The sequence below is a fragment of the Rhodocaloribacter litoris genome (genome assembly GCF_011682235.2).
Taxonomy (GTDB): Bacteria; Bacteroidota; Rhodothermia; order Rhodothermales; family ISCAR-4553; genus Rhodocaloribacter; species Rhodocaloribacter litoris.
Window position 1 is genome coordinate 1,733,475 of sequence record NZ_CP076718.1, and the last position, 57,054, is coordinate 1,790,528.

The following is a 57,054-nucleotide window of genomic DNA, read 5'->3' on the forward strand; positions in this document are numbered from 1 at the left end:
GCCGCCCCCTCATCGGCGCGGCGGGGACGGCCGTGGTGCTGGCCCTGCTGCACCGGGGCCTGTCCGCCTGGCCCCCCGGCGGCGTCACCCTCACCCGCACCGACGTGGTGCGGTGGCGGCGGCGCCTCCTGGCCGCCACGTACGACGAGGTGCTGGCCCTCAACCCGGCGCTCATGACCGGCCGCGCCGATGTCTTCCCCACCGGCGTGCTCCTCTTCGAAGCGCTGATGCGGCACACCGGGGCCACCGCCTGCCGGGTCAGCCCGCGCAGCCTGCGTCACGGCCTCGCCCTGCGTTTTTTCTACCGGAACGGCCTACGTTGAGGATCGGACGAAGGCGGAACAATGGCTCCCGGCGCGGGTCCTATCGTCCCCATCCGGCTCCTTTTCGGCGCTCGACGAACGGCCCCATGACGACCTCTCTCGAACGGATTCTTGACGCGCTCGCCACGGTGGTGGACCCGGACCGGGGCAAGGACATCGTCCGTCTCGGGCTGGTGAAGGATCTCCGCGTCGAGGGCGACACCGTCGCATTCACACTCCTGCTCAAAAACCCCGCCGCCCCCTTCGCGCGGACGGCGGCCGAGCAGGCCCGGCAGGCGGTCCACGCGGCCCTTGGCCCGGCGGTGCAGGTGAACGTCCATGTCGACAACGAGATGATCGGCCTGGGCGATGACCTCACGCTCAGCGGCGCCGAGACGCCGAAAGCCGAGGAACGCCCCGTACACACCATCGCCGTGGCCTCGGGCAAGGGCGGCGTGGGCAAGAGCACCGTGGCCGTCAACCTGGCCGTGGCGCTGGCACGCGCCGGCTACGATGTCGGCCTGGTCGACACCGACATCTATGGCCCTTCCATCCCGACGATGTTCGGGCTGAAGGAGGCCCGGCCCCGCGTCAACGACGCTCGCAAGATCATTCCCCTGGAGCAGCACGGGGTGAAGCTGCTCTCGATGGGCTTCCTCGTGGATCCCGACAAAGCCGTCATCTGGCGGGGGCCGATGGTTTCGAGCGCCGTCAGGCAGTTTCTGAACGACACGGCCTGGGGCGCGCTCGACTTCCTCGTCCTGGACCTGCCGCCCGGCACCGGCGACATCCAGCTCACCATCGTGCAGACCGTCCCGCTCTCCGGCGCCATCATCGTCTCGACCCCGCAGGACGTGGCCCTGGCCGACGCCCGCAAAGGAGTAGCCATGTTCGAACAGGTGAACGTGCCGGTGCTCGGCCTCGTCGAGAACATGGCCTACTTCACCCCGCCGGACCTGCCGGACCGCAAGTACTACCTTTTCGGCGAGGGGGGGGCACGTCGCCTGGCCGAAGAGCTGGGCGTACCGCTTCTCGGAGAGGTGCCCATCGAACAGTCGCTCCGGGAGAGCTGCGACGCCGGCACCCCGGTCGTGCTCGCTGCCCCGGAGAGCGTCTCGGCCCGGGCCTTCACGCACCTTGCCGGGCAGGTGGCCCGCCAGACGGCCCTGCACCATGCCACACTCCCGTCCACCCCGCCGGTAGAAATCTCCTACCGTTAGGACGCCGCACCCGATCTTTTTGCATTGCCGGTCGTTAAAGCCCGAGCATCCTGACTGACTTCATCGCATGACCATGCCCGACGAAAAGCAAACCCCGAAGCCGGCACCGGCCGAGGAGCCCTACCGTCCCGGCGAAGATCCGGAGCTGCGCCAGCGCATCGAGGAAGCGCTGGACATGCTGCGGCCCTACCTGATGGCCGACGGCGGTTCGGTCCGCCTGCTCGACATCACGGAGGACTACGTCGTCGAGCTGGAGCTGCTGGGGGCCTGCGGTACCTGCCCGATGAGCACGATGACGCTGCGGGCCGGCATCGAGCAGGCGCTCAAGCGCACGATCCCACAGATCACCCGCGTCGAAGCCGTCAACGCCCCGGCCGCCTACTGACGCACCCTTCCCTGCTCTCCGGCTCCCTGCCCCGAACGTTCCGGCGTGTCGGGGTTTTTTTATAGCGGAGGTCATGGTTATGGAGGGCATGGCTGCCCTTAGCGAACGGCCCACACGTAGCCGCGGATCTGGACGCGTTGCGCGTCCCGCCGGCCCGGGCACGCCGGCGGACAGGGGGCGCACCCATAAAGGGTGCGGCTACATTGCGCTGCACAACGACACTTCAACCAACGCTATATGCCCTGCTTTCCAGGTGCACGCAGCGGAGCCTCACCGCAGCGTCGACCGGCCGGGCAACACTACCAGTGGTCTGTCGGTGCGTCCGCTCACCGATACCATACACAAACATTTCGTAGAGCAGGTATCAAATGCACAGTGGGAGACCAGGCATCTGGTCTCCCACTGTGGCACGTTTCCTGCTGCCGGGTGGACAGGCAATTTTTGCCTGCCGGCAGGGGAAAATCCGGTGCGCTCTTAAGTGCCTTACTTCAGGCGGACGACACGGGCCACGTGCTGATGTACCTTACCATCGTTGGCCGTAGCCCGCACCCTGAGGAAGTAGATGCCGGCCGACAGGCCACTGCCGTTCACGGCCAGCAGGTTGCCGGCCCCGGCAGCGAGGGTACCAAGCCGGTCCGTCCGCACTTCGCGTCCGAGCACGTCGTAGAGGGTAACTTCGACCGCCATCGGCTGGGGCAGATCGAGCCGTACGTTGATCCGGTCCTGGAACGGGTTCGGATAGATCCCCGTCAGGGCGAACTGGGACGGCACGGTTTCTCCCGGTTCGTTGGAGGTAGCACTGACCAGGATGGTCTTATCCCGCGTGACGACGGGCACCAGGTTGCCTTCCCCATCGACGAACTTGACGTTCTCGAAGCGTACTCTCACGCCGCTGTTGGGTGACACGTCGACGCCGAAAGCCAGCAACAGGCCGGCCCCGGAGAGGGGCGCCGTGTGGGCATAGACGACGCGGTAGCGCCCGTCTGCCACCTGCTGGGAGATGAACGAGGACCCCTGAACGTCAGAGAGGGTGCCTTCGCGCAGGACGTCGGTGATGGACAGCACGCCCGGGTCATAGACCAGGTCGAACTGATAACCGTGAACGCCCAGGTCGGTCAGGTCGCCCACCTCCAGTGCCAGCGTGTCGGGCCGGTCGGTGAGCAGCACGTCGGTCGGGATGGTAACGTCCACATTGCCGGCGACGGCCACCGTGCCCAGTTCGAACGTCTGGCTCTGCGGCGGGTTGTCGCCCACCGACAGCTTGACCGTGACGGTGGCTTCACTGGCCACCGGTTCATCACTCAGGGTAAAGCGCAGGGCGACGACCTGATCGCGCGTCACCTCGACGGCCGAGGCGGCGGCCGCGACAAAGCCGGTGCTGCCCTGCTGCGAAAAACCGCCGGCGGCGATCAGATCGCCGGCCACCGTACCCTCGGTTTCAGCCCCTTCGATCACCGCAGCGCCTTCCGTATCGAAGGCGACGTTAACCTGAACCCCCGAAAGGGCCGGGCTATCGCTGATGAAGATGGGGACCGTCACCGTTTCGCCGGGTGCTCCGGCGATCGGGCCAACACTGACGGACTGGGCTGCCGCGCTCCCCACCGTTGCGCCAAGCAGCAGCATCCCCAGAAGCAGTGCTGCATTTCGTTCTGTAAGAAATTTCCTCATGTCGGCAACCTCAATCTCTCGTGATTTCATATGGGCAGAGCAAAAGCCTTTCAGGCGATCCGGGGCGCCGGTGTGGCGCCCCGGATCACCCGGCTGGCAATTATCGGACCAACATCATCTTGCGCACAGCCGAGAAGCTGCCGGCCTCCAGGCGATAGAGGTAGAGACCGGAGGCAGCCGGCGTGCCGGCATCGGTCCGCCCATCCCAGATCACCGTGTGGTAACCAGGCTTCTGGGCCGAATCCACGAGCCGTGCGACCTCACGTCCCTGGATGTCATAGACCACCAGGCGGACGTGGACCTCTTCCGGAAGCTGGTACTTGATGTTCGTATGGCTCCGGAACGGGTTCGGATAGCTGGTCTCCAGGGCATAGACCTCGGGCACTTCGACGAGTGCCACCGGAGCCAGCTCGGCCGTCGTCTTGGCGTTGAGGCGCACCGTGCCCTGCAGCCCGTTGACCGTCTTCACATCGCCCTGTGCACGGAAGTGCAGGCGGACGACCTCATCGGCGGCCGGCTGCAGCCCCGCCATCGCCACACGCAGCACCCGTGCTTCGGCGTCGAAGTGGTGGGCCACCATCCAGCCTTCAGGCAGCGAGGCCTGGATCGCCTCGAACTCCACTTCCTGCGGCACGGGGATCTCCAGCTCGATGCCGTGCACGTTCTGGGCGGCTTTCAGCGCCACCGGGACGATCGCCACGCCGTTTTCGAACGTGACTTCACCCCAGGCGGCCTCACCGGCCACGTCGCTCAGACGCACGGCCGTCGTCTTGCCGGAGCCGCCGGCGAGCGCCTGCAGCATCAGCACCACGTCGGCCACATCGACCTCGCCGTCGCCGTTGAAGTCGGCCGCAGCCTGCTGCACATCCGTGAGCGTCACCTGGCCGACGATGGCCTGCAGCACCAGCACCACATCGGCCACGTCGAACGAGGCGTCGCCGTTGACGTCACCCTGGGACAGCCCCACGGCCACTTCGAAGCTGAAGCCGGCCTGCACACCGAGCGAGTCGGTGGCCGTCACCGTGATCGTGGCCATGCCGGCCGCCACGGCCGTCACCGTCAGGGTGTCCCCGCTGACCGCAGCCGTGGCAACGGCCTCGTCGCTGCTGGCGGCGGCGAAGGTGACCGGCGGCGTGCCGCCGGCGAAGAGACCGCTCAGCGTGGCCGTGCTATCCTCGCCCACGATCAGGGTGATCGTACCGAGCGAGTCGACGGCGACGAGCCCGGTGTTGACCGTGACCGAGAAGGCCTGCGTGGCCGTGTCGCCCAGGGCGTCGGTGGCCGTCACCGTCACTTCGGCCGTACCGGTGCCGACGCCCGTGACCGTCAGCGTATCGTTGCTGACCGCCACGGTGGCTACCGTCGTGTCGTTCGAGGCCGCCGAGAAGGCGTAGGGCGCCTTACCACCGGTGAAGTACGTTCCCAGCGGGGCGACCTGGACCGTCTGGTTCAGGTTGACACCCCGGTTGGCAATCGTACCCTGCGCCACCAGGTCCGCGTTGACGGTGACATCGAGCGTCGTGCTCGTGCTCACCCCCAGGCGGTCGGTGGCCGTGATCGTGATCGTGGCCGCACCGGCCGCCACGGCCGTCACGACGAGCGTGTCGCCACTCGTGGTCGCCGTCGCCGCGTCCGCGTTCGACGTGCTCACCACATAGGTGTAGCTCGGCGGAGGCGTCAGGAAGGGCGACCCGCCCATGAAGACGTCCGGCGTCAGCGTGACGTTCGCCGTCATGCCGGCGTTGAGTTCCACGGCATCCGGCTGCTCGGCCACCAGGTTGGTCTCCAGACCAAAGGTGAAGCGCTGGGTCGTGGTCTCCACGGCCCCGGAGACGCCTCCGACACGGACCACCGGATGATCGTTCGACGGGCTGGCGTTGAAGTTGTTATACCCGGCCGTACCGGTGATCAGGGCCCACGGGTTCGCCGTCGAACCGTCGAAGCGGCGGATCAGGCGCGTGTTGTTGACGTCTTCGGCCACGAACTCGTTGTAGCCCTCCGCTTCAAACCGCAGGTCGTACACCACGTTGCTCGGCAGCGTCCCGCTGCTCCGCACCAGCCAGTAGAAGCTCGGGTAGCGGTTGATGACGAGGCTGCCATCCATCAGCGGGAAGCCGTTGCTGCCGGCCGGGTCGCCGTCGAAGTAGCCGGCGAACAGGTGCTGCACGCCGCTGGCCTGCAGCGTCTCGTCGTTCTGGAAGGTGAACACGGCCGGCCGCAGGTGGGCCACGTCGGCATCGGCATCGTAGGTGCCCAGCGCACCGAACGTCAGCACATAAGCTTCCGCGTTGGTGTCTTCACTACCGGCATCCTCCAGAGGCAGGCGCACGTTGCCCCGGATGGCCCCCTTGCCCGAGGAGACGTCCACCAGGGCCGCATCGGTGGCGCTGTCAAACGCCGGCGCGATCCAGTTGGTGCTACCCGTCTGGAGCAGCCCCTTGGTCAGGATGATCGTGTTGACGTCGTTGTCGTTGATGGTCAGGTTGCCCCCCGAGACCATGACGCCGGCCGCGTTGTTGACCTGCAGGTGAACCGGATCCGGGCTGCCGGAAGCAAACGTCATCCCGGCGGACGGCACCGTGAAGGTCTGCGCCGACGAGCCGGCAAACGCCAGCGTCCCCGGATTACCGGCCCCGGCTTCCACGTTGCCTACGCCGATGACCGTGGCATTCCCGGTAACCGTCAGCGTCCGGCTGGCCGACGTGGTGGTGATGTAAACCTCACCATTATCCAGGATCAGGTCCCCGACCGTGACATTGGCATCCGGGAGATCAAGCGTGGGGGTACCGGCCACACCGGTGTTCGTGTCTTTCACCGTCAGCGAGAGGATGTTTGCCGACGTTTTCAACTCCCCACCGGCAACATAGGCCGTACCCACATCATCCGAATACACCAGGTGATAGTCGGTGACGGCGATTTTGTCGTCGGACGTCTCGCTAAACGAGCCATTATTGGCACGTTCAATCGTACCGCCCGAGGCCACCGTCAACGTGACCGTAGCACCGCCGTTGCTCACAGAAATCGCGGCACCGTCGGCCGTCAATTTGCTGTTGACGGTGACATTCTGATCAACCGTCAGAGCGGCCTGCGCGGTGAGCGTGGCCACGGAAGCCGGAAGCTCGACATTCGTAGTCGCCGCGCCCGTGTAGGTCACATTCAGGTCACTCCCCAGCACCACGTCGTCGGCATCGGTGCCCAGGGCCTGGTCGACGCCATAGGTGACGGAAGCCCCGTCGAGGATGATCACGTCGCCGCTGTCATCGCTGTCACCATCCACCGAGATGGCGGCATTGGCGACGAGGGTGTTCCGGATCTCGATGCTGTCGTCGTTACCGGCCGTGAGCGCCTGGCTGACCGTCAGGTTCGGGAAGGACACCGTGCCGCCGCCCGTGCTGAAGGTGCCGGCGCTGTTCCAGATGACGTTCCCGCCATTGGCCACATAGGAGCCGGCCGTATAGGTGTAATTACCCTGGAACTCCAGATGGTTGCTGCCGAGGGAAACCTCGCCCTGCGTGTGGGTAAAGGTCCCCTGCACCTGGAACGTACCGGAGCTCGGTCCACTGGAGGTGAGCATGACCCCGGCGGCCGCGTCGATGGTCACCGCCGGGAGCTGCACGGTCGTGAAGCCGGCATTCGAGTCGAAGGGGGCCTGGACCATCGTGCCTCCCACCTTCAGCGTACCGGTCGCGGCGGCGAAGTCATCCTTCAGGGTCACCGTGCCGGAGGCCGTCACGGTGTTACCACCTGCAATGGTAAACAGCCCCTCACCCGAGGTGGTGTCACCATCATCCACCGTCAACGAACCCGTCACCGTCACGTTGCTGTTGATCGTCGCCGCAGCTGCGACCGACAGGTTGGCAATCGACTTGCCGTTGAAGTTATGACCGGCGGTGCTGCCCGTCAGCTTGAAGGTACCGGTGCCCGCTACGGCAGCATTGGTCGCCACCGTAATATCATCTCCGAGCGTGAGCGTATGGGTGCCGATATCCAGCGTGGCAAAGTCTACTACGGTAAAGGTTCCATTCACCGTCACATTGCCGGTCAGCAGCATGGAGCTGGGCTGAAGGCTGATGGCGTTCACCGTTACATTGCCACTGACCGTGGCATTGCCCAGGCTCAGGCTGGCATTCTGGTTCACCGTAACGTTTCCGGTGATCGTAGGGCTGCTGCCGCCCAGCGAAGCCTGAAGGCTGGCCTGCGAGGCAACCGTCACATCCCCGGCAATGGTCTTGACACTCTGGATGGTCGCACTCGCGTTCGAGGCAACCGTCACATTGCCCAGCTCCGAGGCCACGCTGCTGCCCGTGTCCCCGTTGATCGTCACACCGCTGGCCGAGATCTGCAGCGAGGGATCCACATCGCCCGACACCGTGTGGGTCGTGTTGGCACCGCTCAGCGTCACCGTACCGGTACCACTCAGCACACCGGTAACGGTGAGGCTACCGCTAACCGTGGGCGTGGTGGCACCAAAGGCTGCCGTATGGTTGGAACCAATGGTAAGATTCGGGAAGGTCCCGCTGCCGTTGAAGGTCGAGCTGGTCGCCGTGCTGCCACTGGCTGTGGCCACCGTGCCGTTCTGGATCAGACCATCGTTCGTCAGCGTCGCGCCGTTGGCCACGGTGAGCGTGTTGCCGCCGAGGTCCACAACGGCGGGCGTGGTACCGGAGTCGCCACCGTCGGGATCGACAGCCAGCGTACCATTCACGGTCAGGTTGGCCGCAAGCGAGAGCGTACCACCGTCATTAACCGTGAGCGTAACACCATTGCTAAAGATGCTACCGCTGCCGATGGTCACCGAGGCCTGGGCCGCCACCGTAACCGCCATGGCACTCGGCGACTCGATCGTCAACCCCAGGCTGTTCAGCACAAACGTCGAGGCGTCCGTACCATCGCCGAAGTTAACCGTCCCCGCGTTCAGGTTCAGGCTGTTCAGCGTTACACTACCGCTTTCGGCAACGAACGTGATGTTATCCTCCTTGTTGGTCAACGCCTGGGTAATCGTAAACGAACCGGGGTTGATGGCAACCACAATGGACTGTGCCCCATTGCTCCCCACCCCGTTGATCGCCGTGATGGCCGCATCAACGGTGGTATAGGTACCATTGATGGTCCCTTCACCCCCGGAAACGGTTACCTGTGCCCGGGCGCCTCCGGCACCGACGAGCAGAAAGGCAAAGACGGCCAGTAAGGCCGCCGGCAGTCGTTGCAACGTGCTCATAGAGCGCACCTCCTTTTCTGAGTCTGGTTGGTATCTTGCTTCTCGCTTGCTGCTAGAGTATAGCCCCGCAACAGAACAGGGCCCCCCGTACGGTTTCTGGTTTCAGGTTAAGAAAAAGCGTTAGAAAGTTAGACGGCACAGGCCAGAAACACAAGCCTGCCGTCCGTCGAAGGTATACACACGAAGAAATGGCAACACTCTATCGCCCCCTTCCCTCTCGTGCGCCTTCACGCTTTATTCACAAAACGACTTTTTCGAACGCGCCAATATAAATATCCATGCCCGGACAGATCAAGCAAAAAGGTCATTCCTGCGCTTTTATCCCTTTCTCAACCCGATCTGGTACAGAACCATCCCGGTTTGCCGCTGTAGCAGCGTACACGAAAATTTGCCCATCCCGCTCTATGCATTTATGCCAGGCCCGGCGAACACATGCGTGACGGCTCACAACGGCCCGGGCAAGAAAAAACAGGAAGTCTTTGTTTTACAAACTGATGTTACGCAGTTGAAACCTGTGGGATAGCAGGACTACCCCTCCGTCGCTTCGCGACACCTCCCCTTCGCATGGGGAGGATCCGGACGGCCGCGTCGTGCCAACCCGAGCCCTTCCCCCTGGCCGCCCCCGGCGGCCGCACAGGGGGAAGTACCCCGAAGGGGGGATGGGGGTCAAACCCCGCCGCGACATCGCCATCGTCCAGATCCTACCCCTCCGTCGCTGCGCGACACCGCCCCTTCGCATGGGGAGGATCTGGTGCGACGCACTGCGCAACGCCAGACCCTTCCCCCTGGCCGCAGGCCACGCAGGGGGAAGGTCCCCGAAGGGGGGATGGGGGTCGCCCTCTCCCTGGTCGAGGGGCCTGCCACGAAGCGAAAGGAAAGCAACGTGACGGCTTCGTCGCCTACTGCGTAACTCTCAAGCGGGTCATAGCCATTGAAGGCGTCGGTGTGCAGCGCGATGTAGCCGCACCCTTCACGGGTGCGCCCCATGGCCCACCGGAGAACCCGGGCTGAAGCCCGCGGCTACACGTGGGCAGCCCGGGCCGACGGGACGCGCAACGCGTCCAGATCCGCGGCTACACGTGGGCCGTTCGCTCAGGGCAGCCATGCCCTCAATAAAAATGACCTCCGCTATAATACAGCCTTCGGAGCAGCACGTTGCTGCGCCGTCATTCCCGAGAACCGGCGTCCAGGTATTCCTGCAGGATGACGGCGGCGGCGGCGGCATCGACGCGGGCCCTGTCGCGGCGGGCTTTGCGACGGGCTCCCGCCTCCCGGATGGCCTGCCGGGCCATCTCCGACGTGTACCGCTCGTCCCACGTGACGATCTCGACCCCGGGCAGGGCGTTCCGCAACCGGTTGATGTACTGTCGCACGCGCCGGGTGGCCGCGCCTTCGGTGCCGTCGGGCAGGAGCGGCCACCCGACGACGATCACCTCGATGCCCTCCTCGGCCCGGAGCTGCCGGAGCACCGCCACGGCCTCCGACGGGCCATAGGTCCCGAACGGACGGGCAAAGAGACGGAGCGGATCCGCCACGGCCAGGCCGACGCGCTTCGTTCCATAATCGACCGCGACGATACGCGGCGCTCCGATCGGTTCCAGCATGACGTGTCGAACACCCGTTCAAAACTGAATCGGCATCGTGCCTCCCGGCCGGGCGACCCGCCGCCCACATACAACGTGCAACCTGAAAACGTTCAACGGGCAACCTGAAAACGTTCAACGGGCAACCTGAAAACGTTCAACGGGCAACGGGCAAAAGGAACGGGCCGAAGAGCCTCCGCTCCTCCGGCCCGCCCGTAACACGTCCGGCGCGTGCGGGATCCCCCCCGCTCAGGAACGACCGTTCTCGTGCAGGACGGCCTCCTCGGGATGATCGGCACTCCCTTCAGGGATTTCGTAGTTCAACTCCTTCAGGGGCTTCTGCAGCACCTCCTTCAGCCGCTTGCTCGGCTTGAAGTGGGTTTTCCGCCGGCTGGGGATGAAGACCGTCTCGTTGGTCTTGGGGTTGCGTGCCTTCGGTTTGGCCTTCGTCTTCTTCACCTCAAAGACGCCGAAATCCCGCAGCTCGATGCGCACTTCCGGGTCGGCCTCGATCATGAGCTCGCCCAGCGCGGTTACGACCGCACTCACCCAGGGCTCGCTCTTGTAGATCGGCTCGTTCATCAGCTCGGCGACACGCCGTGCGACATCCTTCTTCGTCAGCGTCACAGGTTTTTCCGACATGGTCTGAACTCCTTGTTTCTTCATGAGGTTAGCTGGCTGTGGCGAAAAACCGATTCCGTTGGCGGTCCACCCGGCAGGCCGCCGCGCAGCGGCACATCGCACCGCCGGCAACGCCCCGGCCCCACAGGCAGGGCGGCCCATGCCGGTTCATCCTGAATCGGCCCGCTTCCTTCCCTCCGTAAGCCGGGCGGACGGAAGCGCTTGTGGCTTCTTCGCGGCGCGCCTGCGCCGCGCCGAAACATCCCGCTGGTGCCCGTACACCATCCCCCTCGAAATAAACAACTTGAAGCCGTGCCGAAGATACGTTCTACCGGAAAGAAAAGGAAAAGACCCGGGGCGAGGTTTTTTTAACTTCTTGCGAACTATCACGCAATCTTCAAGGGCCTTTCACGCGGGGGTCAGGACTCGTCCGCCTGTTCTTCGAAGCGATAGACCCCGTAGATGCCGTCGATGCGTTTGATCCGTTCGATGAGGCGGCGCAGGTGTTCGAGGTCGCTCACGTAGAGGACCAGCGTCCCCTCGAAGACGCCGTCCTCGCTGTCGACCGTGATCGAGCGGATGTTGGTCTTGAGGTTTTTGGAGATGACGGTGGTGATGTCGCTGACGATGCCGACGCGGTCCTCCCCCATGATGCGCAGGGCCGCGACGAACTGCACGTCTTTCTGCCGGCTCCACTCGACGGGCACGACGCGGTCCGGGTGGTTGATGAGCAGGTGGGGGGCATTGCGGCAGTTGACGCGGTGGATCTTGATGCTGCCGGTCCGGCTCACATAGCCAAAGACCTCGTCGCCGGGAATGGGGTTGCAACAGGTGGCATATTTGGTGACGATGTCGGTGTGCAGCTCGCCGTCGATCATGAGGGCGGGGCGCCCCGAGGCCTGTGCCGTGTCGAGGAACGACTCGTACTGCAGGCGCAGGGCGGCTTTCTCCTGTTCCGCCTCCTCGCCCGCGGCCGCGTCGTCCCGCTCCCGGAGGATGGCCCGCACCAGCTCGTCGGCATCGAAGAGGCCGACCCCGATCTCGTAGAACAACTGCTGCTGGTTCGGGAACTTGAGCCGGTTGGCGACGCGGTTGAGCTCCTGCTCGTCCACTTCCAGCCCGGCGCGGCGCGCGCGCTTCTGCCAGATCCCGCGCCCGTGCTCGATCGCCTTCCGGCGCGACTCGTTGATCCAGTGCCGGATGCGGCTACGGGCCTTGTGCGTGACGACGAACTTGATCCAGTCCGGGTTGGGTGATTGTTTCTTCGAGGTGATGATCTCGACCTGGTCCCCGCTCTGGAGCTTGTAGGAGAGGGGCACCATCTTGCCGTTCACCTTGGCCCCGATGCAGTGGAGCCCCACCTCGGTGTGCACCTTGAAGGCAAAGTCGACGGGGGTGGCGCCCCGGGGCAGCGTCATCAGGTCCCCGCGCGGGGTGAAGGCATAGATTTCCTCCTCGTAGAGGTTCAGCCGGAACTCGCGGACGAACTCGGTCGCCTGCTCCGGGCGCGGGTTCTCGAGCAGGTCCCGGACCCATTCGAGGAACTGTTCCATACGGGGGTCGGCCCGGGTAACGCCTTCCTTGTACTTCCAGTGGGCGGCCACCCCGCGCTCGGCGATCTCGTGCATCTCGCGCGTGCGGATCTGCACCTCGACGCGGCGCCCCTCCGGCCCGAGCACCGTCGTATGCAGGCTCTGGTATCCGTTCGACTTCGGCACGGAGATGAAGTCGCGGAAGCGCTCGGGCAGCGGCTTGTACAGATCCGTGACGATCGAATAGACGCGCCAGCAGTCCTCCTTGCCCTTGCGTCCCTCGCTCTCGAGCACGATGCGGATGGCGAAGACGTCGTAGATCTCGTCGAGCGGCTTGTCCTGCCGCTTCATCTTCCGGTAGATCGAATACAGGTTCTTCGAGCGGCCATAGATCTCGAACCGGAAGCCGTCCTGTTCGAGGCGCTGCTTGAGCGGGCCGATGAAGGAGCGGATGTAGGCCTCCCGTTCCTGCTGCGAGGCCTTCAGCCCGGAGACGATCTCGCGGTAGGCCTCGGGGTTGAGCACCTTGAGCGACAGGTCCTCGAGCTCGCTCTTGACGGCGTTCAGGCCGAAGCGGTGCGCCAGCGGGGCAAAGAGTTCGAGCGTTTCGGTGGCGATCTTGATCTGCTTCGGACGCGGCAGCGAATCGATCGTCCGCATGTTGTGCAGGCGATCGGCGAACTTGACGAGGATGACGCGGATATCCGTCGCCATCGAGAGCATGAGCTTGCGGACGTTCTCGGCCTGGCCGAGCTCGCGGCTGGCGAAGACGCCGCTGATCTTGGTGACCCCGTCGACGATGTTCGCCATCGTCTCGCCGAACTCCTCACGGATGAAGTCGAGCGAAAGCTCGGTGTCTTCGACGACGTCGTGCAGGAAGGCGGCCGCCACGCTGAGGTCGTCGAAGCCGATGTCGTGCACGACGATCTCGGCCACTTCGAGGGGGTGGACGATGTAGGGTTCTCCCGTGGCGCGGCGGTCGTTGCGATGCGCCCAGTAGGCCAGCCGGAACGCGCGCCGGATCAGTTCCTCGTCCACCGAAGGCAGGCACATGCGGCAACCGGCGAGCAACCGCTCCAGCCGTTCCTCAAAGACGGGCTCGACGGCCAGGTCATGCCCCCTGAGGATGGCAGAGGCCTGTTTCAATATGGGAGAAGCCTGAAGCATAGGGACGCCATGATCATCCGCAACAACCCGCAGCCGTCCCGCCTGATCACGGGCACACCGGGAATCCAGATCTATTAACACCCAGAACGAGGTCAGTTCCGCAAACCCGGGCCGGCCCGGTCTCAAAAACGGCACCAACGCAAAAAGGCGCTCTCCGGCGTAACGAGAGCGCCTTTGCGAAACGGGGGTATTGCGTGGCCCGGGGCGTCGTTCGTGGGGGCGCCTCTGCTACGCCCGGCTCCGGTGCCCGCCGGCCGGTCGCTATTCCCCTTCCTTTTTTTCTTCCTCCGGACCGGCCTCATGACCGGTATCGGCCGCTTCTTCCCCGGCTTCGGCCTTCGGCGTCGCTTCGGCCTCGGCCGGCTCTGCCGCCGCTTCGGCTTCGGCCTTCGGCGTCGCTTCGGCCCCGGCCGTTTCTACCGGGGTTTCCTCGACCGCCTCGGCGGCGGTCACGTCCTCCACTTCCGGCTCGGCCGGTGAGGGGGTGGCGGCTTCGGCCGCGGCAGCCGCCGGGGCGGCCTCGGTGCTCCGGCTCCGGCGACGGCGGCCCCCGCCCCGGCGCGTGCGGCGCCGCGAGGCCCCTCCGGCACCGGCAGGCTTGACGTCGTTGTAATCGACCAGCTCGATCATGGCCAGCTCGGCGGCATCGCCGGCCCGGCGGCCCAGCTTGACGATCCGCGTGTACCCGCCCGGCCGGTCGCCGATGCGCTCGGCGATCTCACCGAAGAGCTCCTTGACGGCATGCTTGTCCTGGAGGTAGCGGAAGACCTGCCGCCGGTTGTGCGTGGTGTCCTGTTTGGCCCGGTTGATCAGCGGCTCGACGTACATGCGCAGCGCCTTGGCCTTGGCCACCGTCGTGGTGATGCGCTTGTGGCGAATCAGCGCGTTCGAAAGGGCGGCCAGGGTCGCCTTCCGGTGGCTGTGCGTCCGGCCCAGCTTGAATCCTTTGTGTTGGTGTCTCATGACTTCCGTACGGGATTGATCGGTTGAACGGCAGGCCGTGGCCGGGCTCCGGGCGGCCCCGCATCCGGCTTGCGATACGCGCCGCCGCCAACCGGCACGCTAGCTGCGAACTTCTTCGAGGTACTTGTCCACGTCCATGCCGAAGTGCAGGTTGCGTTCTTCGAGCACCTGGATCAGCTCCTGGAGGGACTTCCGGCCGAAGTTGCGGAACTTCAGCATCTCGGACTCTTCGCGGCGGACGAGGTCGCCGATCGTCTTGATGTTGGCCGTCTTGAGGCAGTTGTGGGCCCGCACCGAGAGGTCGAGTTCGTCGACCGACTGGGCCAGCAACTCGCGGATACGCTGCACCTCGGCGTCGACCTCCTTCTCCTCGGGGGTCGGCTGGGGCTCGCTGTCCATCTTGATGAACAGGTTGACGTGGTCCCGCAAGATGGTGGCGGCCTGTGCCAGGGCCTCGTCCGGGGCGATGGAGCCGTCGGTATCGATCTCCATCGTGAGCCGTTCGAAGTCGATCTTCTGTCCCACGCGCGTCTGCTTGACGGTGTACCGGACGTTTTCGATCGGCGTGAAGATGGCATCGACGGCGATGACCCCGATGGGGTCGTCGGCGCGTTTGTTCTCGTCGGCGGGGACGTAGCCGCGCCCGCGCCCGAGCCGCAGTTCGACGCTCAGGTGGGCATCGTCGGCCAGCGTGGCGATGTGGTGGTCGGGGTTGAGCACCTCGTAGTCGCTCGTGGCCTTGCCGATGTCGGCGGCCGTCCAGGCCCCCGGGCCGTTGAGCGTCAGGTGGATGACGCCTTCGGCGTTTTCGTTCGCCTTGAAGCGTACCCCTTTGAGGTTCAGGATCACGTCGGCCACGTCCTCGGTCACGCCCGGGATCGTGGAGAACTCATGCTGCACCCCGTCGATCTTGACGGCCGTGATGGCCACCCCCGGCAGGGAGGACAGCAGCACACGCCGCAGGGCGTTCCCGATGGTCACGCCGAATCCCCGTTCCAGCGGTTGAATCACAAAGCGCCCGTAGGTCTCGGTGATCTCTTCTACTTCAACGCCTTCCGGCATTTGAATCGCAAACGTGCTCATAGTAGATCGATCAATACTTTAGCAGGATGGCAGGCGGCCCCGGCCGAGGCCGGCGCACCTGCAGGATGGTTCCCTTCCGCCCGTGCAGGGAACCCACGCCCCGGCACCGCGCGGCACTACTTCGAGTAGAGCTCGACGATGAGGTGCTCGCGGATGTTCTCCGGGATGTCTTCCCGGTTCGGGTAGTCGAGAAACTTGCCCTGCATCGCCTTGCGGTCCACTTCCAGCCAGGGGAAGCTGCGGCGACTGCGCTGGAGCGACTCCCGGATCACCTCGAGGTTACGGCTGCGCGGGCGGACGGCGATGACGTCCCCGCTGCGAAGCTGGTACGACGGGATGTCAACCACCTGGTCGTTGACCATGATGTGGCCGTGGTTGACGAGCTGCCGGGCCTGGCGGCGCGTCCGGGCAAAGCCCAGGCGATAGACGGTGTTGTCCAGCCGGGCTTCGAGAAACTTGAGCAGGTTCTCGCCCGTGACGCCTTTCTTGCGCGAAGCTTTCTCGAACAGGTTGCGAAACTGGCGTTCGAGCAGCCCATAGGTGTACTTCGCCTTCTGTTTCTCTTTCAACTGCACGGCATACTCGCTCTCTTTCGAGCGGCGCGAGCGGCCGTGCTGCCCCGGCGGGTAGGGCTTGCGCTCGACGGCCTTGCTGGGGCCGAAGATCGGCTCCCGGAACCGCCGGGCAATCTTCTGTTTGGGGCCTCGGTATCGGGCCATGGTCGGTGCTCCTGTCTCGTTTGTTTAAAAGGACAACAAACGTACGGATACGCCCGCAGCGTATCCGTAACCGGGCTTAGGCCGAAGGGCTCACACGCGGCGGCGCTTCGGCGGCCGGCAGCCGTTGTGCGGAATGGGCGTCACGTCGCGGATCGTGGCGATCTCGAGGCCGGCGTTGGCCAGCGCGCGGATGGCCGACTCGCGGCCCGCGCCGGGCCCCTTGACGAACACGTCCACGCGGCGCAGGCCCAGGTCATAGGCTTCCTTGGCCGCCGCCGAGGCCGCCACCTGGGCCGCATACGGCGTGTTCTTGCGGCTTCCCTTGAAGCCCATCTTACCCGAGCTGGCCCACGAGATCGTGTTGCCGTACTGGTCGGTGAGCGTGACGATCACGTTGTTGAAGGTCGCCTTGATGTGGGCCTGCCCGTTCGATTCGACGACGACGTTCTTCTTACGGACGCGGCTTCCGCCTCTCTGTCTCTTTGCCATAGTCTAGCTTGATGCGGTCGGCTCCGGACCGGCAGCCTCCGGCGGGCTCCGGTCTTCACGGGAAGACCCGGCCCGGCCCGGCCGCCGGACACGGTCTTACTTACGGGGTGCCTTCTTCTTGCCGGCAACGGTCTTGCGCTTCCCTTTGCGGGTGCGGGCGTTCGTCTGTGTGCGTTGCCCGCGTACCGGCAGCCCCCGGCGGTGACGCAGCCCCCGGTAGCAGCCGATGTCCATCAGCCGCTTGATGTTGAGCTGCACCTCCGTGCGAAGCTGCCCTTCTACGATGTAATGATCCTCGATCAACCGGCGGACGGTGCGGGTCTGCTCCTCCGTCCAGTCCTGCGGGCGCGTGTCGACGTCGAGCCCGGCCCGCTGCAGAATCTCCCGGGCCCGCGACCGGCCGATCCCGTAGATCGACGTGAGCGCGATCTCGCCGCGCTTCTGGGGAGGAACGTCAACTCCAGCGATACGTGGCATGTTTGATGGCAGGTTGTGGATTGCAGCGCACAGGGGGCCTCCCGGGGCCCGACGCCCACGCCTGAAATCCGGGATGAAACTACCCCTGACGCTGTTTGTGCTTGGGGTTCTTCTTGTTGATCACATAGATGCGGCCCTTCCGACGCACGATCTTGTCGTCGGCGCTCCGCTTCTTGACACTGGCACGAACTTTCATGACGCTGGTCTGGGCTGGGTGGCTAAACAGGGAGCCGGGGAAACTTCGCGTAGCCGGTGTGTAACGCCGCTTCGCTCGATAAGTTCGCCGGACGTCATTTGTACCGGTAGACGATCCGGCCCTTGGTCAGATCGTAGGGGGAGAGCTCGACCTTGACGCGGTCACCCGGCAGGATCTTGATAAAGTGCATCCGCATCTTGCCCGAGAGCAGTCCCAGAATCTCGTGGCCGTTCTCCAGACGCACGCGGAACTGGGCGTTGGGCAGGGCCTCGATGACCTCCCCGTCCTGTTCGATCGGCTTCTGTTTAGCCATGGTGAATGAGTTCTGCGTTGAGCTTGTAGGGAGGCGTCCCGATCACCTCCTCGATATAGGCGAACGTGGTCAGCACTTCGGGGGGGCCGCCGCGCTGCACAGCCACCATGTGCTCGTAATGCGCCGAAGGTTGCCCGTCGGCGGTGCGGACCGTCCAGCCGTCGGCCTCGGTGACGACCTCGGCCGTGCCCAGGTTGACCATCGGCTCGATGCAGAAGGTCATGCCGGGCTTGAGCTTGCGGCCGGTCCCCCGTCGCCCGAAGTTCGGAACCTGCGGGTCCTCGTGCAGGCGACGGCCGATGCCGTGCCCGACCAGGTCCCGCACGACGCCGTAGCCGTACTGCTCGCAGTGGGTCTGCACGGCATAGGCAATGTCGCCGACGCGGCGTCCCGCCACCGACTCGGCGATCCCTTTCAGCAGCGCCTCGTAGGTGACGCGGCAGAGCTGTACCCGCTCGGCCGAGATCGCACCGACGGCAAACGTGTAGGCGCTGTCCCCGTAATAGCCGTTGAGCACCACCCCGCAATCGACCGAGAGCAGGTCCCCCTCCTCGAGCGGCACCTCGTCCGGAATACCGTGCACCACGACGTCGTTCCGCGAGACGCAGAGCGTGGCCGGGAAGACCCGCCCGCCCACCTGGTATCCCTTGAAGGCCGGCACGGCCCCGTGGCGACGGATGAACGCCTCGGCGACCGCATCCAGCTCGCGCGTCGTCACGCCGGGGCGGATGTGCCGGGCCACCTCGGCCAGCGTCCGGCCGACCAGCTCGGCACTCTCCCGCAAACGGGCCAGTTCGCGATCGCTCTTCAGATGTACCATCCGTCGCTGTCGTGTTTTCAGACGCGGCGCCCGCGCACGCGGCCGCTCTTCATGAACCCGTCGTAGTGACGCATCAGCAGGTGGCTCTCGATCTGCTGCAGCGTGTCCAGCGTCACGCCGACCAGGATGAGCAGGCTCGTACCTCCGAAGAAGTGGGCGAAGCCAGGCGTCACGCCCGCCTGCATGGCAATGGCCGGCAGGATCGCCACCACGCCCAGGAAGATCGCGCCGGGCAGGGTGATCCGCGTCAGGATGTTGTCGATGAATTCGCTCGTCTGCTTGCCCGGCCGGATCCCCGGGATGAAGCCGCCCTGCCGCTTCATCGTGTCGGCCATCTCCTTCGGGTTGACGGCGATGGCCGTGTAGAAATAGGTGAAGAAGACGCAGATGAAGAAGAAGACGATGGAGTACCCCCAGCCGGAGATGTCCGAGAACCAGGCCCCGAACTGCTGCATGAACGCACTGTCCGGGAAGAAGGACGCCACCGTGGCCGGCACGAACATGATCGACTGGGCGAAGATGATCGGCATGACGCCCGCCGCGTTGACCCGGAGCGGCAGGTACTGCGTCGTGCCGCCGTAGACCCGCCGCCCGACGACCCGCTTGGCGTACTGCACCGGGATCCGGCGCGTGCCCTGCGTCACCAGCACCACCCCGGCCGTCACCAGCGCCAGCACGCCGATCTCGACCAGGAAAATGAACAGGTTGCCGGCCAGCTCGAACTCGTTGATGAGCGCCGTCGGCAGGAAGGCGATGATGCTGATCATGATGATCAGCGAGATGCCGTTGCCGATGCCGTTCTCGGTGATACGCTCGCCCAGCCACATCACGAAGACCGTGCCGGCCGTCAGCACGATCATCGTGGTGAAGATGAAGAAGGTCGGGTTGATGATGATGGCCTGCCCGGTGGCCCCGTACTGCAGGTTGATCGCAAACCCGACGGCCTGCAGGGCGGTGATGCCGACCGTCCCGTAGCGCGTCAGCTGGGTGATCTTGCGACGCCCTTCCTCCCCTTCGCGCTGCAGCTTCTGGAAGTAGGGCACCACCGCCCCCATGAGCTGGATGATGATCGAGGCGGTGATGTAGGGCATGATGCCCAGGGCAAAAATGCCGGCGGCGCTGAAGGCGCCCCCTACGAACATATCCAGCAGCCCGAACAGGTTGTTCTGATCCCCACCCGCCGCGTTGATCTCGGCAAGGACGTGGGCATCGACGCCGGGCAGCGTCACGTACGTGCCCAGGCGGTAGACGATGAGCAGGCCGAGCGTGTAGAGGATACGCCGCCGCAGCTCCTCGATCTTCCAGATGTTTCGAACACTCTCAGCGAGACCGGCCATAACGGATCGCGGATGATGGATGGCGCAGGACGAACGGGCCGGCCGGGCCCTCGCCCTCCGTCATCCGGAATCTACGGTTGGATGACGGTGGTGCGGCCACCGGCCGCTTCGATCTTCTCCTTCGCAGAGGCGCTGAAGGCATGCGCCGAGACGTTCAGCGCCACCTCCAGGGTTCCGCTGCCCAGGATCTTGACGCGCTCCCCGTCCCGGGCGGCACCCGCCTCGACCAGGAGCGCCGGGGTGATCTCCTGCGCCGGATCGAGCCGCCCCGCCTCGACGAGCGCGGCCAGCCGGGTCAGGTTGATGGCGCGATAGGTCTTACGGAAGGGATTCTTGAAACCGAACTTGGGCACGCGCCGCTGCAACGGCATCTGGCCGCCCTCGAACCACGCCGGAATTTTTGCCCCGGAGCGGCTCTTCTGCCCCTTGGTGCCCTTCGTGGAGCTGTGCCCGCCGTAACCGGACCCGACACCACGCCCGATGCGCTTGCGCTTGCGCCGGGCCCCCTCGGCATGTTTGAGATTACTCAGGTTCATGACTTGTCGCTGGCTAGGAACGCCCGCCCCGGCCGTATCCGGGACGAACTCGCTTAACGAATGGAAATGTACGACCTTACGCCCGCTTATGTTTGCCTGCGGTCCGAAAAAAGGCCGCCGGTTCTAGGATTCGACCGTTTCGACCCGCACGAGGTGGTGCACCTTGTCGATCATCCCGCGGATCTGCGGGGTGTCTTCGTGCAGAACGCTCTGGTGCAGGCGTCGCAGGCCGAGCGCGGCCATCGTCCGCTTCTGCGTCGCCGGCCGGCGGATCGTGCTGCGTACCTGGGTGATTTTCAGCTTCGGCATGGGTCTTCGTCTCGGCCAGCGGCCTGCCGGCGGGCCGGCGGCCTGCTGGCGATTGTCGTTATCAACCTTCGAACACCTTCTTGAGCGGCACACCGCGCCGGCGGGCCACCTCCAGGGGATCCTCCAGGTTGGCCAGGGCGTCGATCGTGGCCGCCACCTGGTTGTGCGGGTTGCTCGAACCGAGCGACTTTGACAGGATGTCCGTGTAGCCGGCGCACTCGAGCACCGCACGCACCCCGCCGCCGGCGATGACCCCCGTACCGGGCGAGGCCGGCTTGAGCAGCACCCGGCCGGCATCCTGCCGCCCGACGACCTCGTGCGGCACCGTGCCCCGGCGGATCGGCACCCGGATCACGTTCTTCTTGGCATCCTCGGTCCCCTTGGCGATGGCGTCGGCCACCTCGTTGGCCTTGCCCAGCCCGGCCCCGACGAGCCCGTTGCCGTCACCGACGACCACGACGGCGTTGAAGGAGAAGCGGCGCCCCCCCTTAACGACCTTCGCCACCCGGTTGACCGAGACCAGGCGCTCGATCCATTCCTGCTGGGCCTCCGCCGCCCGCTCGCGCTTCCGGCGGTTTCTTCCTTTTGCCATGATCTATCTCGGCGTGATTCAAGGTTGCATGATTAAAACTGCAGCCCGCCCTCGCGTGCCCCTTCGGCCAGGGCCCGAACGCGGCCGTGGTAGCGATACCCGTTGCGGTCGAACACGACCCGTTCGATGCCGGCCTGCCGGGCCTTTTCGGCCAGGCGCTGCCCGACGGCCTTGCTCACGGCCACCGGGCTGTCCCCGGCGATGCCGTCCTCGAGGCTGGAAGCGGCCGCCAGCGTGTGACCCGCCAGATCGTCGATCAGCTGGGCATAGATGTGCCGGTTCGACCGGAACACGCTCAGCCGCGGCCGTTCCGGCGTGCCGGTGATCTTGCTCCGGATGCCCCGCCGGACGCGCTGGCGCCGCGCAAGCTTTTTGCGGATACTCGTCTTCGTTGCCATATCGCCTTTCCATTCGCCGAAGGATTGCCGACCCTTCGGCCTTTTCTTGCTTGGGGTTCACCGGGCCGCGTGGGCCCGCGCACTCATCGGGCTGCCGTCTTGCCGGCCTTGCGCCGCACGTACTCGCCCACGTACCGGATGCCTTTGCCCTTGTAGGGCTCCGGCGGGCGCAACGCACGGATCTTGGCCGCCACCTGCCCGACCAGCTGCTTGTCGATGCCTTCGACGGTGATGACGGTGTTCTGACCGCGGGCCGAGGTCACCGAGATGTCGATGCCCGGCGGGGGGACGAAATAGATCGGGTGGGAGTAGCCCAGCGCCAGCTCCAGCACACCGCCCGCCATCTCCGCCCGGTACCCGACGCCGATGACCTCCAGCTGGCGACGATACCCCTGCGTCACCCCCTCGACCATGTTGTTCAGCAAGGCCCGGTAGAGACCGTGCAGGGCCTTGTGGCGCTTCTGGTCCGTCGGGCGCGTCACCACGATCTCGCCATCCTCCAGCGCCACGCGGATGTCCGGATCCACCTGCAGCGTGAGCTGCCCCTTCGGCCCGGAGACCGTCACCACGTTGTTCGGCGCGACGTTAACCTTGACTTTGTCGCCGACGGGAATCGGCATCTTGCCAATGCGTGACATCTTCCGCTCGTTTTTGAGGTTTGCCTGATGCGGGCCGGCTAGTAGACGTAGGCCAGCACCTCACCGCCGATGTGGAGGCGGCGGGCCTCTTTGTCCGTCATCACCCCGCGCGACGTGGAGATGATGGCGATCCCGAGGCCGTTGCGCACACGGGGCAGGTCATCGGCCCCCACGTACCGGCGCAGCCCGGGCCGGGAGACCCGCCGCAGATCCCGGATGGCCGGGTTGCCGTCGGCGTCGTACTTGAGATAGATGCGCAGCAGCCCCTGCTTGCCGTCGTCGATGTTGAGGTAGTTGCGGATATACCCCTTGTCCTGCAGGATCTGCGTGATGGCACGCTTGAGCCTGGAGGCCGGGACATCCACATGCCGGTGCCGGGCCTGCTGCCCGTTGCGAAGCCGGGTCAGGTAGTCGGCAACCGGATCGGTTATTCCGCTCATAGGTCTGTCCTTATCTTTCAGCCAGTTCGCCCGGGGCAGGTCCCCGCCGGCGCTTGGCCACTAAGTGAAGGAGGGCCGGGCCACGTCACCAGCTTGCCTTCCGCACGCCCGGAATCTTGCCCGAGAGGGCCATCTCACGAAACACGATGCGGGAGACGCCGAAACGGCGCAGGTACCCGCGGGCGCGCCCGGTCAGGGCGCAGCGGTTCCGCAGGCGCACCGGGCTGGCATTGCGCGGCAGCTTCTGCAGCGCCTCCCAGTTGCCTTCCTCTTTGAGGCGGCGGCGCTTCTCGGCGTATTTGGCCACCAGACGCCGGCGTTTGCGCTCACGTGCGATCCAGCTTTTCTTTGCCATATTTTTTCGCTCTTCGTATCGGTCTTACAGGGGGGCACCCGCAGGACTCAGGCGGCTTCTTCGACCGCTTCCGCCCGGCGGACGAAGGGCATGCCCAGCGCCTTGAGCAGGGCATAGGCCTCCTCGTCCGTCTCGGCCGTGGTCACGAACGTCACGTCCAGCCCGCTGATGCGGTCGATCTTGTCGACGTCGATCTCGGGAAAGATGATCTGTTCCTTGATGCCCAGCGTGTAGTTGCCCCGCCCGTCGAAGCTCCGCTCGGGCACGCCGCGAAAGTCGCGCACGCGGGGCAGGGCCAGCGTCACGAGGCGGTCGAAGAATTCCCACATGCGGTCGCCGCGCAGCGTCACCATCACGCCGACGGGCATGCCGGCGCGCAGCTTGAAGTTCGAGACGCTCTTGCGGGCTTTCCGCACGACGGGGTGCTGCCCCGTGATGCGCCGCAGCTCGTCGACGGCGTCGTCGAGCACCTTCTTGTTCTGCGAGGCCTCTCCGACGCCCTTGTTGACGCAGATCTTCACCAGGCGCGGCACCTGCATGACGTTCTTGTAGCCGAACTGCTTCATCAGCTCGGGCACGACCTCGTCCTGGTACTGCTTTTTCAGTCTCGGTACGTAACCGTCCATGGCTTTGTCTTTCTCGGTCTTAGGCGGCCTGCCTGGGGGCAGCGCAGACGGGTGGAAATCACCGGCCGGCGCGCGGGTTCCGCCTGCATGGAAGCTTCACCGGTTCAGCGGTCGAGTTCCTCGCCGGTGGTCTTGGCATAGCGGATCCAGCGGCCGCGCCCGGTCTCCGGGTCCTCGATCCGCTTGCGCCCGACGCGCGTCGGCTCGCCGTTGCTGTCCAGCGGCATCACGTTCGAGACGTGGATCGGCATCTCCCGCTCGATGCGCCCCCCTTCCGGGTAGACCTTGTTCGGGCGGGTGTGCCGGATCCGCACGTTGACCCCTTCGACGATGACGCGCTCTTTCTCGGGGAACACGACGAGGATCTTGCCCTCCTTGCCCTTTTCGTTCCCGGCGATTACGCGCACCATGTCGCCCTTGCGAACGTGCAGCTTCTTCTGCTTGTTCTTCGTGCGAGGCATCGTTCAATTTCGGATTAGTGGCTTGCGGCGTGGCGCCCGCCGGCGCCCGTTTTGCAATCAGAGGACTTCGGGGGCCAGCGAGACGATGCGCATGAACTGCTTCTCGCGCAGCTCGCGGGCCACCGGGCCGAAGATACGGGTTCCGCGCGGCTCGCCCTGGTTGTTGAGCAGCACGGCGGCGTTCTCGTCGAAGCGGATGTAGGAGCCGTCCTTGCGGCGGTACTCCTTCTTCGTGCGCACGACGACGGCGCGCGAGACGTCCCCCTTCTTGACGTTGCCGCCGGGGATGGCGCTCTTGACGCTGACCACGATCAGGTCGCCCACGCGGGCGTAGCGCCGCCCGCTGCCGCCCAGCACCCGGATGCAGAGCACTTCCTTCGCCCCGCTGTTGTCGGCAACCTTCAGTCTGGATTCCTGCTGAATCATCGTCCTTCTCCAGGTTTCGGGTTCAGGGTGCGGAGGCCGGGCACCTGGCGGCGGCCCGGCCCGCACGTATGCGGAACGTTACTTGGCGCGCTCGACGATCTCGACGAGACGCCAGCGCTTGCGCTTGCTGAGCGGGCGCGTCTCCATGATGCGCACCGTGTCGCCCTCGTTGGCTTCGTTGTGCTCGTCGTGCGCCATCAGCTTCGTCGTCTTCTTGACGAACTTGCCGTAGATGGGGTGCTTCACCTGGCGCTCGATGGCCACCAGGATGCTCTTGTTCATCTTGTTGCTGACGACTACGCCGACGCGCTCTTTGCGTGCGTTTCGGGTCTGCTGTTCCATGTTGCTCTCTCTGGCTTGGTGAGCCGTAGGCCGTTTCCTCACCAACTACCGGGTGAACGGGGCGGCCTGCCTCAGGCGGCCGCCTCCGCTTTTTCTTTCTCGTTCAGGATGGTTTTCAGGCGCGCGATGAGCCGGCGCTTCTGGCGCAGGAGCATCGGGTTGGGCAGCTCGGCGATGGCGTGCTGGAAGTTCAGCTGGTTGAGCTGGTCTTCCTCTTCCTTGATGCGCGCCCGGATCTCTTCGGCACTGAGCTCGCGTATCTCCTTGGCTTTCATGGTGCTTCCGGGGTTTAGGCGCCCTGGTAATCCGGACGTACGACAAACTTGGTCTTGATCGGCAGCTTGTGCTGGGCCAGGCGCATGGCCTCACGGGCCAGCTCGAGCGAGACCCCGCCGCCGACCTCGAACATGATACGCCCCGGCTTGACGACGGCCACCCAGTACTCGGGCGAGCCCTTGCCTTTCCCCATGCGGGTCTCGGCGGGCTTCTTCGTGATGGGCTTGTCCGGAAAGATGCGGATCCACACCTTGCCGGCACGCTTCATGCGGCGGGTCATCGCAATACGGGCCGCCTCGATCTGGCGGCTCGTGATCCGGCCCGGCTCCAGCGCCTTGATCCCGAAATCGCCAAAGCTGATCCGATGGCCGCGCGTGGCGATCCCCTTGATGCGACCTTTTTGCACCTTGCGGTGCTTGACGCGCTTGGGCATTAACATGGTCGTACCTCTCTGGCTTGATCGGCGCCTGCCCGGCGGGGCCGGCGCTTGCGTTCGACGAACGGAGCGTCAGCCTCTCTCGGCCCGGCGGCGACGCCGGCGGCGACGCTCGGGCGAGGGCTCCATCTGCTGCATCTGCTGGCGCTGTGCCTGCACGTTCGGGCTCAGGTCCGGCCGCCCGAGGATCTCACCCCGGTAGATCCACACCTTGACCCCGGTCGTGCCGTAGATCGTGTAGGCCGTCGCCTCGGCGTAGTCGATGTCCGCCCGGATGGTATGCAGCGGTACGCGCCCCTCCAGGTACTGCTCGGTGCGGCTCATCTCGGCCCCGCCGAGCCGGCCGCTGAGCCGGATACGGACGCCCTCGGCCCCCATCCGCATCGCGGCCGTGATGGCCTGCTTCATCGCCCGGCGGAACGAGACGCGCCCTTCGAGCTGCTGCGCAATGTTCTGCGCCACCAGGCTGGCGTCCAGCTCCGGCCGCTTGATCTCGTTGATGTTGATCTGGATGTCCTTGTTCGTCAGCTTCTTGATCTCCTCGCGAAGCTTCTCCACCTCGGCCCCGCCCCGCCCGATGACGACGCCGGGGCGGCTGGTGTGGAGCGTCAGGATCACCCGGCGGGGGGTGCGCTCGATGACAACCCGGCTCAACCCGGCCCGGCGCAAGCGCGCCGTCAGGTACTTCCGGATCTCCTCGTCCTCGACGAGCTTCTCGGAAAAATCCTTCTCGGCGTACCAGTTGGAATCCCAGCCCCGGATGACACCGAGGCGAAACCCTACGGGGTGTGTTTTCTGACCCATTATCGATCTCGGATTGAGGCCGGCAACCGGCGGCCGTACGCTGCCGCTCGCCGCGCCTGCCTGTATCTGCTTATGAAACGGCTTCTTCAGCGGCCTCGAGGGTGCCGACGACGACGGTCAGGTGGGCCGAGCGCTTGCGGATGGGGTGTGCCCGCCCCCGCGGCGCCGGACGGTACCGCTTCAGGCGCGGCCCCTCGTCCACCCGGATCTCGCGAACCACCAGGGCGTCCTCGTCGATCCGCTCCTCCGGGTGCTGGTTGATCAGGTTGTGCACCGCCGACAGGATCGCCAGCTTGACCTGCCGGGTGACCTGCTGCGGCAGAAAGTTCAGGATGTCGAGCGCTTCGGGCACCCGCTTGCCGCGCACCACGTTCACCACGGGGCGCATCTTGCGCGGCGAACTCCGGATGTACTTGCGTACCGCTCTTGCTTCCATCGTCCGATCTCAGATTTTGCTTCCGGAGGCGTGGACCCGGGATCCGACCGAAACGCCGACCGGCCCCGGCCCCTCCTCACGAAAAGGTTTTACCGTTTTCCGCGCTTGTCCTTCTTCGTCCCGGCATGCCCGCGAAACGTGCGCGTGGGGGCGAACTCGCCCAGCCGGTGCCCGACCATGTTCTCCGTCACATAGACGGGGACGAACTTGTTGCCGTTGTGCACGGCAAAGGTGTGCCCGACGAACTCCGGCGTGATCAGCGAGGCCCGGCTCCAGGTTTTGATGACCTTCTTCTTGCCGCTGCGGTTCAGCTCGTCCACCTTGCGCTGGAGCTTGTAGTAGACGTAGGGGCCTTTTTTCAATGACCGCGACATAGCTTTTTTCCGGCAAAGGTTTTACTTCTGCGTGCGACGACGGATGATGTACTTGTTCGAGAGCTTCCGCTTCCTGCGCGTCTTGAAGCCCTTGGCCGGCTGTCCCCAGGGCGAGCGGGGATGCCCGCCGGAGGCCTTGCCTTCGCCACCGCCCATGGGGTGGTCGATGGGGTTCATCGCCACACCGCGCGTCTTGGGCCGTACGCCGAGCCAGCGCTTGCGCCCGGCCTTGCCCAGGTCGATGTTCATGTGGTCCGGGTTGCTGGTGGTCCCGATCGTGGCCATGCAGGCCGCCGGGATCATCCGCGTCTCGCCGGAGGGCAGCTTCAGGATGGCGTAGTCGCCTTCCCGGGCCGTAAGCTGGGCATAGGTACCGGCCGAGCGGGCCAGCTGGGCGCCCTTGCCGGGGCGCATCTCGATCGCGTGCACAAACGTACCGACCGGCACGTGCGTCAGCGGCAGGCAGTTACCCGGCTCAGGCGGTGCTTCCGGCCCGTTCATCACCGTCATGCCCACCCGCACCTCGTTCGGCGCGAGGATGTACCGCTTCTCCCCGTCGGCATAGACCAGCAGGGCGATGCGGGCCGAGCGGTTCGGGTCGTACTCGATGGCCGCCACACGGGCCGGCACACCGAACTTGTTCCGTTTGAAGTCGATCACACGGTAGCGGCGCTTGTGGCCGCCGCCCTGGTGCCGCACCGTGATGCGCCCGGCATTGTTGCGCCCGCCCTTCTTCTTCAGCGGCTCCAGCAGGCGCTTCTCCGGCTTCGACTTCGTGATCTCGTCGAACGTCGCCACCGAGCGCTGCCGCTGCCCGGGTGTCGTCGGTTTCAGCTTCTTGATTGCCATGGGAATCTTGACGCTCGGGCCTACCTGCTCCCCGCCGTCGCGACGAGCTTTGCGCCCGGTGAATGGTTAAAGGTTTCAGCCGCTATACCTGCTCGTAGAAATCGATCGGGTCGCTGTCGGCCGTGAGGGTGACGATGGCCTTCTTGTACGACGCCTTGCGCCCTTCGACCGGACCGCGCCGGGTGAACTGGCGACGCCGCTTGCCGCGCACGATCATCGTGCGGACCTCTTTCACCTTCACGCCGGGATAGTGGGCCTCCACCGCGCGCCGGATCTGCACCTTGTTGGCATCTTTGTGCACCTGGAAGGCATAGTGCCGCTCCTCCATGAGGGCGGTCATCTTCTCGGTCACGATGGGGCGAATCAGGATTTTCTCGATCATGGCTTTTGGGTTCTGCTATCCCCGGAGACGTTATTCGGCGGACGCCGGGGCCGCCTGGCCGAGCTGGGCCGTGAGCGCCTCCAGGGCGCCCACCTGCATCAGGACCACCTGGGCCCCGAGCAGGTCGAGCGTCGAGGCGTTGCGGGCCTCGCGCACGGTTACCTTCGGCACGTTGCGGCCGGAGCGGTAGACGGCCGCCTGGTGCCCGGCCGTCAGGATGAGCACGCGGCGCCCGTCGACGCCGAAGGCGGCCAGCAGCTCCTCCAGCCAGCGGGTGCTCGGCGCCTCCAGGCTGAAGTCCTCGACGACCCGGATGGCCTCCTCGCGGGCCTTGTACGTCAGCGCGGACCGGCGGGCCAGCTGCTGCGTCTTGCGGTTGACCTTGAGCCCGTAGGTACGCGGGCGCGGGCCGAAGATGGTGCCACCGCTCCGGCGTATCGGGCTCTTCGCATCGCCCGCGCGGGCGTAGCCGGTGCCTTTCTGGCGGTAGAGCTTGCGCGTCGAGTGCGCGTTCTCACTCCGCTCCTTCACCTTGTGCGTGCCCTGGCGCGCGTTCGCCTGAATGCGGCGCACGTCCAGCCAGATCGCATGGTCGTTCGGCTCCACGTCGAAAACCGAAGCGTCGAGCGTCACCGTCGTACCCGCCTCGCTGCCGTCCTGCCGGTAGACCTTCAGTTCCATAGCTGTCTTTCGGATTGCGGAGGGCAGGCTTCGGATCGAACCCTTCCGTAAAGGGCCCGCCTCCCCCCGTGCGTGCACTACTGTTTCTTGTAGATCTCGACCAGCCCGCCTTTCGGCCCGGGCACGGCACCGCGCACCAGCAGCAGGCTCTGATCCGCCAGCACGCGGACCACCTCCAGGTTCTTCATCTTGACGCGGACGTGGCCCGTACGCCCGGCCATGCGCATCCCCTTCCACACGCGGGAAGGATCCGACGAGGCCCCGATCGAGCCGGGCGCCCGCTCCCGGTTGTGCTGGCCGTGCGTCTGCATCCCGACGCCGCCGAAGCCGTGCCGCTTGACGACACCCTGAAAGCCTTTGCCCTTCGAGACACCGGCCACGTCGACGCGTTCACCCTCGGCGAAGAGGTCCTCGAGGCGCACCTCGTCCCCCAGGGACACCTCCAGGCCGAAATCCCGGAACTCCTTCAGCTTGCGCTTCGGGGTGGTGCCGGCCGCCTCGAAGTGCCCGCGCAGGGCTTTCGACGTCCGCTTCGCCTTCTTCTCCCCGTAGGCGAGCTGCACGGCGCGGTAGCCGTCGGTCTCCTCGGTCTTCACCTGGGTGACCACGTTCGGCTTCGCCTCAATGACGGTACAGGCGATCTGGTTGCCCGCCGCGTCGAAGACGCTCGTCATGCCGAGCTTCTTTCCTATCATACCGCTGCTCATTGCAATCCCCTTTGCTGTGATCCCCGCTCCGGGATCGGATTGATAAGCACGTCCGTTCTCGCGCTCACGCCCGCGAAAGCGTCAGCACGACCTCCCCTTCCAGCGTCGTGTTCAGAACCAGGTTGAGCACGTTGCTGGCCCCCCGGACTTCCAGCGTATCCTCCCCCCGGAAGGTAAACCCGAAGGGCACCGGCGTCGGCGCACCGCCGAACTCGACCGTGAGCGTCAGCGTCCCCTGGGCCTCGCTGAGGGCGTAGGGCCCCGAGAGGGTGAGGTCATCACCTTCCACCAGGTCGACGACCAGGCGATAGGTGCCGTCGGCGTCGAAGGTCGCCTGCACGCTGTTGAAATTCTGCTGGAACGTGGGGGTCTGGTCGCCGCGGGCGTCCGAGACGCCCACCAGCACCCAGCTCCCGACGATCAGCTCCGCCGGCGCGGGCTCGTCGCCGCCGCTGTCGCAGGCTGCCAGCCCCAGCGCCGCCAGCACCAGCACGCAACCCCAGCGCCTCAGCACGCCTCCGTTTTCCGTCGCCGGCGTCATACCTTGATCTCCACGTCGACGCCGCTGGGCAGCTCCAGCTTCATCAGCGCATCGACCGTCTTGCTGCTGGTCGAGAGGATGTCGATCAGCCGCTTGTGGCTGCGCGTCTCGAACTGCTCGCGGCTCTTCTTGTCCACGTGCGGGCTCCGCAACACCGTGTAGACGGACTTCTTCGTGGGGAGCGGGATCGGCCCGCTCACGACGGCCCCCGTCGACTTCACGGTGCGGATGATCTTCTCCGCGCTCTTATCGATCAGGCTGTGGTCGTACGACTTCAGCTTGATGCGAATCTTCTGGCTGGCCATAAAAGTTTGCCCTGAAAAAGGTTAGTCCAGGATTTTGGTGACGACGCCGGCCCCGACGGTGCGCCCGCCCTCACGGATGGCAAAGCGCAGCCCTTCCTCCATCGCCACCGGCACGATCAGCTTCACCTTGAAGCGCGTGTTGTCCCCCGGCATGACCATCTCCACCCCCTCGGGCAGGAGAATGTCCCCCGTCACGTCCGTCGTCCGGAAGTAAAACTGCGGACGGTAGCCCTGGAAAAACGGCGTGTGACGGCCCCCCTCCTCCTTCGAGAGCACGTACACCTCGCACTCAAACTCCCGGTGCGGCGTCACCGAACCCGGCTTGCACACGACCATCCCCCGCTCGACCTCGTCCTTGTCGATCCCGCGCAAGAGCAAACCCACGTTGTCCCCGGCCTGCCCCTGGTCGAGCAGCTTCCGGAACATCTCCACCCCCGTCACGGTCGAGCTCAGCTTCTCCTCCTGCATCCCGATGATCTCCACCGGCTCGCCCACCTTGATCACGCCCCGCTCGATCCGGCCCGTGACAACCGTCCCGCGACCCGTGATCGAGAACACGTCCTCGATCGGCATCAAAAACGGCTTGTCGATGTCGCGCTCCGGCGTCGGAATGTACTCGTCGACCGCGTTCATCAGCGCCAGGATCTGCTGCTCGGCCTCCGGGTCCCCGTTGAGCGCCTTCAGCGCCGAACCCCGGATCACCGGCACCTCCTCCCCCGGAAACTCGTACGCCTCCAGCAGCTCGCGCACCTCCATCTCGACCAGCTCGAGCAGCTCCTCATCGTCGACCAGGTCCACCTTGTTGAGAAAGACCACGATGTAGGGCACGCCCACCTGGCGCGCCAGCAGGATGTGCTCGCGCGTCTGCGGCATCGGCCCGTCGGTGGCGGCCACGACCAGGATCGCCCCGTCCATCTGCGCCGCCCCCGTGACCATGTTCTTGACGTAGTCGGCGTGCCCGGGGCAGTCGACGTGCGCGTAGTGGCGCTTCTCGGTGGCGTACTCGACGTGCGCCGTGGCGATCGTGATGCCGCGCTCGCGCTCCTCGGGGGCGTTGTCGATCGAGTCGAAGGTGCGCACCTGGTTGGCCGGGTCCTGCACGTGCTTGGCCAGCACCTGCGTGATGGCCGCCGTCAGCGTCGTCTTGCCGTGGTCCACGTGCCCGATCGTACCCACGTTCACGTGCGGCTTGCTCCGAACAAACTGTTCCTTTGCCATGGCGTAAGCTCCTGTCTCTTTCTCGTAGGGTATCCTGTTGATGGAAAACGGGGAACGCGGGGGCGTGCCCCCGAGATGCCGGTGCAGGCCTCAGGCGGTCGCCACACCGGAAGCCCGTGCGATGACCTCGTCGGCGATCTGCTTCGGCACCTCGACGTACTGGTGAAACTGCATGGTGTAGATGGCCCGGCCCTGCGTCAGCGAGCGCAGGTCGGTCGAATAGCCGAACATCTCGGCCAGCGGCACCAGCGCCTTGATGACCTGGGCATCCTGGCGCTGCCCCAGGCTCTCGATGCGGCCCCGGCGGCTGTTCAGGTCGCCGATGACCTCACCCATGTATTCTTCCGGCGTGACGACCTCGACGGCCATGACGGGCTCCATGAGCACGGGCTCGGCGCGGCGCGCCGCCTCACGGAACGCCATGCGCCCGGCGATCTCGAACGACATCTGGTCCGAGTCGACGGCGTGGAACTTGCCGTCGTAGAGACGCGCCCGGATGCCTTCGATGGGATAGCCGGCCAGCGGCCCCTGCGACATGGCGGATTCGATACCCTTCTGCACCGACGGAATGAACTCCTTCGGGATGGCCCCGCCGACGATGTCGTTGATGAACTCGAGCCCGACCCCCGTCTCGTTCGGCCCGATCTCCACCCAGACCTCGGCGAACTGGCCGCGCCCGCCCGTCTGTTTCTTGTGCGTGTAGCGCTGGTCCACGGTCTTGCGGATGGCCTCGCGGTAGGCCACCTGCGGCCGCCCCACGTTGGCCTCGACCTTGAACTCGCGCCGGAGACGGTCGACGATGATTTCGAGGTGCAACTCGCCCATACCGGCGATAATGGTCTGCCCCGTCTCCTCGTCGATGCTGACCTTGAAGGTCGGGTCCTCTTCGGCCAGCTTCTGCAGGCCCTGGCCCAGCTTGTCGCTGTCCGCCTTGGTCTTGGGCTCGATGGCGATGCGGATGACCGGCTCGGGAAACTCCATCTGTTCGAGCAGGATGGGGCGGTCCACGTCGCAGAGCGTGTCACCGGTACGGATCTCCTTGAGGCCGACGGCGGCGGCGATGTCGCCCGCCCGCACCTCGTCGATGTCCTCGCGGTGGTTGGCATGCATGAAGAGCAGCCGGCCGATGCGCTCCTTCTTGCCGGTGGTGGCGTTGAGCACCTGCGACCCCTTCTGCAGCGTCCCGCTGTAGACCCGGAAGAACGTCAGCTTCCCGACGTAGGGGTCCGTCATGATCTTGAAGGCAATGGCGCTGAAGGGCTCTTCCGGATCCGGGCGCCGCACCTCCTCCGTCTCCGTCCCCGGCACCATGCCCTTGATGGCCGGGATGTCCAGCGGGCTCGGCAGGTAATCGATGACGCCGTCGAGCAGGCGCTGCACGCCCTTGTTTTTGAAGGCCGAACCGCAGAAGACCGGCGTGATGTCCATGCTCAGCGTCGCCTCCCGCACCACGGCCCGGATCTCCTCGGGGGTGATCTCCTCGCCTTCGAGGTACTTCATCAGCAGCGCGTCGTCATGCTCGGCGACGGCTTCGAGCAGGTTGATGCGCCAGTGCCGCGCCTCCTTCTTGAGGTCGTCCGGCACGGGAATCTCGTCCCAGGTGGCGCCGTGGGTTTCGTCGTGCCAGATGATGGCCTTGTTGGCCACCAGGTCGATGACGCCCCGGAACATGTTGCCCGTGCCGATGGGGATCTGCACGGGAACCGGATTGGCCTTCAGCCGCTCGCGCATCTGGTTGATGGCGGCCTCGAAGTCCGCGCCCGTCCGGTCCATCTTGTTGACGAAGGCGATGCGGGGCACCCGGTACTTGTTGGCCTGCCGCCAGACCGTCTCGGACTGGGGCTCGACCCCGCCGACGGCACAGAAAAGCGCCACGGCCCCGTCGAGCACACGCAGCGAGCGCTCGACCTCGACGGTGAAGTCGACGTGCCCCGGCGTGTCGATAATGTTGATGCGGTGGTCTTTCCAGAAGCAGGTAGTCGCCGCGCTGGTGATGGTGATGCCGCGCTCCTTTTCCTGCTCCATCCAGTCCATCGTGGCACCGCCCTCGTGCACTTCACCCATGCGGTGCACGCGGCCGGTATAGAAGAGAATGCGCTCGGTGGTGGTCGTCTTACCGGCATCGATGTGCGCCATGATGCCGATGTTGCGCATTCGCTCCAGCGGATATCGTTTGTCGTCAGCCATGATCTATGCGAAAAAGTGAACCTCCCTCTCGGGCCGGCGGCACCGCCGGATGCTAGAACCTGAAATGGGCGAACGCCTTGTTGGCCTCGGCCATGCGGTGGGTATCGTCTTTCTTCTTGATGGCCCCGCCTTCGCCACGGGCCGCACTCATCAACTCGTTGGCCAGGCGGTTCGCCATGCTCTTGTCGTTGCGGGCACGAGCGTACTGGATCAGCCAGCGGAACGCCAGCGTCATGCGCCGCTCCGGCCGCACCTCGATGGGCACCTGGTAGGTGGCCCCACCGACACGGCGGCTGCGCACCTCCACCAGCGGCGCCACATTGTTGACGGCCTTCTTGAACACCTCCAGGCCGGGCTCCTTCGCCCGCTCTTCGATCAGGTCGAAAGCCTGGTACACGATGCGCTGCGCCACGCTCTTCTTACCGTTCTTCATCACGGCGTTGACGAAGCGCGCCACCAGCTCGTCGTTGTATACCGGATCAGGCAATACCTGACGCCGTTCTGCTCGTTTTCTACGCATAGGAATATCGGACTGTCAAGAAGCCGGCCGCCGGCGAGCGACCGGCCCACACGTTGACCCTGCAAGCGAAACGGGGACGCCCCACCAACCCCTACTTCTTGGGCCGCTTGGTCCCGTACTTCGAGCGCCCCTGTTTGCGATCCTGTACGCCGGAGGCGTCGAGCGCACCGCGCACGATGTGGTACTTCACCCCCGGCAGGTCCTTCACACGCCCTCCCCGCACCAGCACGATGGAGTGCTCCTGAAGGTTGTGCCCCTCCCCGGGAATGTAGGCGATCACCTCGACACCGTTGGTCAGGCGCACCTTCGCCACCTTGCGCAGGGCCGAGTTCGGCTTTTTCGGCGTCGTCGTATACACACGCGTGCACACGCCGCGCCGCTGCGGGCACGAAGAAAGCGCCGGCGACTTCGTCTTCCTGGTCTTGGGATGACGTCCTTTCCGAACAAGCTGCTGAATCGTTGGCACGTACGCTCCTCGTTTGACCTCAAGATTGCTTTCCCTTGCCTGCAAGGCAACGAGCGGCCTGCCACACCCGGAAGGCCCCCGTCGCTTGAGCTTCGCAATATACAACAGAGGAGCGCTTTCTATCCAGCCACTCTATGAAGAAACAGCGATTTGCACCCCGAAACAGCCGTTTTCCCCGGTCCCCTCCGCCAGGATCCGGCTTTCAAACCAGAGGTATCGAGATGTTGATATATATCTCATGATCAAAAAAGGCGTATGCGGGGCCGGACGCCCTCCCTGTGCCTCAGGGGCGGGACCGGTCGGTCCCGGCCTCACCGAGGCCGTCCCCCTCCGGGGCGGCGGGGGCTGCCTCCTCCCCCGGTTCCGTCTTGCCATTGAGCGAGACGTACTCGCCATAGGGACGCGGGCCGAGGATCTGGACGAGGTCACGCGGCCCGAGCACTTCTTTCTCGAGCAGCGTCCGGGCCATCTCTTCGAGCTTGTCCCGCTTTTCCTGGAGCAGGGCCCGTGCCCGCCGGCGCACCTCCTCGATGATGCGCTTCACCTCCTGGTCGATGAGCTCGGCCGTCTTCTCCGAGTAGGGCTTGTCGAGGAAGGGCCCGTCCTGGCGGCGCGCGAGGTTGAAGCTGACGTCACCGACCCGCTCGCTCATGCCGTAATCGACCACCATGGCATAGGCCAGGCTGGTGATGCGCTCCAGGTCGTTCTGGGCTCCGGTCGAGAGGTGACCGAAGACGAGCTCCTCGGCGACGCGCCCGCCCATCATCATCGTCATCTGATCGAGGAAGGCGTCGCGGGTGGTGATGTAACGCTCGTCGGGCAGCGACTGGGCGTAGCCGAGCGCCGCCAGCCCGCGCGGCACGATGGAGACCTTGATCACCGGGTCGGTGTGCCTGAGGAACCAGCCGGTGATGGCGTGGCCGGATTCATGGTAGGCCACGATCTTCCGCTCTTCGGGGGAGATGATCTTGTTCTTCTTCTCCAGCCCGGCGATCACGCGGTCGATGGCTTTCTCGAAGTCGACCATCTCGATGGCCTCCTTACCCTCACGGGCTGCCAGGAGGGCCGCTTCGTTGCACACGTTGGCAATCTCGGCCCCGGCGAAGCCCGGCGTCTGCGAGGCCAGTACTTCGAGGTGCACGTCCTCGCCCAGCAGGAGGTCGCGGGTGTGTACCTTGAAGATCTCCTCCCGCTCGCGCCGGTCCGGCCGGTCGATGAGGATCTGCCGGTCGAAGCGGCCGGGGCGCAGCAGGGCCGAGTCGAGCACGTCCGGGCGGTTGGTGGCCGCCATGATGATGACGCCCTTGTCGGTATTGAACCCGTCCATCTCGACCAGGAGCTGGTTGAGCGTGTTCTCTCGCTCGTCGTTGGCGCCCATCATCATGCCGCGCCCGCGCGAGCGCCCGATGGCGTCGATCTCGTCGATGAAGATGATACACGGGGCCTTCTCCTTGGCCTGCCGGAACAGGTCGCGCACGCGGGCCGCCCCCACGCCGACGAACATCTCGACGAAGTCGGAGCCGGAGAGGGAGAAGAAGGGCACACCGGCCTCCCCGGCGACGGCCTTGGCCAGGAGCGTCTTGCCGGTGCCGGGCGGCCCCACCAGCAGCACCCCCTTGGGCAGCTTGCCGCCCAGCCGGGTAAACTTCTTCGGGTTCTTCAGAAACTCGACCACCTCGACGACCTCCTCCTTGGCCTCGTCGAGCCCGGCCACATCCTTGAAGGTGAGCTTCTGATCCCCCATCGCGTCGAAGAGGACGGCCTTGTTCTTCCCGATGTTGAGCACCTGCGAGCCGGGGTTCATCCGGCGCAGCAAGAAGATCCAGAGCGCAATGATGATGATGAGCGGGAAGACCCACGTCAGCAGGCCGCCGAACCAGTTTTCCTCCACCCGGGCGTTGAACTGGAGCTGCGGCTTGCCTTCCGCCTCGGCGCGCTCGTTGTAATTGCGCAGAAACTGCGTCAGTTCGTGATCGCTGGGTTTGGTGGTGGTGAAACGGTTGGAGGTCTCCGCCGCCCGGCCACCGAAGAAGGTCGGCTGGGCGGGGGCCACCTTGACCAGCCGCTCCTGAACGGCCTGGCGCGTGTACTCCCCATCGATGCGGGTATCGTTGACGATGACCACCTTCTGCACGTACCCCTCTTCGACGTAGTCGAGGAACGTGCTGTATTCGATGGCATTGGGGCTTTCTCCACCGAGAAAGAGCAGGATGTGCACCAGCAGGGCCAGAAAGATGGCCAGGTAGATCCACAGAGAGATCCGGGGACGCCGGTCGGGCAGGCGCGGCCCCGGGCCGGGTGCACCGTTCCCCCGGTCGATATCCAGACGTTCGCGCTCGTTCTGCGCCATGTTGCTACGCGGTTTATCTCGACGGTGTACCATGACACCGGTATGGACAAAAAAGCGCCGCGCCGATGGACCGTCGCGGGCTCTCCGGGGTACGCTTCCCTGTGGGCGAAGGGTTCAGGTCGAAGCAGCCGCCCCCCCGGCAAAGGGCGCTTCGGCCGGGGTGACACAAAGGCAAGGTTTTCAATGCCTAACTCGTGCAGATGCCGAACCCGCCACGCCCCGCTTTGGTTCCATCCGCCGATCGCAGGCCGGAGGGATCCGCCGGCCGTACGCCCCGCACAGGGCCTCGTTTCAACGTAATTTGAACGGAATGGTGAGGGTGAGACGGACCTTCACGGGCCGGCCGCCCAGCATTCCCGGCCTGAAGCGGGCCTCCCGCACGACCCGCAGCGCCTCCTCGTCACAGGCCGGGCAGAGCCCCGCCTCCACGACCGGTTCCACCGGCATCCCCTGCTCGTCCACCACGAGCCGCACCACGACCTCACCCGTGATCCCCTCCCGGGCGACCTCCGGGGGATACCGCAGCTGCCGCAGCAGCATTTCCATGCCGCCCCTCAGTTCAGGCGGCGTCTCGACCCCGTCGCGGTCGTAGACCGCGTCCGGTGGGCCCGCCGCAGGCGTCCCGCCGTCTCCGGTGGCTCCCCGTGCGGAATCCCCCGGCAGGCTCCGCTGCTTCCTTTCGAGGAGTTCGCGGTCGCGTTCGTCCAGCAGGCGCCGTTTCTCCGGTACCGGCGGTGTTTCGTTGCCGCGGTCGCCTCCGGCTTCGGCCTGCACGGGTGTGACGCGGGCCGTGTCCGCGGCCACCGCGAGCGTATCGGCCGGGCCGGCGAGCGAGTCCGGCATCACGGCCAGGGTGTCGGTGAAGCCGGCGGGGGCCGCCGTCGTGTCGGGGGCGGGGCGCCGTTCTTCAAGCGCGGCGAGGAGGTGGCGTGCCTGCTCGGCATACGGCGTGCCGCCATAGCGCCGGCCGATGGTCTGATAAAGCTGTTCGAGCGAGACGGGAAAGGGGCGGGCCGGCGCCGCGTCCATGCCGGTCACCAGGGCCACGTCGGCCTGGACCAGGCTGTCGGCCGGCGGGTCGGCGGCAGGAAGGGCCAGCCGGTCGTTCCCGGAATCCGGCACGTTACCGCCCTCCCCGCCTTCGGGCACGGCGGCCCCGGACGGTACCGTGCGCGCGGCCGCCTCCAGGCTGTCCGTGGAAGGCGGGTCCACGAGCCCGGCCTGTTGCAGCAGCCAGCCGGAGACGGACAGGGGGAGCGGGGCAAACAGGTCGAGGCTGTCGCGGCCGGCCCATTCCATGTAGATCGCACCGGCGGCCAGCAGGGCGCGCGGCGCAACCCCGGTGGCCGCATAGGCCCCGGCCGTGCGCACCATCTCGTTGAGGGCCCGTGCATAAGCCCCGCGTTGCCAGGCCTGATAGGCCCGTTCATAGGCTTCCTCGGCCAGGCCGAGCGAGTCGACGGCCCCCCCGGACGCTTTCGCCAGGCCGAGCCGTTCGCGCACCCGGTCGGCAAAGTCGGAGTTCGGATAGGCGGCGAGCACCTCTTCGTAGAGGCGACGGGCGGCCCGGTCGTCTCCCAGGGCCCGCTGTACCTCGGCCAGGGCATAGTAGGCACGCTGCGCCACCGGCTGATCGCCGTCCTCTTCGATCACCATGCGATACCAGACGGCGGCCGAGTCCGGCCGGTCGATCCCCAGGAAAAGCACGTTGGCCAGTTCATAGCGTGCGATGGCCCGGGCGGCCCGCATACGGGCCTGCGCGAGGGGATCCCGGGGAACCGCGGAGACATCGATCGGCGGCAGCGTCCCGGCCGCCTCGTCACCGGGCAGGGTTTCGCCCTCTGCGATCACGGCTTCCGTTTCCGGATCGACGCCCTGGTTCGAGATGGCATCGATCCGTCGCCAGTTGGGCACGCGGGGCCGGTCGCCCCAGCGGCTGATGAAAAGGCTGCGCGCCTCCTGCAGGCGTACGGGGTCCCGGTGATACAGGAAGCCGGCCTCGCCCCGTTCCTCCGGTGCATTGACACCGGGGACGACTTTCCCGTCCGGCAGGCCGCTGTTCTGGAAATTGTTCGTTTGCCCGGCGGCGCCTTCCCGGAACCGCTGTTCGATCTGCCGGGCTTCCCGGAGGCGGCGTTGCTGCTCCAGTTCCCGTGCCCGCTGCCGGCGCAGTTCGAGGATGAAGGCTTCGAACTCCCGGGGCGGCATGCGGCCAAGGGCCAGCAGCGAATCCATCCGGGACACTTCGCGGTAGACCCGGGCATAGTTTCCAAACTGTTCGCGCAGGGAGGCGGCATCCAGGATCGCCTCGGGGGCAAACGCGGCGGGGTCACGCTCGGTGGCGAGGCCCGTTCCGCCCCGGCTGGCCGTCGTGCCGCCGGCCGAGCCGAGCGCCACGGCCGCCGAGTCGAAATAGGCGGCGGCACGCACGAAGTCTTCGTAGACGTCGCGGTGGATCTCGCCGAGGGCATAGTGGATGCGTCCCCGCACCCGGGAGATGTCCAGCGAGCGATCGTCGTTGTAGAGCAGGCCGTGATAGACGGCACGGGCTTCCTCCGTCCGCCCCATGGCCTGCAGGATGCGCCCGCGCAGGTAGGCCAGGTCGGCGCGGTAGACGTAGTGCTTGTCGTCCCGCTCCATTTTGCGCAGCAGCTTCAGGGCGCGCTCGCCGTCGCCATAGCGTCCTTCAACCCGGATGGCGCTGTAGCGTGCGGCATAGCCCAGCTCGTAGAGCGGGTTAAACCGGGCCACCCGTTCGAACGCGGCCACGGCATCGGCATACCGGCCCATCGTCTCATAGACCTGTCCCAGCAGAAACTGGGCCCGCGCGCCGGTGTCACGATCCGGCACGTGGGCCAGGCCCCGTTCCAGCGCTTCGGCGGCGGCCTCCCAGTCCGCCCGTTTGACGTAGAGCTCGCCGAGGGCCAGGTGGAGCATCGCCGCCCACGCTTGCTCCAGCCCTTCCCGCACCAGGCTCTCCTGCAGATGGGCGGCGGCCTCGTCGTAGGCCTGGCCGGCGATCAGGGTACGCGCCAGCCAGAAGCGGGCCTCATCCTCCAGGTCCGATCCCAGCTCGATCACCTCGCGGAATTTCTGCTCGGCCCCGACGTAGTTCTGCTGGTAGAAGTAGGATTTGCCGATCAGCAGGAGCGCATCGTCGACCCACTTCGAGCGCGGGTGATCCCGCAGCACGTCGGCGCTTTTCTTGATGGCATCCTCAAAATCCTTCGACTTCGCAGTCCGGCTCGGCTCGCTGAAGATGGGCAGGTACCGGTTCCGGTCGACGGGGGTGTCGTTGCGGGAGAGGGATTTGACACCGCGCTCGTAGGCTTTCCGGGCGTTGTAGAACGTGTTATAATAGGCCGTGAAGTTGTCGAACCGGCGGCCCAGAAACGAGCTGGAGCCACAGCCGGAAAGCACCAGGATCAGGCCCAGCAACAGGAAACGGCGACCCAGCATATCCAGTCGGAGCAGGCAATGAGCGAACGAGCCGGTGGTGCGCGATCCGTCCGGGCGCATGCATGCGACGGCCGTCAGGCCGGAACGGATCTCCGGAGACACCGGATGGACCCGGCGTGTTACGGGTTGTCCCGGCACGGGGCCGGGCAGGCATCGTATCCGTGCTTCATGCGGCTCGTCGTCCGGCTTCGAAGGGCTCAGATGCGGCTGACATGCACCATGTTGGTCCGGCCTTTGGCAGGCAGGGGCATGCCGGCGGTGATGACGATGAGGTCGCCCGGGCGGGCCAGGTCGTGCTCGACCAGCACGCGGTGCACGCAGGCCACCCCCTCGTCCGTGTCTCGCTGGAAAGGAATGGCGAAGGCTTTTGTTCCCCAGGTGAGGCCCAGTTGCCCCACGACGCGCTCGTCGTCCGTAAAGGCGTAGACGGGCACGCGGGGACGGTGGCGGGCGATGGCGCGGGCGGTGGCGCCCGAGGCCGTCAGGCAGGCGATGGCGACGGCCCCGACCTGCCCGGCGAGCTGGTAGGCCGTATAGCTGACGGCATCGGTCACGTCGAAGGAGGCCCGCATATCCGGCAGGTGCTCGATGATCTGGCCGTAATGCCGTTCGGCCTCACGAATGATCTGGTCCATCACCTCGACGACGCGGACGGGGTACTTGCCGACGGCCGTCTCACCCGAGAGCATCAAGGCGTCGCTGCCGTCGAGCACGGCGTTGGCGACGTCGCTCACCTCGGCGCGCGTCGGGCGCGGGTTCTCGATCATGCTTTCGAGCATCTGGGTGGCCGTGATGGCGGGCTTGGCGGCTGCCAGGCACTTCTTGATGATCCGTTTCTGGGCGCCGGGCACCTTCGAGAGGCGCATCTCGATCCCCAGATCACCCCGGGCCACCATGATACCGTCGGCCTTGGCGAGGATCTGGTCGATCCGTTCGACGGCTTCCGGCTTCTCGATCTTGGCGATGACGCCGACCCGCCGGCCGGACTCACGCACGCGGCGGATCAGGTCCGTCACGTCGGCCTCGTCCCGGACGAACGAAAGGGCGATCAGATCCACCCCGACCGAGAGCCCGAACTCGAGGTCTTCGAGGTCCTTCTCCGTCAACGACGGCGTCGAGGTGCGGATGTTGGGCAGGTTGACCCCCTTGCGCGAGCGCAAGGGCCCTCCGACGACCACCTTCGTCACCACCTCGCTTTTTCGCTTCTCGACGATCTCCAGCTCCAGCTGGCCATCGTCGAGCAGGATGTGCCCGCCGACCTCGGTGTCCTGGGCCAGCGTCGGATAGCTGACGTAAACCCGCTCGGCGGTGCTCTCCTCCATCGGCTCGGACGTGAGCACGAGCGTCTGCCCTTCGCGCAGCAGCACCACGTCCCCCTTCACCTTGCCGATGCGGATCTTGGGCCCCTGCAGGTCCTGCAGGATCGGCACGACGCGCCCGGCCCGGGCCGCCTCTTCCCGCACACACTCGATCACACGGCGGTGGTCGGCATGCGAGCCGTGCGAAAAGTTCAGGCGGGCCACGTCCATCCCGGCTTCGATGAGGGCCCGGATGGTAGCCTTGTCCGAAGAGCTGGGGCCAAGCGTACAGACAATCTTGGTACGGCGTGTCATACGGGCGATCCCGAACGTGAGACAGGAGAGCTCGGGCTAAAGGTACTGCGCACGCGGACCCCGTTCAATGAGACGCGCTTAAGGAGATGTTGAAGCCTTCCGTGCAACGCACGCCGCCGGGGCCGTCCGGCTGTCAGGACAGGGCCTCCCGCCGGGAGGCCGGCTGCTGCAACGCGGCGTGAATCATCATCAGCTCGCCTACGTTCTCGAGCGTGAGCAGCCCCACCAGCCGCCCGGCCCGGACGACCGGCGCCGCCTCCACCCCCTGTTCCTGCATGCGCTGAAAGGCTTCGTCGAGCATGCAGGTGTCCTCGAGCACGAAGTCGCTCTCCGGCACCACGTCCCCGACGCGGGTCTGCGGCCCGTGTTCGGCCAGTGCCCGGAGCAACCGCTTGCGCGTGAGCATCCCGCACACGTGCCCGTTGCGAACCACCGGAAAGTCCTGATCGCTGCCGGCCAGCAGTTCTTCCACGGCCACGCGCAGCGGGTCATCCGGCGTGAGGGTCCGGAAGCGCGTCATCATGGCCTGGCGCACCGGGATGCCCTGCACCAGGCTGCGCATCATGGCCTGCTGGGCCTCCTGTTGCGCGCCGATGTAGACGAAGAGGGCGATGAACAGCAGGATCGGGTTGAACCCGACCAGGCCGACGAGCCCGAAGAGAATCGCCATCCCCTGCCCGATGCCGGCGGCGATCTGGGTGGCCCGCGCATAGTCCATACGGGTCGCCAGCAGGGCCCGGAGCACCCGCCCGCCGTCCATCGGGAACGCGGGCAACAGGTTGAAACCGACCAGGAGCAGGTTGATCCACAGCAGCGCCCCGACGACGTCGCCCGAAGGCGCCGTCATCGCCGCGGGCGAGAGGCTGCCGCCGGTTGCCAGCTTGACCCCGAGCAGCAGCACGGCGATCACGACGTTGACCGCCGGCCCGGCCACCGCGATCCAGAATTCCTGCATCGGCGCCTCCGGAATGCGCTGGAGCCGCGCCACCCCGCCGATCGGGTACAGCGTGATGTCCCGGGTGGGGACCCCGAAGTGACGGGCCGTCAGGGCATGCCCCAGCTCGTGCAGCACAACACACGCAAAAACCACCAGGATCAGCCCCACGCCGACCAGCGCCGCCTCGATGCGATCGCCTTTCAACAGAAAGAAGGCGAAGATGCCGGCCAGCAGCAGCAGGAACGTCCAGTGCAGGTAGATACCGATGCCGGCAACCGATCCAACCTTGAGGGAATGTTTCATGACAGCGAAGGGCCACAAACGCCCCGGGCGATCCAACGAACGGTTTCAGGATACGGAAAAAATACACACTTTTCCGCCACGGGCCCGTTCTGCCGGATCAACTTTCGTGCGGCATGTCGGGGGGGCGTTCCGGCACCGACCCGCCTCCGGGACGGGCTTCCCGGTGCTCCAGCCGGTAGAGCCGCATTTTCCGGTTCCGTGTACGCCGGGACGCGCCGAGCCGGCGATGTACCTCGGGAAAGCGAGCCAGGATCTCGTCGCGCAGGGCCTCGACCTCCCGGGCGGCCTTGCCGCCGGGGGCCACGTCGAGCACCGTCATGCCCCGGGCAAGGGCCTCGGCATAGACGATGCGCTGGGTCAGCCGGCTCTGGAGCACGGGCAGTTCGAAGGCTTCGAGGGTCGCCGGCGCCGCCGGCCGCGCCCCGGGGATCTGCCGGGAAATCACGAAGGCGGCCTGCGGGCACCCCCCGTACATCCGCCGGCGCGTCCGGACCATCTCCGCCAGGCCCGAGACGGCCCACAGGTCCGCCGCGGACGGCTGGACGGGGATCAGCACCAGGTCGGCCAGGTGCACCAGGTACCCCACCCCCTGCACCACCTTGGCGGTTCCGTCCACGATCACCACGTCGTAGCCCAGCGCCAGGGCGCCCAGCTCCTCCGCAAAACGCTCCGGCTCCAGCCCGACAACCGGCGGCTGGTCGCTGCGGCGGCCCTGCCGCGCCTGCCAGTGCCGCAACGTCCCCTGCGCGTCCGTATCGATGAGCAACACCGCATGCCCCAGCCGCTGCAGGGACCGCGCCAGGTTCGTCGCCAGCGTCGATTTGCCACTGCCCCCCTTCAGGTTGAGCACCGCCACCATCACGGCCGCCGCCGATGGACCCGCGTGCTCCCACGGCCCCTGTTCCTGCACTCCTTCGAACGGTCTTGAGACAGGCGAATCGCTCACTCGACGCACGGACGACACCCCGCATCCACATGAAACACTGATCGGATCTGCACGGGGCAGATATCGGCACACCGGCCGAAAAACTTGAGTCGCCCGCCCTCATTCGAAATTCTCGAAACCGCACCCCCCGATCCCGGTTCGATTCCTGCCTGTCCACTACGAAGGCAGCGGCTTATGCTGGACGTGATCATCATCGGGGCGGGGCCGGTCGGGCTGGCCTGCGGCATCGAGGCCCGGCGGAACGGCCTCTCGGCGCGGCTCATCGAGAAGGGAGCCCTCGTCAACTCCTTCCTCGGGTACCCGACCAACATGGAGCTCTTCTCCACGCCGGACCTGCTCGAGATCGGCGGCCATCCCTTCCCCACCCACCGGTACAAGCCCCTCCGCGAGGAGACCATCGACTACTACCGGCGCGTGGCCCAGGTGGAACGTCTCGACGTGCGCCTCTACGAGCGGGTGCTACGGGTCGAGGGCGAGGCCGGGCACTTCGTCGTGCACACGGACCGGGGCACCCACGAGAGCCGCTTCGTGGTGGCGGCCACGGGCTTCTTCGACGTGCCCAACCGGATGGACGTGCCGGGCGAGGACCTGCCCAAGGTGACGCATTATTACAAGGAGCCCTTCGCGTACACGGGAATGGAGGTGGCCGTCATCGGCGCGAAGAACTCGGCGGCGAAGGCGGCCCTCGAATGCTTCCGCCACGGCGCCCGGGTGACACTGGTGGTGCGCGGCCCCGCCGTCAGCGACAGCGTCAAGTACTGGATCAAGCCGGACCTGGAGAACCGCATCCGCGAGGGCTCGATCCGGGCCTACTTCAACACCACCGTCGAGGCCATCACCGAGCAGACGATCCGCCTGCGTACCCCCGAAGGACCGGTCGAGTTGCCGAACGACTTCGTCCTGGCGATGACCGGCTACCGGCCGGACTACACCTTCCTCACCGAAGCGCTGGGCATCGCGGTGGCGGACGACCCGGCCCGCACGCCCGTGCACGACCCCGAGACGTTCGAGACGAACCGCCCGGGCGTCTACCTGGCCGGCACCGTCTGCGGGGGGCTGAACACGAGCCGCTGGTTCATCGAGAACGGCCGCTTCCACGCCGCCCAGATCATGCGCCACATCGCCGAGACTGCAACGGCGGACTGGAAGGTTGAAGGTTGAAGGTTGAAGGTTGCAAATTACAGATTGGAAGATTGAAAATTGGATGCTTGGGATGGCATCGCAGGGCGAGCGCATTCTAAAATAGGCTAGTGTTAATGGCCTGGGATGTCGTAAGCTGTGCCGGTTCGTCAGCCGTTCCAGTTTGCTCCCCTCCGTTCATGTCTGAGACCTGCTTTATTCGCTATTTTGACCACCTTGAGGACCCCCGACGCGATCAGGGCAAACGCCACCGGCTCGAGCACGTGCTCGTGATCGCCCTCTGTGCCGTTGTTGCCGGTGCTGAGGGCTGGGATGACATCGCCACGTTCGCCCAGGCCAAAGTCTCCTGGCTGACCCAACGGCTCGACCTCAAACATGGCACGCCCTCGGGCGACACCTTCCGCCGCGTCCTGGCCGCCATCTGCCCGGAGGCCTTCGCCCGCGGCTTCGTACGCTGGGTGGAGGCGCTGGCCCAACAGACGGCCGGCGAGGTCATTGCCATCGATGGCAAGACGCTGCGCCGCAGTTACGACAAAGACGACCCGAAGGCCGCCCTGCACATGATCTCGGCCTGGGCGTGTGAGCAGCATCTGGTGCTGGCGCAAGAGAAGGTCTCGGCCAAGAGCAATGAGATTACCGCGATTCCGGCGCTTCTGGAGGTGTTGGACCTCGAAGGCTGCATTGTGACGCTCGATGCGATGGGCACGCAGACCGAGATTGCCGAAGCGATCTGCGCGCAGGGGGCGGACTACGTGTTGGCCCTGAAGGGCAACCAGGGCCTGCTCCACCGTGAGGTGCGGGCCTACTTCGAGCAGGGGCGCACGCGGCACTGGCGGGCGATGCCGGTCGCCTACGCGGAGCGCTGTGACCTGGGGCACGGGCGCAAGGAAGTGCGTCGGCTGTGGATCTCGACCGATGTGGCCTGGGTGCCCAAGGCCGAGGCGTGGCGTGACCTGAACAGCCTCGTGATGGTCGAACACGAGCGCCACACGCAGCAGGGCGTGAGTCTGGAGCGCCGCTTCTACATCAGCAGCCTCGCGACCACAGCGGAGCAGATGCTGGATATCATCCGGAGTCACTGGGGCATTGAGAATCAGCTGCACTGGGTGCTCGATGTGGTGTTTCGGGAGGATGAGAGCCGTATTCGGCGCGATCACGGGGGGCAGAACATGGCGGTGGTGCGGCAGCTAGCGCTCAACCTGTTGCGCAAGGACGAAACGAAGCGGTTGAGTCTGCGCATGAAGCGAAAACGGGCCGGTTGGGACGATGCCTTCCTGGCGCAGATCGTCGGAATTTAGAATGCGCTCGCCCTGGATGGCATCGCCTGGCGCCACGTGCCCTGGTGGCTGATCTTCTGCCACTGCAGGGCCATGAAAGCCGGAAAGTGAAGGGCAGGCCATCAAAATCTGCAATTTGCAATCTGCAATTTGCAATCCAAAAGAAGGTATTTGCGAATGAGGGGCGAGCGGGCGTAACCTGACGGGTCCTCTGTCCCAGCCCGTCGCCCCCATGCGCCCCCCTACCCTCCTGCTCGTCCTGCTCGCCGGCCTGACCGGTGCGTGCACCCGCTTCGACACGGTGCCGCTCCCCCGTGCCGTCCCGCCCTCGGTGGACGTGCCCGAGTGGGCCAAGGACGCCGTCTGGTACCAGATCTTTCCCGAGCGCTTCCGCAACGGCGACCCGTCGAACGACCCGACGGTGGACGACCTCCGGGGGTCGTGGCCCCACCTGACCCCCGAGGGCTGGCAGATCGCCCGCTGGACCGCCGACTGGTACGCCCGCGCCGGCTGGGAACGCGCCGCCTCGGACGACTTCTACCTCTCCGTGCAACTCCGCCGCTACGGGGGCGACCTCCAGGGCATCCTCGACCGCCTCGACTACCTCGACTCGCTCGGCGTGACGGCCCTCTACCTGAACCCGATCTTCGAATCGCCCAGCCTGCACAAGTACGACGGGGCGATGTACCACCACGTGGACGACAACTTCGGCCCCGACCCGGCCGGCGACCGGGCGCGCATGGCCGCCGAGAACCCCGTCGACCCGGCCACCTGGACGTGGACCGCCGCAGACACCCTCTTCCTGGCGCTCGTCCGCGAGGCCCACGCCCGCGGCATGCGGGTCATCCTCGACGGCGTCTTCAACCACATGGGCCTCCGCTCCTTCGCCTTCGAAGACGTGGTGGCCCGGCAGCAGGCTTCCCCCTTCGCCGACTGGTTCACCATCACCGCCTGGGACGACCCCGCCACCCCCGACACGAACGAGTTCGCCTATGCGGGATGGCTCGGCGTGCGGGAACTGCCCGAGCTGCGCGAGGACGAACACGGCCTCATCCCGCCCATCCGCGCCTACGTCTACGCCTCCGTGCGCCGCTGGATGGACCCGAACGGCGACGGCGACCCCTCCGACGGCGTCGACGGGTGGCGCCTGGACGTGGCCGAGATGGTGCACCTCCGCTTCTGGCAGGACTTCCGCGCCTTCGTCCGCGGCCTCAACCCGGAAGCCTACCTCGTCGGCGAGGTGTGGTGGGAGGAGTGGCCCGAGCGCATGTTCAACGCCCGCCCCTGGCTCGAAGGAGACGCCTTCGACGCGGTGATGAACTACCGCTGGGCGCGGGCCGTCCGCCGCCTGTTCCTCGGGGCCGACCTCGAACCCGGCGCCCCCTACGGCCCGTCGGCCTTCGCCCGCGAACTCCGCACCCTCTACGAGGACTACCCGCCCGAGGTGAACTTCGTCCTGATGAACACCCTCGGCTCGCACGACACCGACCGGCTCGCCTCGCAGGTGGTCAACCCGGATGTCCGGTTCGACTACCGCGCCGGCGTGCGGGACAACCCCGCCTACCGCGTCCGCAAGCCGAACGCGGCCGAGCGCACGACGCAGCGCCTCATCCTGGCCCACCAATTCACGTACGTCGGCGCACCGCACCTTTTCTACGGGGACGAGGCCGGGATGTGGGGCGCCGACGACCCGGACGACCGCAAGCCGATGGTCTGGCCGGAGCTGACCTTCGACGACGAGGCGTCCCACCCGCTGGGCCTCGAACGCCCCCGCGACGCGGTCGGCTTCGACCACGACCTGTTCGCCTACTACCGCACGCTGGTTCACCTGCGCCGCGCGAGCCCGGCCCTGCGGCGCGGCAGCTTCGAGGTGCTCCACGCCGACGACGCCACACGGACGCTGGCCTACGCCCGCCGCTTCGGCGACGAGCAGGTGTGGGTGGCCTTCAACCTGGACGAGGCGCCGCACGAACTCGCCCTGGACGTGCAGACGACCTTCCCCGCCGCCGGGCACACCCCCGCCCGTTCCCTGGTCGGCCGCACCGTGCGCGACGTCCTCTCCGGCGAGACGGCCCGCCTCGAACGCGCCACGCTCACCTTCCCGATGCCGCCCCGCTCCGCCCGGATCTGGATGATGGAGGAATGACGGCGTGCGTGGTGCGTAAAAAGCCCTACGAAATACGAAATACGCACCACGCCATTCAGAGCGCCGCCAGGATCTGGCGGGCGAGCGGATGGCCGGGTGCCAGTTCCAGGGCACGCCGGGCGTACCGTGCGGCCGCCTCCATGTCGTCGTGGCGGAAGTGGGCCAGGGCCAGGTTGGCCAGCGCGTCGACGTAGTCCGGGCGGACTTCGACGGCGCGGGTGAGCAGGTCGATGGCGCGGTCGAGCCGGTCTTCCTCCAGGTAGAAGGCCCCCAGGTTGCCCAGCGCGATGGGATGCGAGGGAGCCACCGCCACGGCACGTTCGAGATACGGGCGGGCCGCCTCACGCGCGCCACGGAGGATATGGGCCAGCCCCATGTTCGTCAGCGCGTCCGGATCGTCGGGGTTCAGTTCCAGGGCACGGCGCAGCGCCGCCTCGCCCGCTTCCATGTCGCCGTCGCGCAACAGAGCCGACCCCAGGTTATAGTGGGCCCGGACGAGCCAGGGTTGTTCCTCGATGGCCTGCCGGTACAGCGCAACGGCCTCCTGAAGCCGTCCCTGTGCCTCCAGGAAACGGCCATAGTTGACCCGTATGCCGGCCAGCGCCGGCTGGAGATCGAGCGCCCGCCGGTAGAGCCGGGCGATGACGGCGGGATCGCGACCATCGGCCTCGTAGGCCTGCGCCAGCGTGTTGAGCCGCTCGGGAACGCCGGGATCGAGCCGCACGGCGGTCTCCAGCGGCGGGATGGCTTCCCCGACCTCCCCCAGCCGAAGCCGGGCGAAACCCAGCAGGTACTGCGCCTCCCCGTGTTCCGGGTCTTCGGCCAGGGCCCGCGCGAGGCGACGGATGCCTTCCCGCAGCGCCAGCGTATCGCCGCGTTGCGTGCCATAGACGACGTAGGCCATGCCGGCATAGCGCAGGCCGTCCGTTCCCCCGGCGTCCCGTTCGAAGTAGGGTTTCAGCACGGGTGGCCGGTGAACGGGCTCCGGCGATGGCGCCGGTTCATCCCGTACCACCCGGATCAGGTGGTCGGTAAAGGTGGTGTGCGGCGTTCCCTCGCCGGCCACCTTCGGCATGTGGCAGGCGATGCAGTTGGCCTCCGGGGTGTGGCGCTCACGGGCCGCCGGCGTGTCGAACCGTTCGACCAGCGCCGCCGGGGCATGGCAGTCCTGGCAGGTCGTGTTGAAATACGCCGGTCCCTTGTCGCGGAAGCCCTCGTGGGGGTTGTGGCACGTGATGCACTCCATCGGGTTGCCCTGCGCCAGCGTGGCCTGGAAGCAGGCGCTCTTCTTCATGCGGTCGGCGTGCGAGATCACGTCGATCCGGTCGACGCGGGTGGGCTCCTCCCGGTAGAAGAGCGACACGTGGGCCGAGAGCGGCTCCGACGGGCGGAAATCGAACGCCGAGCGTCGCTCACGGAGTATCGAGACGGTGCCGGAGAGGTGGCATTGCTGGCACACGTCGAGGCGGCGTTCGAAGGGCAGGTGGGCCGGGTTGACGATCGTCGGGTCATAGTCGCCCACCACCTCCGGATCGGCCAGGCGGACCTCCACGTGCAGGTCGCCGGGTCCATGACAGCGCTCGCAGCCGATCCCTTCCGGCATCCGCTCGTATTTCCCCTCGACGAACGGCACCGAAACGGGATAGCTGTTGTGGCAGGCCACGCACCGATCCGGGATGAGGCGGTCGAAGCGGGGATTGTCTTCGCGGTAGCCGGGGCTGAAATCCCACCGCCCGGTCTGGGTATACCAGGTCAGCGGCAGTTCGTAGAGGTAGCCGTTGTTTTCCGTCAGGTAGGTTCGTGCCGCCGTGCCGCTGCCGACGACGTGGTGCATCTCGCGTACGAGCCGGTGCGTCTTTTCGCCGTCCGGCCCGAGACGATATTCCTCCTGATAGAAGCGCCCCGCTTCCTCGAAGGCCCGGTAATAATAGCCGCGCCCGGCATGGTAGATCGGAGGCGAGGGAAAGGTCTCGACGGCGTTTTCCGGTGTAAGGCGGTACCAGGACCGGGCCATCCCGTGGGCCTGGTAGCCGTGGTATTCGGCCTCGTGGCAGGAGGCACAGACGGCATCCCCGACGAAGGCGACGCCGGCTTCGACGTTTCGGAACCGCACCGCTTCGCCGGACGACCCGGCGGGCGAGCCGGGCGCAGCTTCTTCCTGCCCGCCGCAGCCGGCGAGCCCCACCACGATCAGGCTCAGCAGCACGAAACGTTGCATCACAGCGGGCACCTATCGAAGCAGCCGGCAGACGAGCACCGGAACCAACCCGGCCGGCGACACCGGGTTTCCCGGCGAAGCGGGCAAAAAAAAGCGCGGGGTGACCCCGGCCAGGCCGGCATCACCCCGCGCATGCATGCTGCGTGACGGGTTACAGCGTCACCGAGGCCGTGAACATCTGCACGCCGTCGAAGAAGTCGGTCGAGCGGTAGGCGTAGTCGACCACGAGCGTGGTGCCGCCCAGGTCCAGGTTCAGGCCGGCACCGAAGTTGGTGCCGCTGTAGAACGTCAGGTCCTGGTCGCTTTCCTGCATCGAGTAGCCGCCCCGCACGAACAGGATGTTACGGAAGCCCAGTTCGAGGCCACCGGCAAACTGGTCCTGATCGAACGAGTTGGAGCGGAAGTTACCGAAGACGTTGACCACGGCCCCGGCGCCGACCTCCCGGGTGTAGCTGATGCCGAAGTTGAGCATCGACGGGAGTTCGAAGTCGGCACCGTCGAGCCGCAGGGCGTTCGGCGTCGCATTGGGGCGCTGGTCCGGCAGGCGGACGAGCTTCACCATGCCGGTGCCGCCGTAGCTCATCTGGGGCCCGATGTTTTTCAGGCTCACGCCCAGGCGCAGGCCGCTTTCACCGACGGTGTAGTTCATCCCGGCGTCGAAGGCGATGCCGGTGGCCTGCGTATCGTCGATCGACTCGTTGATCACCTTGAACGTGACCCCGGCCGCCATGCGGTCGGTGAACTGGCGGGCGTAGGAGAGGGCCGCCGTGATGAACGAGGCCGAGAAGGTCAGCGAGCTGATCTCCGGGCTCGTTTCGGTCGTCAGCGGGATGTCCCCGAAGTCCCAGGCCGTGAAGGTGATCGCCAGGTTGTTGTTGCCGAAGCGCTGGGCCACGCCGAAGTAGTTGACGCCGATATCGGCCACATACTCGATGCGGCTGAAGATGGCGTTCGTCCCCGGGTTGAGGGCCAGGCCGGCGGGGTTCGAGTAGAGGGCTTCGAGGCCCGAGGCGTTGGCCATGCCGGCGGTCATGGCATTGCCCAGGGCCGCCGTGCGGGCGGTCGGCGGCACCAGCAGGTGGTCGGCGCCGGCCGTACCCCGCCGTTTCTTGTCACCGGCCTGGGCCTCGGGGGCCAGCAGGCCCACCAGGAAGGCCGCCAGCAGGCCGTAGACGAGCAGTCGCGTTCTATTCGCTTTCATCGTAAACCTCACAGTTGCATTCGGTGGTACGTGCATGCATCGGGCCTGTCAGAGCAGGTCGAGCTGGATCCGCTTCTTCACGACGGCGAACTTGAGCACCTTTTCCCCGACGCCCGGCACCTCCACGTGGATGAGGTAGATGCCGCTGGCGATCGGCAGGGCTTCGTCCGTCTGCAGATCCCAGTTGACGAACGTCGTCTCGGGACTGCGTTTTTCGATCGTCTTGATCAGCGTACCGCTGAGGGTGAAGATGCGGATCGTGGCACGGCCCGGCAGGTTGGTGATGCGTACCACGTCGTTGAGGTTACTGACCTCGTAGGTCGAGGCGCCTTTGTAGGGGTTCGGCACGATGGTGATCGCCTCGAGGGCGTTTTCCAGCACCGAGGCCACCCCGCGCTGCGCACCGAAGCCTTCGGTGCTGAAGGTGAAGACGTCGCCCGGGAGGTTCGGCTTGGTCGTCAGGAAACGCACCACCGTGCCGGCCCCCAGGTCACCCGGATGACGCACGTTCGGGTCCCCCGTGGCATCGTCGAAGATGATGCGCTGGATCGGACGACCCAGCCCGAAGGCAATCAGATCCTCGATGGCACCGCCCGTCGCGTCGAAGGCGTTCGGGCAGCCGTTCGGGTCGGCATCGACGAGCGGCTTGACCACCGCTTCGAAGTCCTCATACGTCGTCGTCGGGTAGTACGCATAGACGCGGTCCGTAGCGCCGTTGGTACCCGAGGCGAAGAAGGGACTGGGCAGCTCACCGTAGGCGAACTCGCACTCGCCTGCGTTGTCCGAGAAGAGGTTCGGGATCATCCGCACGTCGTCGCTCGGATCGTTCTCCCCGAAGGCCCCGACCGGACCGATGTCCCACACCTCGAACGGCACCCAGATGGCATTGCCGGTGGTGAAGGGATGGTAGGCATAGGAGCCCGTCTCGGTGAAGCGGATCTCGAAGTCGTTCGGCGCATAGTTGCCGATCACGGCTTCCGGCCCGGCGCCCTGGTGGTACATGACGTACTGGCCGGTGCCGTTGAAGGAGGGGTAGAGCCAGTTGCCGCCGACCTCGGCACAGCCGAACGTGGAGACGGCACCCGGGCCGCAGGGGTCGAACCCGCCGGGGCCGACGATCTCGATGAAGGCCCACTCTTCGGCGCCCGGCTCGATGTCCAGCGGGCCGGGTTCAGGTCCCTGCACGTTGAACGAAAGCCCGTCGGCCGTGAAGACCGCCCGGCGCTGGGGCGCCGCCTTGCCCGTCCGGGTGATGGCTCCGTTCGGGCCGGTACCGCCGTCGAAGATCTTGTCCGATCCGCGGTAGATGTCGTAGGTGGTCACCGTCGCGGCCACTTTGGCGGCCGGCAACGGGCGCTGCTGCGCGAGCGGGCCGTTGGCCTCTTCCGGCAGGTCCTCGACCTGCACCGTCCGCGTCTTGGCGGGCAGTTCGGCGGAGTAGAACTCGACGCGGTACGTGGCATCGACGACGGCCGCCGGGTCGATCACGTCGGCCGAGACGATGCCGCCGCCTTTTCCGGCGGTGCGTTCGGCCGAGAAGTCCGGCTCGGCGGCACTGGCCACGGCGGCGAGGGCTGCATCGGCCAGCACGGTGCCGCCGTCCCGGGCATCGACGCGCGAGGGAACGACCGTCACGGTCGTCATCGGGCTCGGGAAGATCTTGTTGACATCGGTCTCCGGGTCATAGGCGAAGGCCTGCACCCCGAAGTAGTATTCGGTGTAGTTGGTCAGGTTGTCCACCTTGAGCGAATGCTGGATGCCGGTGTCGTTGAGGCCCGGCGCGCCGAAGAACGTCAGCCCGTTCGGCAGGGACTCCAGCGTGTGCTGTTCCACGACGCCGTTCTGGACGTCGAAGATGGCGATCTGCCGGGCGTCGCTCAGCTTGAACTCGGCCGTCGGGAACTGGTAGACGCGATACCCCTCGAACGTGTAGGTGCTGCCGAGCGGGTTCTCCGCCTGATAGCTTTCGAGGTAGTTGTTGTCAGTCGGCAGGTTGGTCCACTTCAGGATGACCGAACCGTCGAGCTGCGTCACCGAAACGCGCGGGGCATTCGGCGGCGAGGGCAGCTGGAAGTTCGCGTCGAAGGCGGCCTGGGCCAGGGCGTCGGCGTCGCGCATCTTGGCGACGGAGTCCAGGTTGTCGGCACCGAAGCCGGTCACGATGCCATAGACGATCTCCTGCACGTCGCCGGGGTTCATCGTGAAGGGCCCGGTGGACATGAGGAAGCGGCGGTCGCTCGGCGGGTTGGGAGTGCCGTTGCCGTCGATGTTGAACTCGCTCCAGTAGGCCTTCGTGACCGGGTCGCCCGGGTACATGAAGTTGGCCGTCTGGGCGCAGTTGTTCGGGTTGAAGCCGTTGCCCCCGAAGCACATGCGCGAGCCATCCTGCCAGATCCCCCGGAGGTAATTATACCAGTCGGAGGTCAGGTCACGGGGGTTGCCGAACTCGGATGAGTCATTGTTATAGTAGAGGAAGCGCGTCATTTTCAGACGCGTTTTGTTCTCGTGGACGGTGCCGTCCGGGTCGGTCCACGTCTGCCCCGGCGCATCGACGAGCGGCCCCTGGAAGAAGTCGTAGCCGGTCGCGGGCGGGGCTTCGCCGTAGCCGTCGGAGCCTTCGTCGTCGTTGTCGGCGTTGTAGACGAAGCCCAGGCCGAGCGTGGTGTCGCTGCCGACGTAGTCGTCGGTGGCGTTGCCGAGGTCGGGGTCGGACCAGATGCCGAACCAGGTGTCGGTCATCGGGGCCTTGCCCTTGTAGATGAGCTTGTACTTGTAGAAGGTGGTGTTGCCCAGGTCACCGGCCAGGTTGAAGGCGAAGGCCGAGACCTGCACTTCCAGGCCCATGGCGGGCGTTCCGGTGGTGCCGTGCGTGTTGCCGACGTCGTTCATGACCCACCAGGCCATCTGGTCGCCCAGGATGTCCGGGCGGTCCCCGTCGGCGACGTTGTAGACACCGTCGCCGTTGGCGTCGATGAAGGGGGCGCCCAGGTCGGCCGGCCACTCGGCGATGTCGGCCGTGGGCGGAACGCCTTCATCGAGGGCCTGGATCTCCGCCCGGCTGACCTTCCAGATGCGGTCGTAGCGGGAGCAGTTGCCGTCGCCGGGCAGCTCGCCGTCTTCGGTGAGCGGGCCGGGCCAGAACTCCCAGCGGGCGTAGTCGGCCGCCGCAGCGCGGAGCTGCCCGTTGACGAGGCCGCCGATCCAGATGCCCGAGGCGAAGATGGCGTTGGGGGTGATGGGCTGCCCTTCCGGGGCTTTGGGGATGTTGTAGACGTTACCGGCGCCTTTCCAGAAAAGGCCTCCCATGTTGAAAAGGCGTGCCCGGACGTTGTTGATGTCCAGGTCGGTGGTGGCACTCCCGAGCTCACAGCTGCCCGTGGTCTGGGCGGCTGCCGGGGTGCTCCAGACGAGCCCGAGCACGACGAGCAGGAGTAACGGTTTATAGGTTCGCATTCGCGCTACCTCCAAGTCGATAATTCCTTTGTGGCGTCAACGGGATCCGGTGCGGCACGGCAGGCCGGGCGGGCAGGCCGTGGGAAGAGGGTCTCCCGGCGGCCTGCCGCACCGCAACCGGCGGACACGGGTTCGCAGTTCAGCCTAGAAGTTCAGACGGAATCCGAGGCGGGTCTGGCGCGGGATCCCGTAGTTGAACGGATCACGCAGGCGGAACTGGTAATACATCCGTCCGGACGAGCCCGGCGGGAATTCGGCCAGGCCGTCGTCGGTCTCCAGGTATCCGTCGTTGTCGGGGTCCCCCGTGGCCGGCCAGACGTCCAGCACGTTGTCCTGGTCGAGCAGGTTTTCGATCCACAGGAATGCAGTGAGGGTCGTCCGGTCGTTGAGCCTGAACTGGCGGTCGAGGCGCAGGTTGATCAGCGTCGTCGTGGGGAGGTTCTCGCCGTTGATTTCGCCCTTGAGCCCGGTCAGGCGCACGGGTGCGTGCCGCGGGTAGGGTGCGAGCAGGCGGGAGTAGGGCTGGCCGCTCTTGAGCGAGCCGATGATGTTGACGCCGAAGTTCTCGAGCAGCTTGCTGCCGAAGATCGTCGGTCCTTCCCCTGCGCCGAGC

Annotated in this window: 55 protein-coding genes (1 of these 55 cut by a window edge); 6 read left to right on the plus strand and 49 right to left on the minus strand. The window is 66.2% G+C overall.

All coding sequences use genetic code 11. The annotated features are described in order from the left end of the window. From GQ464_RS07105 to GQ464_RS07115, 3 genes are all read left to right on the plus strand, one after another. A partial coding sequence (locus GQ464_RS07105) for a Ppx/GppA phosphatase family protein (RefSeq protein WP_279308427.1) occupies window positions 1–323 on the plus strand: 323 nt, incomplete at its 5' end. Window positions 324–409: 86 nt separating this feature from the next. Continuing rightward, entirely contained in the window at window positions 410–1,522 is a 1,113-nt protein-coding gene (locus GQ464_RS07110) for an Mrp/NBP35 family ATP-binding protein (protein ID WP_166981152.1), read from the plus strand. A gap of 73 nt (window positions 1,523–1,595) precedes the next feature. Then, window positions 1,596–1,907 (plus strand): NifU family protein, encoded by a 312-nt coding sequence (locus GQ464_RS07115; protein ID WP_166981168.1) that lies wholly within the window; start codon window positions 1,596–1,598, stop codon window positions 1,905–1,907. Window positions 1,908–2,390: 483 nt separating this feature from the next. Here GQ464_RS07115 and GQ464_RS07120 read toward each other — a convergent pair whose 3' ends face one another. The 45 genes from GQ464_RS07120 to parA form a co-directional block, all read right to left on the minus strand. Continuing rightward, window positions 2,391–3,530 (minus strand): T9SS type A sorting domain-containing protein, encoded by a 1,140-nt coding sequence (locus tag GQ464_RS07120; protein WP_228350697.1) that lies wholly within the window; start codon window positions 3,528–3,530, stop codon window positions 2,391–2,393. 145 nt (window positions 3,531–3,675) lie between these two features. Beyond that, window positions 3,676–8,793: a beta strand repeat-containing protein gene (locus GQ464_RS07125; RefSeq protein ID WP_166981158.1), complete on the minus strand. Its 5,118-nt coding sequence runs from the start codon at window positions 8,791–8,793 to the stop codon at window positions 3,676–3,678. Between the two features lie 1,166 nt (window positions 8,794–9,959). Next, entirely contained in the window at window positions 9,960–10,397 is a 438-nt protein-coding gene (gene ruvX / locus GQ464_RS07130; protein ID WP_166981161.1) for a Holliday junction resolvase RuvX, read from the minus strand. 228 nt (window positions 10,398–10,625) lie between these two features. Further along, window positions 10,626–11,018: an HU family DNA-binding protein gene (locus GQ464_RS07135; protein ID WP_166981164.1), complete on the minus strand. Its 393-nt coding sequence runs from the start codon at window positions 11,016–11,018 to the stop codon at window positions 10,626–10,628. A 398-nt stretch (window positions 11,019–11,416) separates the two neighbouring features. Beyond that, window positions 11,417–13,675 (minus strand): RelA/SpoT family protein, encoded by a 2,259-nt coding sequence (locus GQ464_RS07140; protein WP_166981167.1) that lies wholly within the window; start codon window positions 13,673–13,675, stop codon window positions 11,417–11,419. Window positions 13,676–13,957: 282 nt separating this feature from the next. Next, complete coding sequence (gene rplQ / locus GQ464_RS19170) at window positions 13,958–14,659, minus strand: 50S ribosomal protein L17 (protein ID WP_272493457.1); 702 nt, start codon at window positions 14,657–14,659, stop codon at window positions 13,958–13,960. Window positions 14,660–14,758: 99 nt separating this feature from the next. Beyond that, the gene (locus GQ464_RS07150) at window positions 14,759–15,742 is read right to left on the minus strand and encodes a DNA-directed RNA polymerase subunit alpha (protein ID WP_166980962.1); all 984 of its coding nucleotides are present in this window, start codon (window positions 15,740–15,742) and stop codon (window positions 14,759–14,761) included. 116 nt (window positions 15,743–15,858) lie between these two features. After that, complete coding sequence (rpsD, locus tag GQ464_RS07155; RefSeq protein ID WP_166980960.1) at window positions 15,859–16,461, minus strand: 30S ribosomal protein S4; 603 nt, start codon at window positions 16,459–16,461, stop codon at window positions 15,859–15,861. Between the two features lie 90 nt (window positions 16,462–16,551). Then, entirely contained in the window at window positions 16,552–16,950 is a 399-nt protein-coding gene (rpsK, locus tag GQ464_RS07160) for a 30S ribosomal protein S11 (protein WP_166980958.1), read from the minus strand. A gap of 96 nt (window positions 16,951–17,046) precedes the next feature. After that, on the minus strand, window positions 17,047–17,427 hold the full coding sequence (gene rpsM / locus GQ464_RS07165) for a 30S ribosomal protein S13 (RefSeq protein ID WP_166980955.1): 381 nt from the start codon (window positions 17,425–17,427) through the stop codon (window positions 17,047–17,049). A 79-nt stretch (window positions 17,428–17,506) separates the two neighbouring features. Beyond that, on the minus strand, window positions 17,507–17,623 hold the full coding sequence (rpmJ, locus tag GQ464_RS07170) for a 50S ribosomal protein L36 (protein ID WP_166980953.1): 117 nt from the start codon (window positions 17,621–17,623) through the stop codon (window positions 17,507–17,509). 94 nt (window positions 17,624–17,717) lie between these two features. Continuing rightward, window positions 17,718–17,936: a translation initiation factor IF-1 gene (gene infA, locus GQ464_RS07175; RefSeq protein WP_166980951.1), complete on the minus strand. Its 219-nt coding sequence runs from the start codon at window positions 17,934–17,936 to the stop codon at window positions 17,718–17,720. Then, window positions 17,929–18,756, minus strand: coding sequence for a type I methionyl aminopeptidase (gene map, locus GQ464_RS07180; RefSeq protein ID WP_166980949.1), 828 nt, complete (start codon window positions 18,754–18,756; stop codon window positions 17,929–17,931). The genes infA and map overlap by 8 nt, the downstream gene beginning before the upstream one ends. Window positions 18,757–18,773: 17 nt before the next feature. Continuing rightward, window positions 18,774–20,093, minus strand: a complete 1,320-nt coding sequence (secY, locus tag GQ464_RS07185) for a preprotein translocase subunit SecY (protein WP_166980947.1) — start codon at window positions 20,091–20,093, stop codon at window positions 18,774–18,776. A gap of 71 nt (window positions 20,094–20,164) precedes the next feature. Then, window positions 20,165–20,629, minus strand: a complete 465-nt coding sequence (gene rplO / locus GQ464_RS07190) for a 50S ribosomal protein L15 (protein WP_166980945.1) — start codon at window positions 20,627–20,629, stop codon at window positions 20,165–20,167. 123 nt (window positions 20,630–20,752) lie between these two features. Continuing rightward, window positions 20,753–20,938, minus strand: coding sequence for a 50S ribosomal protein L30 (rpmD, locus tag GQ464_RS07195; protein ID WP_166980943.1), 186 nt, complete (start codon window positions 20,936–20,938; stop codon window positions 20,753–20,755). Window positions 20,939–20,999: 61 nt separating this feature from the next. Then, entirely contained in the window at window positions 21,000–21,530 is a 531-nt protein-coding gene (gene rpsE / locus GQ464_RS07200) for a 30S ribosomal protein S5 (protein WP_166980941.1), read from the minus strand. Between the two features lie 32 nt (window positions 21,531–21,562). Then, window positions 21,563–21,928 carry a 50S ribosomal protein L18 gene (gene rplR, locus GQ464_RS07205; protein ID WP_166980939.1) on the minus strand — a complete coding sequence of 122 codons (366 nt, stop codon included), beginning with the start codon at window positions 21,926–21,928 and terminating at the stop codon, window positions 21,563–21,565. 83 nt (window positions 21,929–22,011) lie between these two features. Then, entirely contained in the window at window positions 22,012–22,566 is a 555-nt protein-coding gene (gene rplF / locus GQ464_RS07210) for a 50S ribosomal protein L6 (protein ID WP_166980937.1), read from the minus strand. A gap of 38 nt (window positions 22,567–22,604) precedes the next feature. Continuing rightward, entirely contained in the window at window positions 22,605–23,006 is a 402-nt protein-coding gene (rpsH, locus tag GQ464_RS07215; protein ID WP_166980935.1) for a 30S ribosomal protein S8, read from the minus strand. An 85-nt stretch (window positions 23,007–23,091) separates the two neighbouring features. Then, window positions 23,092–23,361 carry a 30S ribosomal protein S14 gene (rpsN, locus tag GQ464_RS07220; protein ID WP_166980933.1) on the minus strand — a complete coding sequence of 90 codons (270 nt, stop codon included), beginning with the start codon at window positions 23,359–23,361 and terminating at the stop codon, window positions 23,092–23,094. 47 nt (window positions 23,362–23,408) lie between these two features. Then, entirely contained in the window at window positions 23,409–23,987 is a 579-nt protein-coding gene (gene rplE, locus GQ464_RS07225; RefSeq protein ID WP_166980931.1) for a 50S ribosomal protein L5, read from the minus strand. 104 nt (window positions 23,988–24,091) lie between these two features. After that, window positions 24,092–24,448: a 50S ribosomal protein L24 gene (gene rplX / locus GQ464_RS07230; protein ID WP_166980928.1), complete on the minus strand. Its 357-nt coding sequence runs from the start codon at window positions 24,446–24,448 to the stop codon at window positions 24,092–24,094. Between the two features lie 57 nt (window positions 24,449–24,505). Next, entirely contained in the window at window positions 24,506–24,874 is a 369-nt protein-coding gene (gene rplN / locus GQ464_RS07235) for a 50S ribosomal protein L14 (protein WP_166980925.1), read from the minus strand. A 78-nt stretch (window positions 24,875–24,952) separates the two neighbouring features. Next, entirely contained in the window at window positions 24,953–25,216 is a 264-nt protein-coding gene (gene rpsQ / locus GQ464_RS07240) for a 30S ribosomal protein S17 (RefSeq protein WP_166980923.1), read from the minus strand. 71 nt (window positions 25,217–25,287) lie between these two features. Continuing rightward, a complete protein-coding gene (rpmC, locus tag GQ464_RS07245) occupies window positions 25,288–25,491 on the minus strand; it encodes a 50S ribosomal protein L29 (RefSeq protein ID WP_166980921.1) in 204 nt (67 codons plus the stop codon). Between the two features lie 14 nt (window positions 25,492–25,505). Continuing rightward, window positions 25,506–25,931 carry a 50S ribosomal protein L16 gene (gene rplP, locus GQ464_RS07250; protein WP_166980918.1) on the minus strand — a complete coding sequence of 142 codons (426 nt, stop codon included), beginning with the start codon at window positions 25,929–25,931 and terminating at the stop codon, window positions 25,506–25,508. 69 nt (window positions 25,932–26,000) lie between these two features. Next, window positions 26,001–26,732: a 30S ribosomal protein S3 gene (gene rpsC, locus GQ464_RS07255; RefSeq protein WP_166980916.1), complete on the minus strand. Its 732-nt coding sequence runs from the start codon at window positions 26,730–26,732 to the stop codon at window positions 26,001–26,003. Between the two features lie 70 nt (window positions 26,733–26,802). After that, the gene (gene rplV / locus GQ464_RS07260; RefSeq protein WP_166980913.1) at window positions 26,803–27,168 is read right to left on the minus strand and encodes a 50S ribosomal protein L22; all 366 of its coding nucleotides are present in this window, start codon (window positions 27,166–27,168) and stop codon (window positions 26,803–26,805) included. 89 nt (window positions 27,169–27,257) lie between these two features. Continuing rightward, on the minus strand, window positions 27,258–27,542 hold the full coding sequence (gene rpsS, locus GQ464_RS07265; RefSeq protein ID WP_166980910.1) for a 30S ribosomal protein S19: 285 nt from the start codon (window positions 27,540–27,542) through the stop codon (window positions 27,258–27,260). Between the two features lie 21 nt (window positions 27,543–27,563). Continuing rightward, the gene (rplB, locus tag GQ464_RS07270; protein ID WP_166980907.1) at window positions 27,564–28,391 is read right to left on the minus strand and encodes a 50S ribosomal protein L2; all 828 of its coding nucleotides are present in this window, start codon (window positions 28,389–28,391) and stop codon (window positions 27,564–27,566) included. An 82-nt stretch (window positions 28,392–28,473) separates the two neighbouring features. After that, window positions 28,474–28,773 carry a 50S ribosomal protein L23 gene (rplW, locus tag GQ464_RS07275; protein ID WP_166980903.1) on the minus strand — a complete coding sequence of 100 codons (300 nt, stop codon included), beginning with the start codon at window positions 28,771–28,773 and terminating at the stop codon, window positions 28,474–28,476. Between the two features lie 30 nt (window positions 28,774–28,803). Next, window positions 28,804–29,454 (minus strand): 50S ribosomal protein L4, encoded by a 651-nt coding sequence (gene rplD / locus GQ464_RS07280; protein ID WP_166980901.1) that lies wholly within the window; start codon window positions 29,452–29,454, stop codon window positions 28,804–28,806. A 77-nt stretch (window positions 29,455–29,531) separates the two neighbouring features. Beyond that, a complete protein-coding gene (gene rplC / locus GQ464_RS07285) occupies window positions 29,532–30,161 on the minus strand; it encodes a 50S ribosomal protein L3 (protein WP_166980899.1) in 630 nt (209 codons plus the stop codon). 64 nt (window positions 30,162–30,225) lie between these two features. Further along, window positions 30,226–30,675: a DUF5004 domain-containing protein gene (locus GQ464_RS07290; RefSeq protein WP_166980897.1), complete on the minus strand. Its 450-nt coding sequence runs from the start codon at window positions 30,673–30,675 to the stop codon at window positions 30,226–30,228. Window positions 30,676–30,698: 23 nt separating this feature from the next. Further along, window positions 30,699–31,007 (minus strand): 30S ribosomal protein S10, encoded by a 309-nt coding sequence (rpsJ, locus tag GQ464_RS07295; protein WP_166980895.1) that lies wholly within the window; start codon window positions 31,005–31,007, stop codon window positions 30,699–30,701. A 21-nt stretch (window positions 31,008–31,028) separates the two neighbouring features. After that, entirely contained in the window at window positions 31,029–32,225 is a 1,197-nt protein-coding gene (tuf, locus tag GQ464_RS07300; RefSeq protein WP_228350410.1) for an elongation factor Tu, read from the minus strand. A gap of 90 nt (window positions 32,226–32,315) precedes the next feature. Then, window positions 32,316–34,412, minus strand: coding sequence for an elongation factor G (gene fusA / locus GQ464_RS07305; RefSeq protein ID WP_166981128.1), 2,097 nt, complete (start codon window positions 34,410–34,412; stop codon window positions 32,316–32,318). A gap of 52 nt (window positions 34,413–34,464) precedes the next feature. Then, window positions 34,465–34,932 (minus strand): 30S ribosomal protein S7, encoded by a 468-nt coding sequence (rpsG, locus tag GQ464_RS07310; RefSeq protein WP_166981130.1) that lies wholly within the window; start codon window positions 34,930–34,932, stop codon window positions 34,465–34,467. A gap of 91 nt (window positions 34,933–35,023) precedes the next feature. Continuing rightward, a complete protein-coding gene (rpsL, locus tag GQ464_RS07315) occupies window positions 35,024–35,398 on the minus strand; it encodes a 30S ribosomal protein S12 (protein WP_166981132.1) in 375 nt (124 codons plus the stop codon). Window positions 35,399–35,681: 283 nt separating this feature from the next. Then, window positions 35,682–37,748, minus strand: a complete 2,067-nt coding sequence (gene ftsH / locus GQ464_RS07320) for an ATP-dependent zinc metalloprotease FtsH (RefSeq protein WP_166981134.1) — start codon at window positions 37,746–37,748, stop codon at window positions 35,682–35,684. A 291-nt stretch (window positions 37,749–38,039) separates the two neighbouring features. Further along, complete coding sequence (locus GQ464_RS18705) at window positions 38,040–41,309, minus strand: TonB family protein (protein ID WP_166981137.1); 3,270 nt, start codon at window positions 41,307–41,309, stop codon at window positions 38,040–38,042. Between the two features lie 95 nt (window positions 41,310–41,404). Further along, window positions 41,405–42,820, minus strand: coding sequence for a pyruvate kinase (pyk, locus tag GQ464_RS07335; protein WP_166981140.1), 1,416 nt, complete (start codon window positions 42,818–42,820; stop codon window positions 41,405–41,407). A 133-nt stretch (window positions 42,821–42,953) separates the two neighbouring features. Then, window positions 42,954–44,060, minus strand: a complete 1,107-nt coding sequence (locus tag GQ464_RS07340) for a site-2 protease family protein (RefSeq protein ID WP_166981143.1) — start codon at window positions 44,058–44,060, stop codon at window positions 42,954–42,956. Between the two features lie 97 nt (window positions 44,061–44,157). Beyond that, a complete protein-coding gene (gene parA / locus GQ464_RS07345; protein WP_166981146.1) occupies window positions 44,158–45,006 on the minus strand; it encodes a ParA family partition ATPase in 849 nt (282 codons plus the stop codon). 174 nt (window positions 45,007–45,180) lie between these two features. Here parA and GQ464_RS07350 point away from each other — a divergent pair, with 174 nt between their 5' ends. From GQ464_RS07350 to GQ464_RS07360, 3 genes are all read left to right on the plus strand, one after another. Continuing rightward, window positions 45,181–46,167, plus strand: coding sequence for a YpdA family putative bacillithiol disulfide reductase (locus GQ464_RS07350; protein WP_166981149.1), 987 nt, complete (start codon window positions 45,181–45,183; stop codon window positions 46,165–46,167). Window positions 46,168–46,325: 158 nt separating this feature from the next. Then, window positions 46,326–47,444 (plus strand): ISAs1 family transposase, encoded by a 1,119-nt coding sequence (locus tag GQ464_RS07355; protein WP_166982023.1) that lies wholly within the window; start codon window positions 46,326–46,328, stop codon window positions 47,442–47,444. 211 nt (window positions 47,445–47,655) lie between these two features. Further along, window positions 47,656–49,569 carry a glycoside hydrolase family 13 protein gene (locus GQ464_RS07360; RefSeq protein WP_166978507.1) on the plus strand — a complete coding sequence of 638 codons (1,914 nt, stop codon included), beginning with the start codon at window positions 47,656–47,658 and terminating at the stop codon, window positions 49,567–49,569. A 55-nt stretch (window positions 49,570–49,624) separates the two neighbouring features. On the opposite strand, the gene GQ464_RS07365 is transcribed toward GQ464_RS07360, so the two are convergent. The 4 genes from GQ464_RS07365 to GQ464_RS07380 all read right to left on the minus strand — a co-directional run. After that, window positions 49,625–51,787, minus strand: coding sequence for a tetratricopeptide repeat protein (locus GQ464_RS07365; RefSeq protein ID WP_166978510.1), 2,163 nt, complete (start codon window positions 51,785–51,787; stop codon window positions 49,625–49,627). A gap of 151 nt (window positions 51,788–51,938) precedes the next feature. Beyond that, window positions 51,939–52,988, minus strand: coding sequence for a PorV/PorQ family protein (locus GQ464_RS07370; RefSeq protein WP_166978512.1), 1,050 nt, complete (start codon window positions 52,986–52,988; stop codon window positions 51,939–51,941). Window positions 52,989–53,036: 48 nt separating this feature from the next. Continuing rightward, window positions 53,037–56,441: a T9SS type A sorting domain-containing protein gene (locus GQ464_RS07375; RefSeq protein ID WP_166978514.1), complete on the minus strand. Its 3,405-nt coding sequence runs from the start codon at window positions 56,439–56,441 to the stop codon at window positions 53,037–53,039. A 144-nt stretch (window positions 56,442–56,585) separates the two neighbouring features. Then, window positions 56,586–57,054: the 3' end of a TonB-dependent receptor gene (locus GQ464_RS07380; RefSeq protein ID WP_166978516.1), read on the minus strand. It continues 2,903 nt past the right edge of the window; 469 of the gene's 3,372 nt are visible here — the last part of the coding sequence; its start codon lies off the right edge, out of view; it ends in the stop codon at window positions 56,586–56,588.

Bases quoted from the DNA above. Each gene is read 5' to 3' on its own strand.
- GQ464_RS07110 (WP_166981152.1), top strand. From the start codon at position 410: ATGACGACCTCTCTCGAACGGATTCTTGACGCGCTCGCCACGGTGGTG.
- GQ464_RS07115 (WP_166981168.1), top strand. From the start codon at position 1,596: ATGCCCGACGAAAAGCAAACCCCGAAGCCGGCACCGGCCGAGGAGCCC.
- GQ464_RS07120 (WP_228350697.1), bottom strand. From the start codon at position 3,530: ATGCTGCTGCTTGGCGCAACGGTGGGGAGCGCGGCAGCCCAGTCCGTC.
- GQ464_RS07125 (WP_166981158.1), bottom strand. From the start codon at position 8,793: ATGAGCACGTTGCAACGACTGCCGGCGGCCTTACTGGCCGTCTTTGCC.
- ruvX (WP_166981161.1), bottom strand. From the start codon at position 10,397: ATGCTGGAACCGATCGGAGCGCCGCGTATCGTCGCGGTCGATTATGGA.
- GQ464_RS07135 (WP_166981164.1), bottom strand. From the start codon at position 11,018: ATGTCGGAAAAACCTGTGACGCTGACGAAGAAGGATGTCGCACGGCGT.
- rplQ (WP_272493457.1), bottom strand. From the start codon at position 14,659: ATGAGACACCAACACAAAGGATTCAAGCTGGGCCGGACGCACAGCCAC.
- GQ464_RS07150 (WP_166980962.1), bottom strand. From the start codon at position 15,742: ATGAGCACGTTTGCGATTCAAATGCCGGAAGGCGTTGAAGTAGAAGAG.
- rpsD (WP_166980960.1), bottom strand. From the start codon at position 16,461: ATGGCCCGATACCGAGGCCCCAAACAGAAGATTGCCCGGCGGTTCCGG.
- rpsK (WP_166980958.1), bottom strand. From the start codon at position 16,950: ATGGCAAAGAGACAGAGAGGCGGAAGCCGCGTCCGTAAGAAGAACGTC.
- rpsM (WP_166980955.1), bottom strand. From the start codon at position 17,427: ATGCCACGTATCGCTGGAGTTGACGTTCCTCCCCAGAAGCGCGGCGAG.
- rpmJ (WP_166980953.1), bottom strand. From the start codon at position 17,623: ATGAAAGTTCGTGCCAGTGTCAAGAAGCGGAGCGCCGACGACAAGATC.
- infA (WP_166980951.1), bottom strand. From the start codon at position 17,936: ATGGCTAAACAGAAGCCGATCGAACAGGACGGGGAGGTCATCGAGGCC.
- map (WP_166980949.1), bottom strand. From the start codon at position 18,756: ATGGTACATCTGAAGAGCGATCGCGAACTGGCCCGTTTGCGGGAGAGT.
- secY (WP_166980947.1), bottom strand. From the start codon at position 20,093: ATGGCCGGTCTCGCTGAGAGTGTTCGAAACATCTGGAAGATCGAGGAG.
- rplO (WP_166980945.1), bottom strand. From the start codon at position 20,629: ATGAACCTGAGTAATCTCAAACATGCCGAGGGGGCCCGGCGCAAGCGC.
- rpmD (WP_166980943.1), bottom strand. From the start codon at position 20,938: ATGCCGAAGCTGAAAATCACCCAGGTACGCAGCACGATCCGCCGGCCG.
- rpsE (WP_166980941.1), bottom strand. From the start codon at position 21,530: ATGGCAAAAGGAAGAAACCGCCGGAAGCGCGAGCGGGCGGCGGAGGCC.
- rplR (WP_166980939.1), bottom strand. From the start codon at position 21,928: ATGGCAACGAAGACGAGTATCCGCAAAAAGCTTGCGCGGCGCCAGCGC.
- rplF (WP_166980937.1), bottom strand. From the start codon at position 22,566: ATGTCACGCATTGGCAAGATGCCGATTCCCGTCGGCGACAAAGTCAAG.
- rpsH (WP_166980935.1), bottom strand. From the start codon at position 23,006: ATGAGCGGAATAACCGATCCGGTTGCCGACTACCTGACCCGGCTTCGC.
- rpsN (WP_166980933.1), bottom strand. From the start codon at position 23,361: ATGGCAAAGAAAAGCTGGATCGCACGTGAGCGCAAACGCCGGCGTCTG.
- rplE (WP_166980931.1), bottom strand. From the start codon at position 23,987: ATGGACGGTTACGTACCGAGACTGAAAAAGCAGTACCAGGACGAGGTC.
- rplX (WP_166980928.1), bottom strand. From the start codon at position 24,448: ATGCCTCGCACGAAGAACAAGCAGAAGAAGCTGCACGTTCGCAAGGGC.
- rplN (WP_166980925.1), bottom strand. From the start codon at position 24,874: ATGATTCAGCAGGAATCCAGACTGAAGGTTGCCGACAACAGCGGGGCG.
- rpsQ (WP_166980923.1), bottom strand. From the start codon at position 25,216: ATGGAACAGCAGACCCGAAACGCACGCAAAGAGCGCGTCGGCGTAGTC.
- rpmC (WP_166980921.1), bottom strand. From the start codon at position 25,491: ATGAAAGCCAAGGAGATACGCGAGCTCAGTGCCGAAGAGATCCGGGCG.
- rplP (WP_166980918.1), bottom strand. From the start codon at position 25,931: ATGTTAATGCCCAAGCGCGTCAAGCACCGCAAGGTGCAAAAAGGTCGC.
- rpsC (WP_166980916.1), bottom strand. From the start codon at position 26,732: ATGGGTCAGAAAACACACCCCGTAGGGTTTCGCCTCGGTGTCATCCGG.
- rplV (WP_166980913.1), bottom strand. From the start codon at position 27,168: ATGGAAGCAAGAGCGGTACGCAAGTACATCCGGAGTTCGCCGCGCAAG.
- rpsS (WP_166980910.1), bottom strand. From the start codon at position 27,542: ATGTCGCGGTCATTGAAAAAAGGCCCCTACGTCTACTACAAGCTCCAG.
- rplB (WP_166980907.1), bottom strand. From the start codon at position 28,391: ATGGCAATCAAGAAGCTGAAACCGACGACACCCGGGCAGCGGCAGCGC.
- rplW (WP_166980903.1), bottom strand. From the start codon at position 28,773: ATGATCGAGAAAATCCTGATTCGCCCCATCGTGACCGAGAAGATGACC.
- rplD (WP_166980901.1), bottom strand. From the start codon at position 29,454: ATGGAACTGAAGGTCTACCGGCAGGACGGCAGCGAGGCGGGTACGACG.
- rplC (WP_166980899.1), bottom strand. From the start codon at position 30,161: ATGAGCAGCGGTATGATAGGAAAGAAGCTCGGCATGACGAGCGTCTTC.
- rpsJ (WP_166980895.1), bottom strand. From the start codon at position 31,007: ATGGCCAGCCAGAAGATTCGCATCAAGCTGAAGTCGTACGACCACAGC.
- tuf (WP_228350410.1), bottom strand. From the start codon at position 32,225: ATGGCAAAGGAACAGTTTGTTCGGAGCAAGCCGCACGTGAACGTGGGT.
- fusA (WP_166981128.1), bottom strand. From the start codon at position 34,412: ATGGCTGACGACAAACGATATCCGCTGGAGCGAATGCGCAACATCGGC.
- rpsG (WP_166981130.1), bottom strand. From the start codon at position 34,932: ATGCGTAGAAAACGAGCAGAACGGCGTCAGGTATTGCCTGATCCGGTA.
- ftsH (WP_166981134.1), bottom strand. From the start codon at position 37,748: ATGGCGCAGAACGAGCGCGAACGTCTGGATATCGACCGGGGGAACGGT.
- pyk (WP_166981140.1), bottom strand. From the start codon at position 42,820: ATGACACGCCGTACCAAGATTGTCTGTACGCTTGGCCCCAGCTCTTCG.
- GQ464_RS07340 (WP_166981143.1), bottom strand. From the start codon at position 44,060: ATGAAACATTCCCTCAAGGTTGGATCGGTTGCCGGCATCGGTATCTAC.
- GQ464_RS07350 (WP_166981149.1), top strand. From the start codon at position 45,181: ATGCTGGACGTGATCATCATCGGGGCGGGGCCGGTCGGGCTGGCCTGC.
- GQ464_RS07355 (WP_166982023.1), top strand. From the start codon at position 46,326: ATGTCTGAGACCTGCTTTATTCGCTATTTTGACCACCTTGAGGACCCC.
- GQ464_RS07360 (WP_166978507.1), top strand. From the start codon at position 47,656: ATGCGCCCCCCTACCCTCCTGCTCGTCCTGCTCGCCGGCCTGACCGGT.
- GQ464_RS07365 (WP_166978510.1), bottom strand. From the start codon at position 51,787: ATGCAACGTTTCGTGCTGCTGAGCCTGATCGTGGTGGGGCTCGCCGGC.
- GQ464_RS07370 (WP_166978512.1), bottom strand. From the start codon at position 52,988: ATGAAAGCGAATAGAACGCGACTGCTCGTCTACGGCCTGCTGGCGGCC.
- GQ464_RS07375 (WP_166978514.1), bottom strand. From the start codon at position 56,441: ATGCGAACCTATAAACCGTTACTCCTGCTCGTCGTGCTCGGGCTCGTC.